General features: G+C 29.7%; 51 protein-coding genes, 2 tRNA genes and 3 pseudogenes. 24 read left to right on the top strand and 32 right to left on the bottom strand.

What is annotated here, in order from left to right:
• The 3 genes and pseudogenes from FMM56_RS08745 to FMM56_RS06140 all read left to right on the top strand — a co-directional run.
• Positions 1–251, top strand: a pseudogene (locus FMM56_RS08745) (hypothetical protein); the annotation flags it as partial.
• 13 nt (positions 252–264) lie between these two features.
• Positions 265–441 (top strand): hypothetical protein, encoded by a 177-nt coding sequence (locus tag FMM56_RS08740; protein ID WP_190317951.1) that lies wholly within the window; start codon positions 265–267, stop codon positions 439–441.
• A gap of 40 nt (positions 442–481) precedes the next feature.
• Complete coding sequence (locus FMM56_RS06140; RefSeq protein WP_190319028.1) at positions 482–649, top strand: hypothetical protein; 168 nt, start codon at positions 482–484, stop codon at positions 647–649.
• A 61-nt stretch (positions 650–710) separates the two neighbouring features.
• Here the strand turns inward: FMM56_RS06140 and ppa are convergent, their stop codons facing one another.
• The 4 genes from ppa to aspS all read right to left on the bottom strand — a co-directional run bounded on the left by ppa (position 711) and on the right by aspS (position 4053).
• The gene (ppa, locus tag FMM56_RS06135; protein ID WP_150141703.1) at positions 711–1232 is read right to left on the bottom strand and encodes an inorganic diphosphatase; all 522 of its coding nucleotides are present in this window, start codon (positions 1230–1232) and stop codon (positions 711–713) included.
• The gene (locus tag FMM56_RS06130; protein ID WP_411675369.1) at positions 1229–1537 is read right to left on the bottom strand and encodes a DUF4410 domain-containing protein; all 309 of its coding nucleotides are present in this window, start codon (positions 1535–1537) and stop codon (positions 1229–1231) included. Before FMM56_RS06130 ends, ppa begins: the two co-directional genes overlap by 4 nt.
• Before the next feature lie 198 nt (positions 1538–1735).
• Complete coding sequence (locus FMM56_RS06125) at positions 1736–2311, bottom strand: adenylate kinase (RefSeq protein ID WP_150141705.1); 576 nt, start codon at positions 2309–2311, stop codon at positions 1736–1738.
• The gene (gene aspS / locus FMM56_RS06120; protein WP_150141706.1) at positions 2308–4053 is read right to left on the bottom strand and encodes an aspartate--tRNA ligase; all 1746 of its coding nucleotides are present in this window, start codon (positions 4051–4053) and stop codon (positions 2308–2310) included. Before aspS ends, FMM56_RS06125 begins: the two co-directional genes overlap by 4 nt.
• A gap of 93 nt (positions 4054–4146) precedes the next feature.
• On the opposite strand from aspS, the gene FMM56_RS06115 reads away from it, so the two are divergent.
• The 3 genes from FMM56_RS06115 to FMM56_RS06105 all read left to right on the top strand — a co-directional run bounded on the left by FMM56_RS06115 (position 4147) and on the right by FMM56_RS06105 (position 7216).
• On the top strand, positions 4147–5001 hold the full coding sequence (locus FMM56_RS06115) for an NAD(+) kinase (RefSeq protein WP_150141707.1): 855 nt from the start codon (positions 4147–4149) through the stop codon (positions 4999–5001).
• On the top strand, positions 5001–6524 hold the full coding sequence (locus tag FMM56_RS06110; protein WP_150151733.1) for an AAA family ATPase: 1524 nt from the start codon (positions 5001–5003) through the stop codon (positions 6522–6524). The genes FMM56_RS06115 and FMM56_RS06110 overlap by 1 nt, the downstream gene beginning before the upstream one ends.
• A 191-nt stretch (positions 6525–6715) precedes the next feature.
• The gene (locus FMM56_RS06105; RefSeq protein ID WP_150141709.1) at positions 6716–7216 is read left to right on the top strand and encodes a replication initiation protein; all 501 of its coding nucleotides are present in this window, start codon (positions 6716–6718) and stop codon (positions 7214–7216) included.
• On the opposite strand, the gene kdsB is transcribed toward FMM56_RS06105, so the two are convergent.
• The 4 genes from kdsB to FMM56_RS06085 are packed head-to-tail and all read right to left on the bottom strand — an operon-like array spanning position 7203 to position 10975.
• A complete protein-coding gene (gene kdsB / locus FMM56_RS06100; protein ID WP_150141710.1) occupies positions 7203–7922 on the bottom strand; it encodes a 3-deoxy-manno-octulosonate cytidylyltransferase in 720 nt (239 codons plus the stop codon). The genes FMM56_RS06105 and kdsB overlap by 14 nt on opposite strands.
• Positions 7919–9331, bottom strand: a complete 1413-nt coding sequence (gene thrC, locus FMM56_RS06095) for a threonine synthase (RefSeq protein ID WP_150151730.1) — start codon at positions 9329–9331, stop codon at positions 7919–7921. Before thrC ends, kdsB begins: the two co-directional genes overlap by 4 nt.
• Positions 9318–10232, bottom strand: a complete 915-nt coding sequence (locus FMM56_RS06090; RefSeq protein WP_150141712.1) for a tetraacyldisaccharide 4'-kinase — start codon at positions 10230–10232, stop codon at positions 9318–9320. Before FMM56_RS06090 ends, thrC begins: the two co-directional genes overlap by 14 nt.
• A gap of 2 nt (positions 10233–10234) precedes the next feature.
• Complete coding sequence (locus FMM56_RS06085; RefSeq protein ID WP_150141713.1) at positions 10235–10975, bottom strand: NAD+ synthase; 741 nt, start codon at positions 10973–10975, stop codon at positions 10235–10237.
• Positions 10976–11033: 58 nt separating this feature from the next.
• Between FMM56_RS06085 and FMM56_RS06080 the strand changes: the two genes are divergently transcribed.
• On the top strand, positions 11034–11630 hold the full coding sequence (locus tag FMM56_RS06080) for an MBL fold metallo-hydrolase (protein WP_150208072.1): 597 nt from the start codon (positions 11034–11036) through the stop codon (positions 11628–11630).
• Between the two features lie 8 nt (positions 11631–11638).
• Positions 11639–11938 carry a hypothetical protein gene (locus tag FMM56_RS06075; protein ID WP_150141715.1) on the top strand — a complete coding sequence of 100 codons (300 nt, stop codon included), beginning with the start codon at positions 11639–11641 and terminating at the stop codon, positions 11936–11938.
• Between the two features lie 116 nt (positions 11939–12054).
• Here FMM56_RS06075 and FMM56_RS09225 read toward each other — a convergent pair whose 3' ends face one another.
• The 14 genes and pseudogenes from FMM56_RS09225 to FMM56_RS06010 form a co-directional block, all read right to left on the bottom strand.
• Positions 12055–12189, bottom strand: a complete 135-nt coding sequence (locus FMM56_RS09225) for a hypothetical protein (RefSeq protein WP_263312615.1) — start codon at positions 12187–12189, stop codon at positions 12055–12057.
• 35 nt (positions 12190–12224) lie between these two features.
• Positions 12225–12701 carry an FtsK/SpoIIIE domain-containing protein gene (locus FMM56_RS06070; protein WP_190319026.1) on the bottom strand — a complete coding sequence of 159 codons (477 nt, stop codon included), beginning with the start codon at positions 12699–12701 and terminating at the stop codon, positions 12225–12227.
• A gap of 177 nt (positions 12702–12878) precedes the next feature.
• Entirely contained in the window at positions 12879–13157 is a 279-nt protein-coding gene (locus tag FMM56_RS06065; protein WP_150208068.1) for a hypothetical protein, read from the bottom strand.
• 56 nt (positions 13158–13213) lie between these two features.
• Positions 13214–13477, bottom strand: coding sequence for a rhodanese-like domain-containing protein (locus tag FMM56_RS06060; protein WP_223811478.1), 264 nt, complete (start codon positions 13475–13477; stop codon positions 13214–13216).
• A 20-nt stretch (positions 13478–13497) separates the two neighbouring features.
• Positions 13498–14247: a flagellar type III secretion system pore protein FliP gene (fliP, locus tag FMM56_RS06055; RefSeq protein ID WP_150141718.1), complete on the bottom strand. Its 750-nt coding sequence runs from the start codon at positions 14245–14247 to the stop codon at positions 13498–13500.
• 59 nt (positions 14248–14306) lie between these two features.
• Positions 14307–15077: a TSUP family transporter gene (locus FMM56_RS06050; protein WP_150180482.1), complete on the bottom strand. Its 771-nt coding sequence runs from the start codon at positions 15075–15077 to the stop codon at positions 14307–14309.
• A gap of 165 nt (positions 15078–15242) precedes the next feature.
• Positions 15243–15482 (bottom strand): annotated as a pseudogene (locus tag FMM56_RS09300) (ribbon-helix-helix protein, CopG family); the annotation flags it as partial.
• Between the two features lie 23 nt (positions 15483–15505).
• On the bottom strand, positions 15506–16099 hold the full coding sequence (locus tag FMM56_RS06040) for a bacteriohemerythrin (RefSeq protein WP_150208063.1): 594 nt from the start codon (positions 16097–16099) through the stop codon (positions 15506–15508).
• A 236-nt stretch (positions 16100–16335) separates the two neighbouring features.
• A complete protein-coding gene (locus tag FMM56_RS06035; protein ID WP_150141722.1) occupies positions 16336–17139 on the bottom strand; it encodes an ABC transporter substrate-binding protein in 804 nt (267 codons plus the stop codon).
• The gene (locus FMM56_RS06030; protein ID WP_150141723.1) at positions 17136–17912 is read right to left on the bottom strand and encodes an ABC transporter ATP-binding protein; all 777 of its coding nucleotides are present in this window, start codon (positions 17910–17912) and stop codon (positions 17136–17138) included. Before FMM56_RS06030 ends, FMM56_RS06035 begins: the two co-directional genes overlap by 4 nt.
• The gene (locus FMM56_RS06025) at positions 17912–18889 is read right to left on the bottom strand and encodes a FecCD family ABC transporter permease (RefSeq protein WP_150141724.1); all 978 of its coding nucleotides are present in this window, start codon (positions 18887–18889) and stop codon (positions 17912–17914) included. The genes FMM56_RS06030 and FMM56_RS06025 overlap by 1 nt, the downstream gene beginning before the upstream one ends.
• The gene (locus tag FMM56_RS06020; protein ID WP_150208061.1) at positions 18879–21011 is read right to left on the bottom strand and encodes a TonB-dependent receptor; all 2133 of its coding nucleotides are present in this window, start codon (positions 21009–21011) and stop codon (positions 18879–18881) included. The genes FMM56_RS06025 and FMM56_RS06020 overlap by 11 nt, the downstream gene beginning before the upstream one ends.
• 226 nt (positions 21012–21237) lie before the next feature.
• Complete coding sequence (gene uvrC, locus FMM56_RS06015; protein ID WP_150208059.1) at positions 21238–23037, bottom strand: excinuclease ABC subunit UvrC; 1800 nt, start codon at positions 23035–23037, stop codon at positions 21238–21240.
• A complete protein-coding gene (locus FMM56_RS06010; protein ID WP_150206471.1) occupies positions 23030–23500 on the bottom strand; it encodes a hypothetical protein in 471 nt (156 codons plus the stop codon). Before FMM56_RS06010 ends, uvrC begins: the two co-directional genes overlap by 8 nt.
• On the opposite strand from FMM56_RS06010, the gene FMM56_RS09415 reads away from it, so the two are divergent.
• The 4 genes from FMM56_RS09415 to FMM56_RS05990 all read left to right on the top strand — a co-directional run bounded on the left by FMM56_RS09415 (position 23444) and on the right by FMM56_RS05990 (position 26539).
• Positions 23444–23635, top strand: coding sequence for a lipoprotein (locus FMM56_RS09415; RefSeq protein WP_223810283.1), 192 nt, complete (start codon positions 23444–23446; stop codon positions 23633–23635). The genes FMM56_RS06010 and FMM56_RS09415 overlap by 57 nt on opposite strands.
• Positions 23636–23708: 73 nt before the next feature.
• The gene (guaA, locus tag FMM56_RS06000; RefSeq protein WP_150208057.1) at positions 23709–25244 is read left to right on the top strand and encodes a glutamine-hydrolyzing GMP synthase; all 1536 of its coding nucleotides are present in this window, start codon (positions 23709–23711) and stop codon (positions 25242–25244) included.
• A gap of 57 nt (positions 25245–25301) precedes the next feature.
• The gene (locus tag FMM56_RS05995; protein ID WP_150141729.1) at positions 25302–26018 is read left to right on the top strand and encodes a thioredoxin fold domain-containing protein; all 717 of its coding nucleotides are present in this window, start codon (positions 25302–25304) and stop codon (positions 26016–26018) included.
• A gap of 2 nt (positions 26019–26020) precedes the next feature.
• Entirely contained in the window at positions 26021–26539 is a 519-nt protein-coding gene (locus tag FMM56_RS05990; protein WP_150141730.1) for a hypothetical protein, read from the top strand.
• A gap of 32 nt (positions 26540–26571) precedes the next feature.
• Here FMM56_RS05990 and FMM56_RS09220 read toward each other — a convergent pair whose 3' ends face one another.
• From FMM56_RS09220 to flgL, 4 genes and pseudogenes are all read right to left on the bottom strand, one after another.
• Positions 26572–26844 carry a zeta toxin family protein gene (locus FMM56_RS09220; protein WP_150141731.1) on the bottom strand — a complete coding sequence of 91 codons (273 nt, stop codon included), beginning with the start codon at positions 26842–26844 and terminating at the stop codon, positions 26572–26574.
• 19 nt (positions 26845–26863) lie between these two features.
• Positions 26864–27281 (bottom strand): annotated as a pseudogene (locus FMM56_RS09215) (zeta toxin family protein).
• A 276-nt stretch (positions 27282–27557) separates the two neighbouring features.
• Positions 27558–30416, bottom strand: coding sequence for a DNA translocase FtsK (locus FMM56_RS05970; RefSeq protein ID WP_150208051.1), 2859 nt, complete (start codon positions 30414–30416; stop codon positions 27558–27560).
• 110 nt (positions 30417–30526) lie between these two features.
• On the bottom strand, positions 30527–32773 hold the full coding sequence (flgL, locus tag FMM56_RS05965) for a flagellar hook-associated protein FlgL (RefSeq protein ID WP_150208049.1): 2247 nt from the start codon (positions 32771–32773) through the stop codon (positions 30527–30529).
• Between the two features lie 137 nt (positions 32774–32910).
• On the opposite strand from flgL, the gene FMM56_RS05960 reads away from it, so the two are divergent.
• Positions 32911–32997, top strand: a tRNA-Leu gene (locus FMM56_RS05960).
• A 22-nt stretch (positions 32998–33019) separates the two neighbouring features.
• Here the strand turns inward: FMM56_RS05960 and FMM56_RS05955 are convergent.
• Positions 33020–33826 (bottom strand): phosphatidylserine decarboxylase, encoded by an 807-nt coding sequence (locus FMM56_RS05955; RefSeq protein ID WP_150208047.1) that lies wholly within the window; start codon positions 33824–33826, stop codon positions 33020–33022.
• On the bottom strand, positions 33823–34947 hold the full coding sequence (locus FMM56_RS05950) for a metallophosphoesterase (RefSeq protein WP_150151712.1): 1125 nt from the start codon (positions 34945–34947) through the stop codon (positions 33823–33825). Before FMM56_RS05950 ends, FMM56_RS05955 begins: the two co-directional genes overlap by 4 nt.
• Before the next feature lie 81 nt (positions 34948–35028).
• On the opposite strand from FMM56_RS05950, the gene gltX reads away from it, so the two are divergent.
• The 3 genes from gltX to FMM56_RS05935 all read left to right on the top strand — a co-directional run bounded on the left by gltX (position 35029) and on the right by FMM56_RS05935 (position 38328).
• The gene (gltX, locus tag FMM56_RS05945; RefSeq protein WP_150151709.1) at positions 35029–36324 is read left to right on the top strand and encodes a glutamate--tRNA ligase; all 1296 of its coding nucleotides are present in this window, start codon (positions 35029–35031) and stop codon (positions 36322–36324) included.
• 1 nt (position 36325) lies between these two features.
• Complete coding sequence (locus tag FMM56_RS05940) at positions 36326–36613, top strand: YggT family protein (RefSeq protein WP_150141739.1); 288 nt, start codon at positions 36326–36328, stop codon at positions 36611–36613.
• 83 nt (positions 36614–36696) lie between these two features.
• Positions 36697–38328: a lytic transglycosylase domain-containing protein gene (locus tag FMM56_RS05935; protein ID WP_150151706.1), complete on the top strand. Its 1632-nt coding sequence runs from the start codon at positions 36697–36699 to the stop codon at positions 38326–38328.
• On the opposite strand, the gene FMM56_RS05930 is transcribed toward FMM56_RS05935, so the two are convergent.
• Entirely contained in the window at positions 38225–38749 is a 525-nt protein-coding gene (locus FMM56_RS05930; protein ID WP_223810285.1) for a hypothetical protein, read from the bottom strand. The genes FMM56_RS05935 and FMM56_RS05930 overlap by 104 nt on opposite strands.
• Before the next feature lie 71 nt (positions 38750–38820).
• Here FMM56_RS05930 and mobB point away from each other — a divergent pair, with 71 nt between their 5' ends.
• From mobB to FMM56_RS05905, 5 genes are read left to right on the top strand one after another with little or no spacing between them, the layout of a single operon-like run.
• Positions 38821–39318: a molybdopterin-guanine dinucleotide biosynthesis protein B gene (mobB, locus tag FMM56_RS05925; RefSeq protein ID WP_150208045.1), complete on the top strand. Its 498-nt coding sequence runs from the start codon at positions 38821–38823 to the stop codon at positions 39316–39318.
• Entirely contained in the window at positions 39311–40156 is an 846-nt protein-coding gene (locus FMM56_RS05920) for a class 1 fructose-bisphosphatase (protein WP_150141742.1), read from the top strand. Before mobB ends, FMM56_RS05920 begins: the two co-directional genes overlap by 8 nt.
• Positions 40146–40331, top strand: coding sequence for a hypothetical protein (locus FMM56_RS05915; RefSeq protein ID WP_150141743.1), 186 nt, complete (start codon positions 40146–40148; stop codon positions 40329–40331). The genes FMM56_RS05920 and FMM56_RS05915 overlap by 11 nt, the downstream gene beginning before the upstream one ends.
• An 11-nt stretch (positions 40332–40342) precedes the next feature.
• Positions 40343–42223 carry a methionine--tRNA ligase gene (metG, locus tag FMM56_RS05910; protein WP_150180492.1) on the top strand — a complete coding sequence of 627 codons (1881 nt, stop codon included), beginning with the start codon at positions 40343–40345 and terminating at the stop codon, positions 42221–42223.
• On the top strand, positions 42224–43168 hold the full coding sequence (locus FMM56_RS05905; protein ID WP_150208043.1) for a hypothetical protein: 945 nt from the start codon (positions 42224–42226) through the stop codon (positions 43166–43168).
• A gap of 8 nt (positions 43169–43176) precedes the next feature.
• Here the strand turns inward: FMM56_RS05905 and FMM56_RS05900 are convergent, their stop codons facing one another.
• Positions 43177–44103, bottom strand: coding sequence for an SLAC1 anion channel family protein (locus FMM56_RS05900; RefSeq protein ID WP_150208041.1), 927 nt, complete (start codon positions 44101–44103; stop codon positions 43177–43179).
• Positions 44104–44235: 132 nt separating this feature from the next.
• Between FMM56_RS05900 and FMM56_RS05895 the strand changes: the two genes are divergently transcribed.
• The gene (locus FMM56_RS05895; protein WP_190319024.1) at positions 44236–44919 is read left to right on the top strand and encodes a Fic family protein; all 684 of its coding nucleotides are present in this window, start codon (positions 44236–44238) and stop codon (positions 44917–44919) included.
• A 113-nt stretch (positions 44920–45032) separates the two neighbouring features.
• Here FMM56_RS05895 and FMM56_RS05890 read toward each other — a convergent pair whose 3' ends face one another.
• Together FMM56_RS05890 and FMM56_RS05885 are read right to left on the bottom strand one after the other, a co-directional pair.
• Positions 45033–45791 carry a MetQ/NlpA family ABC transporter substrate-binding protein gene (locus tag FMM56_RS05890; protein ID WP_150208037.1) on the bottom strand — a complete coding sequence of 253 codons (759 nt, stop codon included), beginning with the start codon at positions 45789–45791 and terminating at the stop codon, positions 45033–45035.
• Between the two features lie 9 nt (positions 45792–45800).
• Positions 45801–46802: an isopenicillin N synthase family dioxygenase gene (locus tag FMM56_RS05885; protein ID WP_150208035.1), complete on the bottom strand. Its 1002-nt coding sequence runs from the start codon at positions 46800–46802 to the stop codon at positions 45801–45803.
• A gap of 296 nt (positions 46803–47098) precedes the next feature.
• Here FMM56_RS05885 and FMM56_RS05880 point away from each other — a divergent pair, with 296 nt between their 5' ends.
• Together FMM56_RS05880 and FMM56_RS05875 are read left to right on the top strand one after the other, a co-directional pair.
• On the top strand, positions 47099–48082 hold the full coding sequence (locus FMM56_RS05880) for a DUF4885 family protein (protein ID WP_150208033.1): 984 nt from the start codon (positions 47099–47101) through the stop codon (positions 48080–48082).
• A 147-nt stretch (positions 48083–48229) separates the two neighbouring features.
• Positions 48230–48305: transfer RNA gene (locus FMM56_RS05875), tRNA-Lys, on the top strand.
• Positions 48306–48346: the final 41 nt, after the last annotated feature.

Genomic DNA, 48346 nt, shown 5'->3' with positions numbered 1-48346 from the left:
TAGATATAGCAAAAACCATAGCTAATGCTTATAAAATTCTTTCACAAGTAGTAGGTTATAATATATTAAATTCAAAAGATAGTTTTAGCATTTATTATATTGCAAATTTTCCACAAGGATATGAGTTTAATCGCCAAAGTATGCAAGTAGGAAAAATTTATAATACAAGCACTGATTATCTTAATGAAGAATTGCATTTTAATTTTAAAAATAATACAAATACTTTAATCAATAACTTATTTTTTTGTTAGCAATGGTGATAAAATGAAAGGAAAAACTGCAATAGATATACTTAACAATAACAATGGTGGAAAGGAAAATGTAAATATTGGAGTATTTTTTAATCCTAATGGTCAAAAATATACAAATAGTGATGGAACTATAAGCAAGGGTGGGATTTTGGTTACCATTGTAAATGCAAATATTTACACAAGAGAGTGAAACTACTTCTTGGGGTACATTTCAAGACTTTGATAAAAGCATGAGTTTATCGAAATTAAATGCTATGCGTTCAATAAAATCTAATGAGATTGTTTATCTTTTTGGCGACCCTGATACACAAGAAAGAATAAAAGAAGATATGAAAAACTATAAAGACCCCTTTAATTTATTGTTTGAAGAATTAAATAAACTAATAAAAAACAATTAGAAAAATTAAAAGAAACCAAGCAAAAAAATATATATAAAAATTTAAAACTAGTCAAATTTGACTAGTTTTTGTAGTTTTTAATAGCCTTTTGCAAAATTTCAACAGCTACTTCTTTGTCTTTAAAATCTTGTACCTTAACCCATTTGTTAGGTTCTAAAATTTTATAGGTTTCAAAGAAATTTTTAATCCTATCAAGAGTAGCCTTTGGTAAATCAGAAAGGGCGTTTATCTCTTTAAATCTAGCATCGATTTTATCACCTGGTACTGCTAAAAGCTTTTCATCCATACCACTTTCATCCTCCATTATCAAAACGCCTATTAGTTTACAAGGTATAACAGCCCCTGCTTGTACAGGGTATTCATTTAAAACTAAAATATCCACAGGATCGCCATCATCTGCTAGGGTATTTGCTATAAAACCATAGTTTGCAGGGTAAAAAACTGCACTTGGTACTACCCTATCTACAACTATAGCCCCACTTTCTTTATCTAGTTCGTATTTAACGTTTGAACCATAAGGAATTTCGATTATAGCATTGATTTTATTTGGGATATCGCCAATGCTAATCTTACTCAAATTCATCTTTTTTTCTCCTTTGTAATATATTCGTTTTTTATTTTCTCAACTACACCTTCTGCAATGTCAGTAAAAAGCCCACTAGCATCGCCACCAAAGGCACCAGCTTTTAAAGACGCATTTATGTCAAAACTGCCCCTACTTTCATCTTGTTGATTAAATAATTCTATACTTGCACTAACACTAGCCTCGCCAGCTCCAAAACCTACCGTATATCTAAGAAAACGATTGCCCTCATCATAATGTAAAATTTTACATTGGACAACTAAATCATCTCCATAAATTTTTTCTTCTTGCAACGTCTTATTGATTGCTTCTTGAAGATTTTGTTCTTCTTCGCTGGTTCCACAAGTAGCGCTAGCATACTCAAATTCCTTATAACTTTCTTCATAATTTACATTGTAAATCGTATAAGGCGTACAACCACTAACTAAAAATCCACCCCCCCCCCATTAGCATACAAGCTAAAATAAAACTTTTTTTCATTAACACTCCTTTTTTAAAAGTTTTTAAATTTTTTGAATTTTTTCAATTAAAATTTTCATATCATTAACAATAGGCTCAATAGCCCTTTCCCCATCTATAATAAAATGAAGTTTTTTCTTTTGGTAAAATTCCAAAATTTCATTTAAAGGCTGTGTATAAACTCTCATTCTATTATAAAAGACCTCTTCATTATCATCAGCCCCTCTATTTCTGCCTAAAACCCTATCCTTAGCTACTTCTTCACTTACACGTACTTCTATAACACCCTTTAATTCAATCTCGTTTTGTTCGCCTAAGACCTTATCAAATTCAAGCATTTGTTCCACGCTTCTTGGATAGCCATCTATAATAACTACCTTTGTAGGTGCGTTTTTAAGGGCTGTGACAATAGTATTTACAACCACTTCTAAGGGTACTAAATCGCCCTTTGAAATGAAACTATCTATTTTTTGACCCAACTCGCTACCATTAGCAACTTCAGCCCTTAATAAATCGCCCGTTGAATAGTGTGTAACATTTGCATCATTTTTTGCGATTAAACTAGCATCGGTAGTTTTTCCACTACCTGGTGCACCTATGATTAAGAATAATTCTTTCATTTGTTCTCCCTTATTTTAATTCCTAATTCCCTTAATGCTTCATTATTAGCAACGCTTGGTGCCCCTGTCATTAAACATTGTGCCTTTTGAGTTTTTGGAAAGGCAATTACCTCTCGAATGCTACTAGCATTAGAAATAAGCATTATCAATCTATCAAGCCCTATAGCAATGCCCCCGTGTGGAGGTGCCCCAAAGCTTAAAGCATCAAGTAAAAAGCCGAATTTATTTTTTTGTTCATTTTCATCTATATTTAAAAGTTTAAAAACCCTTTGTTGAATTTCATTTTTATGAATTCTTATACTTCCTCCACCAAGTTCAACACCATTTAAAACAATATCATAGGCAATTGATTCTATATCTTCTATATTAGCATCTAAATTTTTTGGCATGGTAAAAGGGTGATGCATGGCTGAAAAGCTACCATCATCATTTTCTTCAAACATAGGAAAATCCACAATCCAAATGAAATTTAATTCTTTTTCGTTTATTAATTTTAATTCTTGTGCTAGAAAATTTCTAAATCTACCCATATAATCAAGCACAACTTTTTTAGCACCAGCCCCAAAAAATACGACATCGCCAATCTCTAACTCACATCTTTTAACAAGTTCGTTTAAATCATTTTCACTAAAAAATTTACACAAAGGCCCCTTTAAGCCATCTTCTTTAACCTGTATAAAGGCTAAGCCTTGTGCTCCAAATTTACGCACAAATTCTTCAAATTTTTGCATTTGTCTTTTTGAAAATATAGTATCGCCCTTTGGAACCCTTAAAGCTTTGATTCTATTTTTCTTACTATCACTAGCAATTTTAGAAAAAATTTCATTATTAGAACGGGCAAATATATCGCACACATCAATAAATTTTAAATCAAATCTTAAATCAGGCTTATCGCTACCATAATTTTCCATAGCATCCTTATAAAGCATTTGTTTAAAAGGGGTTTGAATTTCCTTTCCACAAGCAATAAAAATATCCTTTAAAAAAGTTTCTGCTACCTTTATAATGTCTTTTTGTTCGCAAAAACTCATTTCAACATCAATTTGAGTAAATTCAGGCTGCCTATCAGCCCTTAAATCCTCGTCTCTGAAACATTTTGCGATTTGAAAATACTTATCAAACCCTGCACACATTAAAAGCTGTTTGAAAAGCTGCGGACTTTGTGGTAGGGCAAAAAATTCGCCTTGGTGAACTCTAGAAGGCACTAAATAATCCCTTGCACCTTCTGGCGTAGCCTTAGTTAAAATAGGCGTTTCAATCTCTAAAAAGCCCATATTTGCTAAGGAATTTCTAGCTGCTATGCAAACTTTAGAGCGTAGAAAAAAATTGTCGTATAATTTTGGATTTCTAAGGTCTAAAAAACGATATTTTAAACGAAGTTCTTCATTTACATTTTCATCGCCTATTGCAAAGGGTGGTAAAGCACTTTCATTTTCAATAATTAACTCATCAACCACAACTTCAATCTCGCCTGTTTTAAGCTTAGAATTTACTAAGCCCTCACCCCTTGGTCTAATTTTACCACTTACAATAAGAACAAATTCACTTCTAACTAGCGAGGCTGCTTCGTGTGCCTTAATGCTATCCTTTGGGTCACAAACTAATTGTATAAGCCCACTTCTATCACGCAAATCGATAAAAATCACGCCTCCATGGTCTCTATAACTATTTACCCACCCACAAAGTTTAACCTCCTTGCCAACATCGTTAATATCTAATTGTGTATTATAATGTGTACGCAATGTTTTTCCTTAATTGTGTAAAATTTTTAAAATAATTTTGAGATTATAGTATTTTTATTCTTTTGCTTTGCTAAGTTTTGATATAATTTTTAAATGCAAAATGAATTAGATTACAAAAATATACAAAAAATCGGTCTTGTAAGTAGAATAGGTACGAATTTAGATAAAGAAATTTTGTATTTAAATGAAATTTTAAAGGAAAAAAAAGTACAACTCCTGCTTTTAAAAAATTCTTCTTCTTTGAATTTACCTAGCTTTGAGATAGATGAATTATTTAAACAAAGTGATTTTGTTATATCTCTTGGAGGTGATGGTACCTTAATATCCTTATCAAAAAAGGCCTTTGAATTTAATAAGGCGATTTTAGGTATAAATGCTGGAAAATTAGGCTTTTTAACGGATTTTAAAGTAGAAAAGGCAAGGGAATTTTTTGATGAGTTTTTTATGGGTAAATTTAGGATAGAAAAGCCATTTATGCTTGATATTAGCCTAGAAAATGAAAAAGAAAAAATTCTAAAATATGCCTTTAATGATGTCTTCTTTTTTAGAGAACAAAATGTATCTATGGCACATTTTGAACTTTATAGAAATAATAAAATTTTTAATGAATACAATGGTGATGGGTTAATTGTGGCAACACCAGCAGGTTCAACTGCATATAATCTTAGTGCAAATGGTCCTATTGTTTATACCCTAGCACAAGTTTTTATACTAACTCCTATTTGTTCTCATTCTTTAACGCAAAGACCTATTGTTTTGCCAAAGGGTTTTGATTTAGAGGTTAGGGCTAAAAATTGTTTAATTAACATTGATGGGCATGAAAATTTTAAGGCTGATGATTTTAGTAAAATAAAAGTAGGATTAAGCGAAAAAAGTGTTTCTTTAATACATCCAAAAAGTAGAGATTATTTTCAAATTTTAAAAGAAAAATTACACTGGGGACATTAATGATAACGCATATTTTTATGAGAGAAAATTTAAGCTTTAAAAAGGTAGATTTAAAATTTGATAATGGACTTGTGGTATTTAGTGGGCTAAGTGGGGCTGGTAAATCTATACTTTTTAAGGGAATTTTATCTGCCTTTGGGCTTTGTGAAAATGATGCTAAATTTGTAGAACTTCAATTAAATGATGAGTTAAATTTGCAAGATTATGGGATATATGGCGAGGGTGAAAATACCTTTAAAATGCTTAAGGAAAAAAGCACAAAATATTTTATAAACAATCAAAACATAGCAAAAAAAAGCCTAGTAAGCCTTAGTAAGAATTTTGTAAAATATCTAAGTTCTAAGGAAAATAACGAATTTTCAAAGGAAAAATTTCTTTTTTTGCTTGATTGTTTGCAAATGCAAAAAGAGCCTATTTTTAAGGACTTTAAAGAGGAATTTATAAGTGATTTTAAAGAACTTAGTAAGATTAAAGATGAGCTTAAAAAAATAGAAAATGAAGAAAGGCAAATTTTAGAATTAAAAGAACTAGCCCAATCTCAAATAGAAAGAATTTCAAGTATAAATCCAAAAATAGGAGAATATGAAGAACTTCTAAGCCTTAAAAAAAGGCTTTCAAAAAAGGATAAGATAGAAGAAGCTTGGGCAAGGGCTGGGCATATTTTTGATTATGAAAGGGCTGTAATTGACGCATTAAATTTATGCGAGATTGATAATACCTTTTTTAGTGATTGTTTAAATGAATTAAGAATAATTGCCCAAAATCAAAATTTTGAAGAATTTGAGATGATAAATATAGAATCTATACTTGATAGAATCGAAGATTTATCTTACCTTATAAGACGTTATGAAAGCATTGAAAACGCCCTTTTAGTTTTAGATGAAAAGAAAAAAGAATTACTTCATTATGAAAATTTAAGCTTTGAAAAGGATGAATTGCAAAAAAAGCTTGAAAAATTAAAAGATATTGTAAATAAAAAAGCAAAAATTCTAAGCGACAAAAGAAAGGCAAATTTGCCTATTTTACAAGGCTTATTAAATGATTATCTTAAAAATCTTTATATGAAAAATGTAGAATTATGCCTTTTTGATGAAGAACTTAGCAGTCTTGGCAAGGATAATATAAGCTTAAATATCGATAAAACCATGCTTAAAAATTTAAGTTCTGGCGAGTTAAATAGGCTTAGACTTGCCTTTATAGCTACTGAATGTAAGATTACAAGCTATGGAAGTGGGATTATATTTTTAGATGAAATTGATGCAAATTTAAGTGGAAAAGAGGCAATGAGCGTAGCAAATGTATTAAATGAACTAGCTAAGTTTTATCAAATTTTTGCTATTTCTCACTTACCTCAACTTTCTTCAAGGGCACAAAATCACTTTTTAGTAGAAAAGATTAATAATGAAAGCTTTGTTAGAAAATTAAACAAGGATGAAAGGGCGAACGAACTTGCTAGAATGGTAAGTGGTGAGTTAGTAAGCGAAGAGGCCCTAAGCTTTGCAAAAACTTTATTAAATGAGTAAGGTGTAAGATGAAATTTAACAACGACATAACTAAGTTAAGATTAGGACCTCTAAATTTAAACGAATAAAAATTATTATTTTTGATTTTTAATAAGATAAAAAAAGCAGTAGCGTAACTATCACAGAGGTTGAATTATTAAAGATTATTGATCAAAATTTATCTAAATTGAATGATTTACTAGCAAGTATAAATGTTAAATTTTCAAAGGATAGTTTTAAAAAAAATCATAAAAACACAAAAGGGCTATACCTTAAAAACCTTCAATCTTTTTGATAGTTTTGTAATATCTAATAAACTTAAAAACATAGAAATTAAAGCAAATGAAAATTTGTCAATTTTAATTAAGGATTTAAAGACAATCTTTACAAGTAAGCAGTTAAGGGAATTTTTAAGCCTTAAAGATACATACGCTAAAATACTTTATATGATTTTAAAAAATTGTAAAGATAGTGGGGTTTGCAATAGCTTTAAGATAAAATGGCAAGATTTTAAAGAAATTTTTGCCGTGCCACAAAATTACACTAAAAAAGAACTTAGCAAATTTGTTTTAAAACTAGCCATTGACGAGCTTTCAAGCCCTAGACATATATTTAATCAAAACATAATTTTTAGAAATTTAAGCTTTGAAAAGGTCATTATTGTAAGAAAAATTGTAGGCATTAAATTCTTATGGACGCCTACTCATAATTAAATTCTTTTAATGCCCTTTCATAATCTTGCTTAGTATCAATGCCTATGCTTGTAGTTGAAATTTCAAGCATTTTTATCTTTTTACCATTTTCAATAGCCCTTAATTGTTCTAATTTTTCAGCCTTTTCAAGCAAAGACATAGGAAAAGCACAAAATTCTTTCAAAGCCTTAACACTATATGCATAAATTCCTAAATGCCCCTTAAAACTTTCGCTATAATTATCTCTTTCAAAGGGAATTTTTGCCCTTGAAAAATAAAGTCCAAAGCCAAATTTATCGCATACTACCTTTACTAAATTGCTATCTTGTGCAGCATCTTTATCGATTTTTTTAAAGCAACTTGCCATAAAGGCATCCTTATTTAAGCAAGAATGGGCAAATTCCTTAAATTTTCTTAAATTTTCTTCTTCTATAAAGGGTTCATCAGCTTGTACATTTATGATAATTTCATTTTCATTTAAGCCTAATTTTTGACAAACCTCATTAATTCTATCTGTACCACTTTCATGGTCCTTTCTTGTCAAAACTGCCTTAAAACCATAATCCTTAGCTATATTTAAAATCTTTTCATCATCCACGCCTATACAAACATCATCAACCCTTAAGGCTTTTTTTGCAGTGGCTATAAACATAGGGTATTGCCCTATTTTACATAAAATTTTTTCATTAAAGCGAGTTGATTTCAATCTAGCAGGTATAATAATCATTGCTTAATCCACCTTTTTATCTCATTTTCTAAATTTTCAATCTCATAAACTTCGTATTTTTTATTTTCCAATTCAAAAAGTTTTAAAATTTCATCCTTAACCTTGACATTAAATTTCTTTGCAAGTTCCATTAAGTCAGCTCTCTCATCCACGCTTTCTCTATCAAATAAAGCCTTTATCATACTTGGGGTAAATTTAGTCCATTCAGCAGTAGAAGTAATGATACTTGCCTCATTTTTATCCAAAAGCTTAAAACAAGTAGCAGTATGAGGGTCAATTAAAGAAAAATTTGAATTTATCACTTCCATACATTCTAAATCAGTGCTAAAATCAGCCTTAAATTCATTTTGCAAATTTTTTAATTCATCATTAGTTAAGCTAAAATGCCTTTCATTTTTTAAGCTAAGCATTAATTCATTAGTTCGTTTATCACCAAATTTATCAAACAAAAGTCTTTCTATATTTGAAGAAATTAATATATCCATAGCCGGTGAAATGGTCTTTTTCAAGCTTTTTCCCCTTAAATCATAAACGCCCTTATTGAAAAGCTCACTTAGGATATTATTCGCATTTGAAGCAATTTTTATAAGAGAAATTGGTGCACCCATTTTTTTAGCATAATACGCCCCAAGGGCGTTTCCAAAATTTCCACTAGGTATTATAATTTCAACATTTTCGCCAGTTTTTTCATTAACCTTTAAAGCAGCATAATAATGATAAATTATTTGAAATAATATACGACCAAAATTTATAGAATTTGCCGCACAAAGTTCATAACCTAAATCAGTTAAATAAGACTTAAAATCATCCTTTGCAAGAAAATTTTTTAAAATTCTTTGTGCGTCATCAAAATCACCATTGATAGCATAAACCTTTAAATTTACCTTATCCAAAGCCCTCATTTGCAATGCTTGAACCTTGCTTGTAGCATCATTTGGATACATACAAACTACCTTAATATTTTTTGAATTTTCAAAGCTTTTCAAAGTAGCAGGTCCTGTATCTCCACTTGTAGCACAGATTATTAATATCTTTTTATCCTTACTAAATTCATTTAAAAGAATGCCAAAGGGCACCAAGGCCATATCCTTAAAGGCACGAGTTGGCCCATGATAAAGCTCATTTATAAAGCATTTTTCATCAATTTGACTTAAATTTATAGGACAAGTACTATCATCAAAACACTCATAAGCCTTTAAAGCCTTTTTAAATAACTCATCATGCCCAAAATCAAAGCTTTGTATTAACTTAAAGGCAAAGTCAGCATAACTTAAATTTGCATAATCTTCACCCTTAAATTTTGGCAAACTTAAAGGCGTGTATAAGCCTCCGCTTTTAGCATTTGGGTTAATTAAAGCTTCCTTAAAACTTACTTGATTTTGCGAATTTCTACTTTCAACTAGCAACATTAAAACTCCTTATATAATTTTGTAATTTTTCCTTAAAATTCTCGCTTAAAATAATGCTTAATTCTATTATTTGACACTTAAATCCAAAATCCTTAACCTTAACAAAGTCCTTAAAGGTAAGCATTAGGGTATCGCAATTGTGCTTTTTAAGTAATATTTCTAACTCATCTTTTTTAAAGCTATAATGGTCATCAAAAAAATAACAAGCCCTAGCCTTACTGAAATGTTCGTTCAAACGAAAGGGCTTAGCAATGGCGGTTACTAAAATGGCCTTTGTGTTTTCCTTTGTGCTTGAATAACGATAAAAATCCTGACCTTCTTTTGCGATAAAATCAGCCCTCTTAGCAAAACTTAAAGGAAGTCTATAAGCCCCACTTGGCAATACAAAGTTAAAATAAGGCTTTACTTCGCTTTCTAACAAAATATCAAATTTTTTAATATGAAATTTAGAAAAGGCATCATCAAGCAAGATTAAATTTGCCCCCATTTCAATGGCCTTTTGTATGCCTTTAATTCTATCTTCACTTACTATTACACCTAAAATACTTTCTTCAAAGGCATACTCCATGGCCTCGTCGCCACTTTTTTCAACATTACAAAGTATTTTTTCAAATTTAACCACAACCAAACCCTTACTTTTTCTTTTATAACCTCTTAAAATTACAAAAATTTTTCTTTCCTTAAATTCCCTTGCAATTGCTTTACAAAGTGGCGTTTTGCCATTACCTCCAAAGCTTAAATTCCCAACGCTAATAATGGGTACAAAAAAACTTATTTTTTTTCTAAATTTAGTATTTAAAATAGCAATAATAGCATAAATCGCACTTAAAGGAAGACACAAAAAGGCTATAAATTTTTGAAAAAAATTTGGGTTAAAAAAATAGCTATCAAGCCAGGTCATAATTAAATCTTTGCAATAAGTGGAGTTTTAAGCTTAAAAGCATTTGCTTTTATCCTTGAATTTAGCATATTTAAAAGCCTTTTATCTATATTTTTTAAGCCCTTTTTATTCTTGCTAAGTAAGATTTTTAAGCCCTTATCAATGCTAGCATAAGAAAAGCCTAAATCATCTTCATCACTTTGTCCATCCCATAAATCAGCACTTGGGGCTTTTTCTATAAATTCATTTGGCAACTTTAAAAATCTAGCAAAATCATAAATTTCACTCTTAAAAAGTTTTCCTATAGGATTAAAAGCACAAGCTAAATCCCCATAAATCGTGCCATACCCTAGCATTAACTCGCTTTTATTTGAGGTACCTATAACTAAATAATTTTTCAAAGCAGAATAATCATAAAGCAAGGACATTCTAATCCTAGCAGCATAATTTCCTATGCGAATTTTATTTAAATCTTGACTTTCTTTGATAAAAGAATCTAAAATTCCTTGAATTTCAATGATTTTATAATCTACCTTTAAGCTTTCACAAAGATTAATCGCATCTTTTAAATTTGCTTGATTTGAACTTTTTGTTGGCATAATCAAGGCTAGTATATTTTCATTTAACGCCCTTTTGCAAAGTGTTAAAACAAGGGCTGAGTCAATTCCTCCACTAAGTCCTAAAATAACGCCCTTAGCACCAGCTTTTTTTACCCTTTTTTGTATGAAAAAAACTAGTTTTTTGTTTATTTTTTTATAGTCCATATCCAAGCCTTAATAAAAAAATTATATAATTATAATGATTTTTCTTTAAGGAAAGGCAATGCAAATTTTAAAAATGCCTTGTGGGGCTTATGCTACAAATTGTTATATTATAAAAAATGAAAACGGCGATATAGTAATTGATGCTGGGGTAAATGCCTTTGATTTTATAAGTAAAAATTCTTCAGATGTCAAGGCTATTTTAAACACTCACGGGCATTTTGACCATGTTTGGGACAATAATATAGTTAAAAAACATTTTAAAGCAGATATTTTTATACATAAAGATGATGAATTTATGCTAAATGACCCCTTTAATCAAGGCTTTGAAAAGAGTAAGGCTGATTTTTTAATAAGTGATGAAAATGAATTTATGATAAATAATTTAAAATTTAAATTTCACCATTTTCCAGGGCATACGCCAGGTTGTTGTATGATAGAACTTGTCGGAGAAAATTTAATGTTTAGCGGGGATTTTTTATTTTTAAAAAGCATAGGTAGGTGGGATTTTCCTTACTCAGATGCTACTTTAATGAAACAAAGCTTAAAAAGAGTGATGACTTATAAGGGTGATTTTCGCCTTTTACCAGGACATGGCGATGAGACAAGTTTAAGGGCGGAACAAAGGCACTTGAATGCTTGGCTTAGTTATTTTTAGGCTTAAAAATGAGTATTAATGAAATAATCTTATATTTTTTAATCTTTATAATCTGCTTTTCCTTACTTGGCTTTTTTTTCTCAAGAAAGCCAAAGGAAAAACCTACTTTTTATAATAGAATTTGTCCTTGTAGAAAAATGGCAGATGATGGCAGTTTAAGCAAAATTTGCATATATATAGGGGCGGCTACTTTTTTGTATAGTACAACTTATATAAGCTTAGCTAAATTCATAAACCCCTATATAAATTTAATCTTTTTACTATCTTTTATTTGCGTTTTTATAGGCTGGAAATTAAAGCTTAGCTAGATATTGCCTTATTTCTTCATTATATAAATAAACGCCTAAAACATTTTCAAATCTTGTACTATTTCCAGTAAATAGCTTAACTAGCATATCTCCCTTAGTTGATAATTTTTCAGCACCTAAAACCCAGCCATTCTTACTTCATCCCTATCAGTTACCTTTAAACCAATTCTACCTTGTATATTGCTTAATAAGTCTGAGTCAAATAATTTTTTGCTTAATTTTTGATTACAAAAAATAAAATGAATCGACACGCTCCTACAAAGCTTAACCAAATTTATTATCCTTTCTAATAGGACCTTATTACTAGTGAATAACTAGCCTCGTCTATAAATATTACAATAGGTTCAAAGCCTTTATTTTCCTTTTTATCATCACTCCTTAAAACGCGAAGTGCTTCAACTTCATCCACATGTTTAAGCATATCATTTGCCTCGTGGTAAATTTTTATATTTTGTTTAAATATATCAAAATCCCCATCATTCTTACAATCATAAACATAAAGTTTAGCCATGCTTGTTTTAAGTAAATATAAAACCATGGTCTTTAAAAGAACAGATTTTCCACTTCCACTTGTACCAATTACAAAGAGGTGAGTACCATTTATATCCAAATATATAGACTTTTTATCTGTATTAAAGCCTGTAAAAAGTGCTAAATCATAATTATTTGGATGATTATTTATGGCCAGTTCAAAGTCACTTTGCCCTAATTTTGTCCAATCTTCTTCTTTTTTGGAAATTTGTATTTGATAAGAACATTGCAAACTTAAATTATTTAAGGCAAAATAAAGTGCATTACTAATCCCTATAGCCTTAGCTAATTCTTCAAATCTATTTTAAAAATCCTTTAATTAGTAGAATCTAAAACCTTAAAGTCCTAGTAGGGCTTGGATAACCCTTGCCTATTAGATTAAACCAAAATTCATCTTGTAACTTAGGACTTACTTATATAACCTTAAAGGGAATTTTATGCTTTTTTGCGTGTGAATTATAGCTTTTATTATTTTTAATAAAAAATCATTTATATTTGGGGCTTCAACTAGGGTATTTGAAACTATTGCATAGCTTTGCCTTTGTTCATTTTTAGGCAAATTTGCAAGCATTTCATAAAACAATTGCAAAGCACGGCTTGAATCATTACCACCACTTATAACAAAGGTCTTTTGCTTATATTTTGTGTATTTAGTATATATCTTGTATGGTTTGTTGTATATTTTCATTTAGGTTATTGTTTAACTCAACTATAGGTAAATTAGAAGATAAACAATCATAAATACTAGCATAATAAAAATTTAAATGTTCTAATCCTCTCCCCCATTTGCATTAAAGAATCAGCCATGTTTTTAGCTTTTTTCGCACTAGAACAAAGCAATACTAAGTCTTTTTTATTTTTAATCTTACTTATAAAATCAAAAATTTTTTCCTTGCTTTGAAAATGATAAGAATCTTTTAAGTGTGAATTATTGTAACTTTGAATTCCTCTTATATCTATAAAATAAAATTTATCATAATTTTGCTTAATTTCTGAAAGATTAGTCACGCTTACCAAAAGAAACTCCCTTAAACTACCACAGAAAAGCTTTCAACAAGCCTTTGTACTAATAAATGCCAACCATCAACCAAAACAAAGATTAAAAGCTTAAATGGTAAAGAAATCATACTAGGTGGTAACATCATCATACCCATAGCCATCAAAACAGAGGCCACTACCATATCAATAACCAAAAAAGGCAAATATATCAAAAAGCTTATTTCAAAGGCAGTTTTTAATTCTGAAACCATAAAGGCTGGAACTAGCACAGTTAAGGGTACATCATCAACACTTTGAGGATTTGGTAAATCACGAATTCTATAAAAAAGAGCTATATCTTTATCCCTTGTATTTCTTAGCATAAAATTTTTAAAGGGCTTAGAACCAAGTTCAAAGGCTTGTTCGTAGCCTATTTCTTCGGCTAAATAAGGCTTAACCCCATCATTATAAGCCTTGGTTGCAACAGGTTCCATTATAAAAAAGGTTAAAATAAGTGCTAGTGAGGTTAAAACCGTACCTGGAGGCATACTTTGCGTTCCCATTGCCTGTCTTAAAAATGAAAAAACCACAAGCAAACGCAAGAAAGAAGTCATCATAAAAACGATACTAGGGGCAAGGGCAAGTATAGTTAAAACTATGATTATATTAAGCGTTGTTACTAGTTGATTTGGCGTATCGGGTGCACTTAGGCTTAAATTAACAGTAGGAATAGTAACTTCCGGTGCAGCACATAAGACACTGATACTTGCAAAAAATACAAATAAAAAACGCAAAATCATAACCTTGAAATTTTTTAAAAAGCTATTTTAATATTTATCTACTGAAATTTAACTTTATTTTATTTAAAAAAATAATCATAACCCACCTTTAAAAGAGTGGCAAAAACTACTATTAAAAAAAGTGTTCTAATAAAATTTCCATTTGTTTTTAAAACTAGCTTTGAACCCAAAAATGCCCCTATAATCTGCCCCAATCCCATTAAAATTCCAACTATCCAAAGGACCTTATAAGCATATAAAAAAAAGGCAAGTGAAACTACATTGCTAGTAAAATTTAAGCTTTTTGTATTAATGCTTGCATTTTTCATATCAAGCCCTAGAAAAATAACACAGGCAAATATCCAAAACGACCCTGTCCCAGGTCCTAAAAAGCCATCATAAAAGCCTAAAAGCAAACCTGCTATTAAGTGAAAAATTTTTATATTTTTTACCTTCATTTCGCCCTTATGTTTTCCTAAATTTGGCTTTAAGGCAGTGTATAAAAAGGTAAGTGCTAAAAAAACTAGGATTATTAATTTTAAGTATTTATCATTTATGAGTAAAACACAAAAGACCCCTAAAAATGCCCCAAGTGCTGTAAAAAAAACAGCCCAACCTAAAAAGGCTAAATTCATAGACTTATAATAAGTAAGAGTTGCAGTAAATGAACCAAAAACGCTTTGAAGTTTATTTGTAGCTAGAGATAGATGTGCAGGAATTCCACAAGCTATTAAAGCAGGCAAGGTTATAAGCCCTCCACCTCCTACTATTGAGTCTATAAAACCCGCAAAAAGTGCTATAAAAAATAAAATAAAATAATAAATAAGTGCTAAATTTTCAAAATCTTCCAAACAAAATAACCTATAAGATTACAAGACATTTTATTTTTTCTTGTAATCCTTTACTATTTTATTGATTTTCTTACTAGCCTTATTATAATCTCCATCTTTTAACTCTTCAAGAGCCTTTACAGCAAAATCAAAATCATCAGAAGAGATATCTTCTTGACTAGCTTCTTCGTGTATATCCTTTACTAATTTATCAATCTTCTTGCTAGCCTTATTATAATCTCCATCTTTTAACTCTTCAAGGGCATTTATAGCAGTAGAAAAATCTTGCATATCATCTAAAAAGGCGGTTACCGCCTCTCTAATAATAACAGATTTTGGTTTTCCAAGCTTTTTACTTACTTTATCAAGTTTATTTTTAAGTTCTTCTGGCAACCTTAAAGAATACATCTTTGTTTCTTTTCTCATCACTACTTCCTTTATTTTAGTATTTAAGCTTGTTTTTTATAAAATCTAATTGATGCCCCACAAGTTTTACAAGTAAAAACTTTACCCTGTATATCTATCTTTTTATGAATTCCGTATGGTACGTCGTGAATCTTACCAGCACAATCGCAAGTATATAGATAAAACTCAGCCACAGTATCTTCCTCGCTTGTTTCAAAGCTTACCTCGCCACCATCATCAGTAGCTAAGGCCTCGCGTCTCCATTTTGCAACCTTCATATCTTCGTATAAAATATGCTCTAAAAGCCATTTTTTAGCTATAACATAAAGCTTTTCTTTTAAATCATTTGTTGATTTTATATCTTTTATAAGATTTATCATCATTTGTATAATTTCTTTATGAATTTTGCGATGTTCTTCAAGACCAGGAAAATCTATAAGTTGCATATATTTTTCCTCATCGCTAAAATGGTCCTTCATGTAATTAAAAAATTCAGCCAAAAGCTCCTTAACCTCAACCTTACTTACAGCTCTATCTGAAATACTTTCAACCTTAGCAGCTAACTCAAAAAGCTTTTTGTGTTGTTCATCCACCTTAGCATTATGAACGCTAAAGCTATTGTCCCATCTTGGTAACATTGTATGTTCCTTAATACAAGATTTAAAATAACCATTATAGCATAAAATCAAAATTTTAAAGAAAGATTTTTAAAATAAAAGCCTTTTATTAACTAAAAATTTATACTTTGTTAGAAAATTTAAGCCAAAAAATTAACGGCTTAAATTTAAAGTAGAAAGAAGTCATAAAAGGCATTATTAAAGATTTTAATTTTTAAAAAATTAATTAAATTTTAATAATGCAAATTTGTAACACCTTATAAATTTTCAAGTCTATTTTTAAATTCCTTAATCCTATCTATTATCTTAGGGCTTAAACGAAGTAAAATTCTAGTATCTTCATTATAAAAAATTTGTTTATTTTTTACTGCATTTACATTTTTTAATAAGGAATTTTTTTCTATTAACTCATTTATATTATCACTTGCAATGCCTAAAATAAGCATATCAGGATTGGTTTTTAAGATAAGTTCGTTTGAAATAATAGGTCTTTTTATATCACTTTTTGGGGTTAAATTTTTTATCCCTAAAAGCCTTAAAATATCAGCCATTAAAGAATTATCAGAAAAGGCCATTAAAGGATTGCTTGAAAAAAGATAGATTGCACTTTTATTTATAGGATTTTTAGAAAGTTCTTCTAAATTATTTTTAAAATTTTGCATTAAAATTTGCCCTTCTTTTTCCTTACCTACTATACTCGCTAAGGTTTTAATATTATCGTTAATATCATCTAAATTATCAGCCTTTAAATACAAACTTTTAATGCCATAGTTTTTAAGACTTTCTTCTAAATTTAAAGAATACGAACTTAAAATCACTAAACTTGGTTTTAAACTTACAATTTTTTCTATTGAAGGGTGTGAAAAAGAACCCACGCTTTGAATTTCTTTTGTCTTATCTTCTGGATAAATTTTTGAGTGCTGTAAATGTGCCATACCTACAATTTTATCGCCACTTTCTAGCATAAAAAGGGTTTCAATACTTGCCGGATCAAGCACAATTAATCTTTGATTTGCAAAAATAGTGCTTAAAAATATACACAATAATAAAATTTTTTTCATTTTTTCTCCTTTGTTAAAATTATATATGGTTTGTCGTTGTGATAGCTTATATCACAATTTAAATCATAAATTTCTTTTAAAATTTCTTTTTTAAAAAGTTCTTTTACCTCTCCACTATAAGCAATCTTGCCATCTTTTAAAAAAATGATTTTATTGCAAAATAAAGAGGCTAAATTTAAATCATGCAAGATAGCTATAACGCTTATATTATTGGTATTAATCATATCTTCACATAAGTTTAAAAGCTCTATAGCATAATTTAAATCAAGGGCTGAAGTTGGTTCGTCTAAAAACAAAATTTTAGGCTTTTTAAGAAGTGCACGGCCTAGCATTACCCTTTGAAATTCACCACCACTTAAAGATAATACATTTCTATCTAAAAAGCTTTCAAGCTTTAAAATTTTAGCCATTTGCTTGGCTTCATCTATGTCTTGCTTAGAATAATCTAAAAAACTATGTTTTAAGCTTACAAATTTACCCATTAATAAAACATCAATCACCTTTAAAGCTGTGTGAAGTTGAGAATGTTGTGGCATAAAGCCTGAAATTTTAGCAAATTCTTTTAATTCATAATCCTTTAATTTTTTACCTAAAACGACAATCTCACCTTTTTTATAATCAAGATTTTTTAACATATTTTTTAAAAGTGTGCTTTTACCTGAGCCATTTGGTCCTAAAATTCCTAAAAAATCACCCCTTTCAAGCCTTAAATTTATATCTTTTAAAAATTCCTTATTATGATAAGAAAAACTTAAATTTTTAATCTCAAGCATTATAAAAATCTCCTAGCACTTAGGGCTAAATATAAAAAAATCGGTGCTCCAAATAAAGAGGTTAAAATTCCAATAGGAAGTTGAATAGGTGCTAAAATGGTTCTTGCAATGCTATCACAAATCAATAAAAAAAGCCCTCCTAAAAGCGTACAAAATGGAATTACTAAAGCGTTATTATAATTTTTTAACATTAATCTAACTGCGTGAGGTATAATTAAGCCTACAAAGGCTATAAGCCCACTAAATGCTACTGCAAAAGAAACGGCTAAGGATGATATTATTAATAAATTTATTTTAAGTTTTCTAGCATTTACGCCTAGATTACAGGCTTCTTCATCCCCACATAAAATAATATTTAACTCATTTTTAAAGGCATAAAAATACAATAAACAAAGAATTAGTGGCCCTATCAAAAAGCTTACCCTTAACCAACTTGCACTGCCTAAATTTCCCATTAACCAAGCTACAATTTTAAACGAATCTTCTCCTATATAATAGGTAAAAAAAGAAGTAAACGCCCCTAAAAATGAAGAGGTCGCTATGCCTATGATTAATAAGGTAGCTAAACTTGCCCGACTTGAAATTTTAAATACAAATAAAGAAAATAAGGCTGCACAAACAAAGCCTAAAATCCCATAATAAAAATCTCCTAAATTTAACAAATAAGCCAAAACTGCCCCAAGGGTAGCAGCTGCTGCAATGCCTATTATATAGGGGTCAGCTATGGGATTTGAAAAAACACTTTGTGTAATTGCCCCACTACTTGCTAATAACATGCCTATTAAAATAGCCATTATAATGCGAGGGAGTCTTCCTTGCAAAATGATAGTTCTTAATAACTCATCATCGCCAAATAAGTATTTAAATAAATTAACCGGGCTTAAATTCTCATCACCCAAACAAAGGGCAATAAGAATACAAATAATATAGGCTATAAATATAGCAAATAGTACAAAATAATAAGGTTTAAAAATCATATTTTAACTCTAAATAATAGTTTCTTCCCTGTCCTGGTGTGTAATTGTCACTTACTGCATTTTGATATGTGTAATATTCTTCATCAAATAAATTTCTAATACCTGCCATTACTAATAAATTTTTATAGCGATATTGTGCCCCAATGTCTGTTATAAATCTTTCTTTTATCCAGTTACTATAAGTTATTTTGCCGGTATCAGCATCAGTGTTTCCTCCATCCTTTGCCCTTGAAAGATAGCTTAAATCAATAAAGGCGTTAACAAATTTATTAAAGCTATATTCAGCACTCGCACTCGCCTTAATAGTAGAAACATAAGGAATTCTTAATCCATCATTAATGCCCTTTGAAATTTCAGCATCAATATAGCTTAATCCTTCTTTAAAATACAAGCTATCATTTAATAAGCTTTGAGACATGTGAAGTTCGACCCCATATCTTCTTGTTTCATCTATATTATAATATTTCCAATAAGCCCCGCCTGTATTGTGTGGGTCTCCTATATATGAAATTTCATCCTTACTTTGCGTATAAAAAAGAGTTACATTCCAAGCATGAAAATCCCACCAAAAGTCCTTAACGCCTATCTCAAAGGTATTAAATGTTTCACTATCTAAATCACTACTACAATAAGCAGCCCCTCCACACAAATCAGTACTAGCCCCTGTTGAAGTACCCCTTGTGATAAATTGGGCCGGTGTTGGTGAAACATAACCTCTTTCATATTTTAAATAAATTGAACCTGTATCTGAGTACTTAAAGCTAGGGGTTATTTCGATAGCAAAATTACTTGTGTCTTTATCTTCCATAGAATAAGGGGTAGTAGTATCTACACTAGGTATAATAGGTATAACATAAGTCATTTGATTCCTATAAGACCTATCTGTTTTATAAGTAGCATATTCATATCTAGCCCCACCTGATAGGCTAAATATATCATTAAATTCATGCAAATCAAGCAAAAAGATAGAATGGGTTAATTTATCCATATCCATATTAGTAGTCATATTATGTTCAAATATAGCAATAGCATAATTTTGCCTTGAAAATCTTTTTGCATTATGGCTTAAAAATTCATATCCAAATACTAAATAAGAATTATCTAAATAATCATATTTTGTTTTTAAATTTACACCTGTTAGCATATCTTCAAAGCTACTTCCATCCTGATTAAGTCCATCTAGTGTTCCTGCATATGGGCTATTGTTTTTAAGATATTTTATGGTTTGATTTTGCCAAAACGCCCCTAGATCAAATTGCCACTCATCGCTTAAAATATAGTTAAAGTCTAAGCTAAGTTCAGGTCTATTCGTTTTAGCGATTACATTATCACTTCCAGCCTGAGTTGGATCAGCTTCAATTTGAGCCTTTGTCAAATAACCCGTGCTTGTGTTTTTGCTTTCAAAATAATTATAAGCAATTATCAAGGATGCTACCTCGCTAAAATCTACATAAGATTTAGTATTGACATAAAAGCCCTTTTCATTATATCCATCTTGATAGCCATCCTTGTTAAAACCATTTATATCAAAAGAAAAGCTAAAATTATCATTAAATTTCTTAGCCCCATTTGCATTTAAAAAACCACCTGCTCCACTATCTTCAAAGATATTGCCTCTAACTCCAAGTCCAAAACTATCTTCTTTTTTCTTTTTAGTTATCACATTGATAACCCCACCTCTTGTGCCATTTCCATATAAAACACTACCTCCTCCAGGTATGATTTCAATACGTTCAACATCATCTATATTAATGGAATTTAAAGGCGTAACCCCGTGAGAATTATCAAGTACATTTACACTTCTTCCATCAACCATAAGTTTAACTGCCACATTTGCCTTATCACCTTGTCCACGCATATCAATGCTAGTTCCCAAGCCATTATCAACAAAGCTAACTAAGGCTATTCTTTCTAGGGCTTGTTCTAGTGAAGTATATGAGCGTCTATGTAGTTCATCGCCTTCAATAACCATAACATTTCTTATAGTACTATCTGCTTCTTCTTCAAAACCAGAAGCACTTACTACGACTTTGTCTGACTTTAAATCTTTTACCTCATTTGCAAAAGAATTCATTAGTATTAAGGATACTATGAAAGAAAGTTTTAAAATTTTATTTTGCATTTTACATTCCTTGTATTTTGGGGCTAAATTTAGCCCCATTTAATTTAAATTTTAAGGATTAATTATTGATAATTTTTATCAATAATTATAAGCAGTGAAAGTATAATTTATTTATCTTAAATTTTGTTTAAAATTCTATACTATAGGAATTTAAATTTATTTTAGTAATTATGTTTAGTGTTAAAATATGAGAATAGATATTAAATTTTAAAAGATAAGTTTTATCCTAAAATTTAGAATTTAAGCTACTTATTTTCTGAGCTGTTTTTTTATTTGTAAGCTTACAAAGTTCATCAAAATCTGCCTTATAAATATTTTCAAAACTTCCATAATAGGCTAATAATTTTTGCAAACTACCCTGAGTTATGCCTAAATTTAAAAGCTTAGAACTTGTTAAATCTTGCTTTTTCTTTGTTTTTTGGTGGAAAGATATAGCAAAGCGATGGGCCTCGTCTCGTAATTTTTGTAAAAATTGTAATCTTCTATCATCATCATTTAAGCTAAATTCGCCCTTAATAGAATAAATCTTATCCCTTGCTCTACCCTTTGTCCTATGGGCCTTTGAATCTATTTTTTCCTTTGCAATGGCTAAGATATCAATATTTACGCCTTTATCTTTTATTAAATTTAAAGCTAAATTTAATAAAGCTTTCCCTCCATCTAGTACCCATAAATCAGGTGGGCTAAGCTTGTCAAAATCCTTAATCCTACGCGTTAAAACCTCACGCATTTGTTCATAATCATTTTTATAATTTAAATGAAATTTTCTATAATGACTTTTATTAAAAACCCCATTTTCAAAGCACACCATAGCCCCAACACATGCTACTCCTTGCATATGAGAATTATCAAAAATTTCAATACAGTTTGGTTCATTTTCAAGCCCAAAATATTCTTGCAAACTCTTTTCTATATTTTCTTTCTTTTTATAGATATTAATATTTTGCAAAGAATTTTCAAAGGCCAACTCACAAATTCGCTTTTTTTCACCTTGTTTTGCAGTTTTAATATGAATTTTTTTATTAAATCTCTTACTTAAAATATCAGCTAAAATTTCACTATCTTCAAAGTCTTCATAGGTATAAATTTTATTTGCAATAAAGGGAATATTTGCATTAAAATTTTCTAAGATAAGCTGTTTATAAATTTCATTTTTATCATAAGCCATTTTTAAAGGAGTTATTTTGCTATTTGAACTAATGATTTTACCATTTTGAATAACAAAACGAATAGTAGATAGCAACTCATTTTTAACGCTCATTGCAAAGACCTCAAAGTCTTCAAAATTTGCTAAATCAAGTTCTATTTTTACCTCTAAATCCTTAATCGTTTTTATCTGGTCCCTTAGTCTAGCAGCTTCTTCATAATTTTCATTACTAGCTAAAAATAGCATTTTTTCTTCTAATTTTTTAACTAAAATGCTAGGATTAAGCAAGGCTTTCATAGCATCTTCTAAAAGTTTTTTATACTCATCTTTTGTTGTTAAATGTATGCAATACCCCTTGCAGCGATTGATTTGATAAAATATACAAGGGCTTTTGCAGTTATTTTTTTGCTTTAAAGGAAAATACAAATAAAGAGCGTTTAAAAGTTCTTTTGCCCCCTTAAAAAATGGACCAAAATATCTAATCTTACTTTTTTTAATAAGCATTCTAGTTATATTAAAGCGAGGAAAATCCTCATTTAAATCAATGTAAATATAAGGGTAAGTTTTATCATCTCTTAACAAAATATTATATTTTGGGCGAAGTTGTTTTATAAATGAATTTTCTAAAATCAAGGCATCGGCTTCTGAGTGAGTGCTTATAAACTCAATACTACTTGCTTCTTCAATCATTTTTTGAATGCGTAAGGAATTTTTTTCATTTGGCTTAAAAATAGGCACAAAAGAAAAATAAGAACGAACCCTTTTTTTTAAATCCTTTGCCTTGCCAACATACAAAAGTCTGCCACTGCTTGAAAAATATTGATACACACCAGGCGTACTTGGTAAGGAATTTAAGCTTTTTAATAAATTTTCATTCATTGATATTTTTCTTAATGATTTGTCTTAATTCTTCCATTTTTTGATAAAAGATAGGGTTTTTAAAATTGTTTTCAAATTTAGCTAAAGAAAGTTCTATGTAAGGGGCTTTTGGTAGAGGTTTATAAGCTATTTTAGTTTTATCATTAAATTTTATTGAAAGAATTTTAATATCCTTTATATATTTAAATGGACTATCTTTATACATATTAGCATATTTTTTTATACGAAATTTAATCTCATTTTTGGTACTATCGTGGTTAAATTCTTGTCTAGCGACATTTGATTTTGTCAAAATGTGCAAGATATTATTTTTAATGAAGATTCTTGAAATAAGCATTTGGTGTTCTTTGCTAAAATAAATTTTAAGAAAATCTTGACAAAAAAATAAATTTCTTAGGAATGGATTATGAGGCAAATTTACAAAAGAACCTATAACGTTACTTATACTTTGAATCTTTTTCATTTGATAATAATAGCACTTTTTTGCTTAATTTTACTAAGTGCTTGTGGATATAAAGGCGATCCTATTTATAATGATTATGAACAAAATGGCACTATTAAAGAAAGCAAAAGTTTTCAGCATCTCCAAAGGTGGTAAAAAATTTATGCAATTCTTAAATAATTTTAGCTACAATAAAGCTTTAAATTTCACTTTAATTTAAGGTTAGCTAATGAAAAAAGCAGATATTTTAGTCTTAGATTTTGGCTCACAATATACTCAATTAATAGCAAGAAGATTACGAGAACAAGGCGTTTATACTGAAATTTTACCCTTTAATGCAAGTTTAGAAGATATAAAATTAAAAGAACCTAAAGGCTTGATTTTAAGTGGGGGGCCGGCTAGTGTTTATGCAAATGATGCCTTTTTTTGCGAAAAGGGAATTTTTGATTTAAATTTGCCTATACTTGGAATTTGTTATGGAATGCAACTTATGGCACATCATTTTAAAGCCCTAGTAGCCCCAGCAACTCATAAAGAATATGGCAAAGCAAATATACAAGTAAAGCAAGATAGCGATTTATTTAAAAACTTACCTAAACAGCAAGTAGTTTGGATGAGTCATTCTGATAAGGTTGAAAATTTACCTAGCAATTTTAAGGTTTTAGCTACTAGTGAAAATAGCCCTTATTGCGTGTTTGCTGATGAGAAACGTAAAATTTTTGGTTTGCAATTTCACCCTGAGGTGCAACATAGCGAATTTGGAAAAAGTATATTAAAGAATTTTGCAAAATATGCTTGTAAATGTGAAAGCATTTGGAATATGGGTAGCTTTGCAAAAACTCAAGCTCAAAAAATTCGCGAAGAAGTTGGGAGCAATAAGGTCTTGTGTGCAGTAAGTGGGGGCGTTGATAGTAGCGTAGTAGCAGCACTTTTAGCAAATGCTTTAAAAGAACAAGTCATAGTTGTTTTTGTAGATAATGGACTTTTAAGGCAAAATGAAAGACAAAACGTGGAATTTATGTTTAAAAATACGCTTGGCATTAATCTTATAAGCATTGATGCTAGTGAAATTTTCTTAACTCGCTTAAAGGGCGTAATTGACCCTGAAAAAAAGAGAAAGATTATAGGCAATACCTTTATAGAAGTCTTTGAAGAAGAGGCAAAAAAACATAAAGATGTAAAGTACCTTGCACAAGGTACCCTTTACACAGATATAATCGAAAGTTCAGTAATCGGGGCAAGTAAGACTATAAAATCTCACCATAATGTAGGGGGTTTGCCTGAAAAAATGAATTTAAAATTAATCGAGCCTTTAAAAGAAATTTTTAAAGATGAAGTTAGGGTCTTAGGGCTTGAACTTGGACTTTCAAAAGAAGTTATTTATAGGCACCCCTTTCCTGGTCCAGGCCTTGCTATACGCATAATGGGCGAGGTAAATAAGCCTAGTTTAGAACTTTTAAGAAAGGCAGATGCTATTTTGCTTGAAGAGTTAAGAAGTAGTGGTTGGTATGATAAGGCTTGGCAAGCATTTTGTGTTTTGCTTAATGTTAAAAGCGTTGGCGTTATGGGGGATAATCGCACCTATGATAATACCATTTGCATAAGGGTAGTTGATGCAAGTGATGGAATGACAGCAAATTTTACGCATTTGCCTTTTAATCTTTTAGAAAATACTTCAAACCGCATAATTAACGAAGTAAATGGCATTAATAGAGTAGTTTATGATATTACCTCAAAACCACCGGGTACTATTGAATGGGAATAACTGTGCTAAAATACAAATTTTTAGATATAATTTTACTAAACTTTAAAAGGAAGTAATATGAAAAAGTTAGCTTTATTTTTAGGACTTAGTTCTTTTTTATTTGCAGCAAGTAATGAAGAGATTATAAATTTTTACTCACAAATAATACAAGCCCAAGCCCCGAACGCTAAGGTAAGCATAAGCAAAAGGGAAAAACTTGCTAGTAGCAATATAGAAAGCATTATCTTAGAAATTGACTTAGGCAATGGTGAAAAACAAAATGATATTGCATTTACAATAGGGGATTTTATCAGTGCTGATATGATTAATATAAAAAGTGGAACTTCTTATAGAAGGGATTTTGAATTAAAAAATTTCCAAGAGGCTAAGGATAAATTTACAGCAAATGCAAAAGATGTTGTAAAAAAAGAAAGTATGGTTGTGAAATTAGGCGATAATACTAAGCCAAAAATTTACATTTTTACAGACCCAGAATGCCCATTTTGTAGAGAACAATTAAAAGATATAGAAAATGAATTAGCAAATCATCAAATAAATTTAATATTAACTCCGGTGCACGGCAAAAGTTCTTTTGAAAAATCAGCCCTGATATACAAAGAAAGTGCTAAAGCAAAAACAGATAAAGATAAGATTGCCATTCTTAGAAAATACTATGATGAAAATATAAAAACCTACCCAAAGGTAAGTGACGCAGAGGTTAAAAAAATTTTAGAACTTTTTGAAAAATATAGGGCTTTAGGGCTTCATGCTACTCCAACTACCATTGAGGAGTAACAATGCGTTTTTGTCTGATATTTTTAGTTCTTTTTTTTACAGCTTGTTCTAGTTCTAAATTTGTACAAAGCAATGCTGAGCTTAATAATGAAGGAATTTTCATTAAGGCTAGGGTCAATGAAAGCTTTAAGATTACCCTACAAAATCCAAGCTCAATTGAAACAAATTTTAAAGAAAGCTTAAAAGAAGAATTATTAAGTTTAGGCTTAAAAGAAGATATTAATAACCCTGATTATGAATTATTAATAAATTTGGTAAATTTTAAAAAGCATATTTATGCCCTTAAGGTTTCAAGGTCGGGTACTTTTTTTTATGATTTTACACCTATGGAACCAAGGGGTGAATGGATGGTAGAAAATTATTATAGTATGCAAATGAATATAAAAATTAAAGGCAAACAAGATAGTGGACAAACAAGCATACTTGCTAAAACAGCCTTTATAAGCGATAAAACAAGGTGTCAATTGTCCTTAGAAAATAGCATTGCAAAGCAGATAAAAAGTTTTTTCTTTATGCAATGATTTTATCTTGACCAGCCCCTTGATTGATTTTTTTATCTTAACTTTTTTTGTTCTTCTTTTGAAATAACCTTTTTAACTATATTTGGTTCGTAATTTTGCTTAGAATTTGAATTATAAACTTCTTTATTTGTAAATCTTTTATTTTCATCAAGTTCTCTTAAATAAATTTGCAAGCTATCTGCTAAGCCTGTATCAATCACTATTTTAATATTTTGTGCTAAATTTTGAAAAACATTGTCGTGAAATTCTTTATTAACATTTCTTTTGATAATCTTTGCCCTATCTAAGCAAGATTGCCAACTTATTTTTTATCGCAAGTTTGGATTAAAATATGCCTTTTATATCCATGTTTTTCAGTTCGTTTAATATTTTTATAGGCACATTAGGGTCCCTAAAGGTACTTTCTATTAAAACATTAAAATATTCTTTTAAAGTCTTGTCAGTGATAGTATCTTTAAGCTTAGCCGAAAAATCTTTAAGCATATCATGGGCTTGGTCTGGATACTTTTTCATGATAGTTATATCTTGGGTGAAAAGTTTTACAAACATCAGCATCTATCGACATAATATTTTTATTACTTTCCATTAACCTATCAACCAATGTAGATTTACCAGCCCCAGGTTCTCCACCTATGATATAAGCTTGTGGTTCATCTGATTTTGTTATATTATTATTTATTACTAGCTCTTTCCAAGCCTTTTGTAATTGTTTTTCAAATTCCTTTTCTGTAAATTCTTTCAATTATTTTCTATCCTTTGTGTTTCTTGTCTTTGAAATATTTAATATTCAACATCTTCTATTTGTTTATATGGTCGTTCAATTTCATCAAGTATATTTTTATACTTATCAAAATCTAAATCCCAATAATCAATTTTTCTTATTTCATCAATTAATTTATGAATTTTTTTATATCTACACTATCGTAATATACACTTGCCACTCTCGCAATCCTAGCTATTGCCATTTGCATTAACTCAATCAAACACGCTTTTTCAGTAAAAGTAGCCATTTTTATCCTTATAAAATTTCTCTTTGTCCTTTAGCGTCTGGCTCGCTTAAAACTCCATTTTGACTAAGTTGTTCTATGATATTTGCAGCCCTATTGTAGCCTATTTTAAGCCGTCTTTGTAGGTATGAAATACTAGTTTTTTGGTCCTCAATTATAACCCTCTTAGCATCTTCGTAAAGTTCATCCAATTCATCGTTAAAATTTCCACTCAAATTTACCCCACCAACGCTTTGTTCATCGCGTAAAAAGCTTTCATCATATTCTACAACTTGCTGTGCCTTTAAGAATTCTACTATTTTTTCTATCTCGCTTTCACTAGCAAAAGGGGCATGTAATCTTACTAAATTACTAGTTCCAGGCGGCGTAAACAAGCAATCCCCTCTACCTAGCAAACTTTCAGCACCCATAGTATCTAAAATCACCTTAGAATCAATCTTTTGCCCTACCTTATAAGCTAAACGACTTGGTAAATTCGCCTTTATAAGCCCGGTTACTACATCCACGCTTGGTCTTTGTGTAGCTACTATTAAATGAATTCCGCTAGCCCTAGCCATTTGAGCTAATCTTGCTATGTAAAATTCCACGTCTTTTCCCGCGTTCATCATTAAATCAGCTAATTCATCGATTATTACCACTATAAAAGGCAATTTCTCGCCATCAATTTCTTTCATTTTTTCATTATAATTTTCAATATTTTTTGTCTTTGCCTCTGCCATTAAACGATATCTTCTTTCCATTTCTGCTACCATGTTAGATAAGGCATTTACAGCCTTTTTTGGCTCAGTTATAACGGGGGTAAGCAAGTGAGGAATTTCATTGTAAATACTAAATTCAAGCATCTTAGGGTCTATCATCATTAATCTTAAACTCTTTGGCGAATTCCTATACAAAAGACTTAAAAGCATAGCATTTATACCCACGCTTTTTCCACTGCCCGTCGTCCCTGCTATTAAAAGATGAGGAAGCTTTTTTAAATCAGTAACAAAAGCATTTCCTACAATATCCTTTCCAAGTGCCATAGTTAATGAACTTTTAGCATTTTTATAAATATCACTTTCTAAAATTTCTCTTAAATAAATAGTTTGAATTTCTTCATTTGGAACTTCAATTCCTACTACATCTTTTCCAGGGATTGGAGCTTGTATGCGAATGGACCTAGCCTTTAGGGCCATTGCTAAATCATCTTGTAAATTTAAAATTCTACTTACCTTTACATCAGCACTTGGGCGAAATTCAAAGGTAGTTACAACAGGACCTGTATAAGTACTTATAACATCGCCTCCTATTTTAAAGCGTCGAAGTTTTTCTAATAAATCATAAATTTTTTTATCTATCTCACTCTCATTTATAAAATGGTGAGTTTGAACAGGTTTGCTTAAAAAATCAAGAGAAGGAAGTATGAAATTTTTAGGCTTTTCAATCTCTCCTTGTTCGATTTCTTTAAGTAATTGTTTGTTTAATTCTACTTCTCTTCCTAAAATACTAGCGTGGTGAAGTTCTTTTTCATTTAAGTTATTTTCTAAATTTAAATTTACTTTATTTTCTTGAGAATTTAAATTTTTCAAATTTGGCCGAGAAACTGAATTTTGTGAATTTGACTCAATCTCATCAAGCTTAATAATAGGCGTATTTGAAGTATAAACTCCATCCACTACTTCTTCTACCATAGGCATAAAATCAAGCTTACTTTCATTTAACTCATCAACACTTTTTAACTTTACATTCTCTTCTTTAAAGTCCAAAATTTCAGGCTTATTTTCTTCTATGATACTTTCTTGTTTTGGGGTGTTATTTGAATTTATATTTGAATTTAAATTTATATTTTGATTTGTGGTATTTGAATTTTTATCTACTATGCTATATTTTAAACTTTGTATAATGTCCTTACTTGCTTGTAAATTCCTTATATCATCTTGTTTAAGGCTTTCAAATTGCTTTTCTTTTATGGGTGTATTTTCATTTGCGTTTACACTAATATTTTTTCTTTTATAACTTGGGGCTTCAAGGTCTTCCTTTGAAATGCTTATATTTTCAAAATCCTTAGCCTGTTTAGGTTTTAAAAATCTTTCTGGTATCATTTCTGTTTCTTCTCCTGCAATATAACTAAATTCCTCGTCAATGCTTATACTAGCACGGCTTGCTTTTTTTATAAAATCATCAACTAGGATTGAGTTTTGATGAATTACGCTTTGTGGCGTGTCTGTAACTTCGACTATAATCTCTTCTTCATCCAAATTTTCATTTTCTACCTTAATATCGTTTTGTTTTTCGTTTAAAATTTCCTCATTTTCTTCTTCTTCAATATCTAAATTATCACCTATGTTAGCTAAAAGTTCGTATTTTTCACTATTGCTAATATTGTCTTCGTTTTTAATATTTTGTTTAACATTTATAATTGGGGCTTTTGGTTCGCTATGTTCTATATCGTCATTATCAGCCTCGCCACCAAAAATACGCATTAAAAAATTTTTAATACTTTTTTCAAATTTTTCAAAAATACTAAAATTTAACTCGATATTTAAAGTATATTTAAGAAATTTTGGAAATAGCAAGATTAAGGAAAAAAGCATAAATAAAAGTGCTAAAATTCCACTTCCTATGTGGCCCAAGAAAAAATTAAAGCTATTATATAAAAATTCTAAGATATAACCACTTTCTTTATAAAAAACAGCAAAAATTAAAAAAAAGCCAAGTATCCCAAAGACAAGGCCAAATAATTCTCTTTTTTTAAATTGTTGTAAATCATAGGCCTTTTTATAAAAAAAATAATTTAAAACTAATAAAATAAAGGGATAATAATAAGCACTTTTTCCAAATAAAAATACATTTGCCTCGTTTATAAATAACCCAAAACTTGGCACAAACATACATAAGCAAAGATAAAAAATAAGAAAGCTAGAGCTTATGAAAATGGCTTCTTTTTTGATGATTAAACCCTTGATTTAAATTTAAAAAAAGCCATTATAGCATAAGTTTTTTACATATAATTTAATAAACTAAGCTGCAATAAAGTAGTAGTTGCTTTCATAGAGGCTTGATATGCAGTTTGTGTTTGAATTAAATTTATAATAGTTTCAGCATAATCAGCATCATTTACTTCTGATTTCATAGTTTGAACATTTACCTTCAACACAGCTACCCTATTATTTACGCCTTCAATGGTAGTATAATAAGTACCTGAAACTGTGTTTTTCTTGCTAACATGGTCTATTAAATGGTCAATCCTTTCAAGTGCTCCTTGTAAACCTGTATTTCTTGGGTCAGAACTTTCAGAATCAGCTCTCATATTACCACTTCTAACTGCATCAACCATAGCATATAAATCCTTGATAATATCAACGCTTGGCTCATCAATAGTAATTGCATTGTTCGCACTAAATACGAAATTTGAACCATCAATTGTTGAGGCTGTATTTGTGTAAGGAGGTTGTGGAAATGAAGTTGTAGATGAAGAATCATAAAGTGCAATTTCCATTCTTGTATTTGTAGAAAGTTTATCAGTTACGCTTATGCGGCCTTGATAGTCCATATTTACTTCAATAGTAGCCTTTGAGTCGGTAAGTAATTGTTGATAGGTTTCCCAATCAGCTGCGTCAATTTGATTATTATTTGCAACTATACTTGCAGTTGGTACATTATCAGATGCAAAAAGGGCTATAATATCATTTAATTGCTTGTAGGTAATATCATTTGAAGCAGTTACCACTCCACTAGTACCATCGCTTGAAACATTCATAATAGGAACGCTTATAATATTGTTATTTGCATCCACATAAGAAAAACTAGAATTTTCTAAGTCGATAGTAACTTCGTAATTTATCCCACCTCTTGAAGTCATATTTAAAGTTAACGTAGTCCCAGCTAAACTATCATTTGCCATAACCTCGCTTAATTTTGTTGAATCAGTGGCATACTCGCTACTATCTCTAATTATTTGAGAAACAGTGCCATAAACAGTGTTACCATCCTTTTCAAAATACACATTATCATAATCAGCCCCATCAGTAGCATTGCCATCAGCATCTGTCATATTACTATGTATAAAATTTGTTTGATTTAAAGAAACTTCAAAATCTTGCCCATTAACTTGTATAACAACGGTTTGCTCACCTAAGATTGTATAATCTCCCCCACTTGCAACTAGTGCAGCGTCCATAGCCCTATTTGTAACATCGTCCATAGAAATACCCTCGACCTGGGCTGCTTCAATTAAATTAGTCAAGGTAGTTCTATCAGCAACTTGTGGAGTGTAGGCCACAGCGTGAAATTCAAGAAGGTTATTACCTGATTTATAATCTGTGATTTGAATTTGACCACTATTGTTTATGCTAACTTCTACGACCTTACTTGTAGTAGTGTTTCCATAAAGGGTTCCTATGTAATCAAGCACATCTTGTATGCTATCTTCTGAGTCAATTAAAACAGCTGATTTAAAGCTGGTACCATTTGGCCTAACTCCTTGTACATAAAGGGTCGAGGCTGGATAATCAAGCCTTGTGCTATCATACTCAAAATCTGCATCCACGTCCAAGCTATCATCTTGTACGTATTGTTGACCTATTAATTGATACCAGCTTGATTCTTCGTCCAAATAAACTTCATCTTCTGGATTATTAATTATATCATAGCGATTATCCACAAAGCTAACATTTGTAGTAATTTGCTTACTATAATCACTATCTGATGAATACATTAAATCCCAACCTGTTATATTATAAGTAGTTTGAGTACCAGCCCCTGTAACTACATTTAGGGTATTGTCATCGCCGTTATAATTTCCTTGTAAATCAAAGGGTTGTACGTTTACTTGAGAACCAGAAAAAAGATATTGTCCATTAACGCTAGTGTTTGCAAGTTGCACGAAACTTTCTATAATGAGTTCTAACTCACTAGCTATTGCTTCGCGTGAGGTTTGAGAGTTAGTATCGCTTGCTGCTTGGGTTAGTTTTACCTTGAAATTTTCAAGGAGTTGTACCATATCTTCAAGGGTAGTCATGGTATTTGCAAGCATTTCCATTGATGAAGAAGTAGCCTCTTGAACTTGTGTAATAGTAGCAATCTCATATTCTAAACGCGTACTATCTATGTAAATACTAGCATCTTCATATGAATTTTGTATCTTAGTACCAGAACTAAGTTGATCGCTAATCTTGGTTAAATTTGATTGTGCTCCCATTAAGGTACTAACCGAATTAGTAAAATTTAGCTTGTCTGTAACTCTCATAATCCATCCTTTTAAACATAATCCTTGCTTATTATCAAGCAAAAATCGTTCCTAAAATTTAAGCCCATATCGACAAATTCTAAATTTTCTTTAATTAAAACTTTTTTAAAGTAAAAAAGATATAATTCAAGCTTTAAGCCCAAGTGGTGAAACTGGTAGACGCGCTAGACTCAAAATCTAGTAAGGGCAACCTTGTGTCGGTTCGAGTCCGACCTTGGGCACCATTTAAAATTTATGAATTTAAATTTACAAAAAAGAAGCGATTTTTTGACCTACTTTTATATTATCATTTTCTTTTACATTAAATTTTAAATAATCTTTTTGGACTATTAAAACTATGGTAGAACCTAACTCAAAATAGCCTAATTCATCGCCTTTTTTAATATATAAATTTTCGTAATTATACGAAAAATCATGGCTATTTTTTGCGTTTGTCTGTATATTTTCATCAAAATTAAAACGCATTTTTCCTACATTTTGAGCCCCTACAAAAACAAGCCAAAAGATAAAATTATTGCATTTGCATTTTAAGCTTACTCTTTCGTTTTTTGTGTAAAGATTGCTAATTTTTTTAAGATATTTTTCATTAACGCTAAATAATGACCCTCTTGTATAAACAGCTTGTAAAATTTGCATATCAAAGGGGACGTGATAGCGATGATAATTACTTGGAGAAAGATATATATTTACATAATCAAGCCCTTTTTCTAACTCATTTTTTTCAAAATTATCCCTTAAAAGTTCTTCAATGCTATAAGTATGACCCTTTATAGAAAAGGCAAAGGCTTCATCATTTGCTAAAAAACTAGACCCACTTTGATAAATTTTACCATCACTTGGGGCTACAAAATCATCTTGAAATTCTATATCCTTTGTAAATTTACGCGTAAAAAGGGCGTTTAAACTTTCATACTCATATGCACTTTTAAAGTCACTTAAATTTATATTAAAATAACTCACATAACTTTCATTAATAACCTTTTGTAAGGGTTTATAAAATTTAAACTTAGCAACTACTCCAAATAGCCTTGAAGTAAAATTTGAAAAACTCATTTTTCTCCTTTTAAATTTAAAATCACTATTTCACTTTGAGTAAGCATTCTTAAACTTGGTCCCCAAAAACCAGCCCCTGTGCTAATAAAAATTTGAGTTTGTTTTCCTAATTCGTGCAAGCCTGATATAAAACCTTGATTAAGTTCAACTAAAAACATAAATGGAAAAATTTGACCCCCGTGAGTGTGGCCACTTAATATTAAATCAAAATCGCTTAAATCATAAAGCAAGGCAGTTTTTGGCTGATGTGCTAATAAAATGCTAGGCTTTGAAAAATCCATATCAACTTTAACCCTTTGTAAATCAGGCCCTAAAATACCCCTATTTTGCAAACCTGCTAAGTCGCCAAGTCCTGCGATATTTATAAAGCCTAAGTCTATATTTTCATTTATTAAAATATTCATCTTTGTTTTAGTCTTTAAAAGTTCTATTATCTCATAAACTCCTCTGTAATATTCATGATTGCCAAGCGAGTAGTAAACACCAAATTTAGTATTAAATAAATCTAAATCGCTAATATAACTTTCAATCTCTTTAACATTTGTATCAACCAAATCCCCAACAATTACTACCATATCAACATTTTGAGCATTTACCTTTTCTATTAAGGCATTTAAAAATTCCTTATGTAAATTTTTGCCTAAATGTATATCAGTAAGCATTGCTATTTTTAAATCTTGTTTAAGTTTTGGAAGTTTTATTTCAACTTCTTTAATATCAGGTATCTTAATAGCACTATATATACTAAAATATGCTAAATACGAAGAAAGCCCTATTATCAAAAGTTCAAAAATAGACCTTGTAAATGGGCATTTTAATTTTTGTTTGCCTGTAAAATAATATAATAAACGCAAAATATCAAGTATTAAGGTAATAAAAAATAAACAATAAGTCGGGGCATAAAGCATGGATAAAAATGAGTAAATATCATTGCTTAAAAGTTCTACCTTACGTACTGCTAGAAAAAATACCTGACATATAAATAAAAGGCTAAAAATTACTATAAATAAAGGCTTTAAATGAGTAAATAGAAAGAATTTACAAATCAATCTTTTATAAATATAGACATTAGCAACGGCAAAAATCAATAAAACTACAAAGGAAAATATTAAAAAAATCATAGGCACAATTATAACTACAAAAAATAAATATTTATATATTTTTGTTATAATTGATTTTTAAAATTTTTAAAAGGTTATAAAATGTATCGTTTTGCTCCATCTCCAACAGGGGATATGCATATAGGAAATTTAAGAGTGGCACTTTTTAATTATATTTGTTCAAGGCAAGAAAATAAAGACTTTATATTAAGGATTGAAGATACTGATAAGGCTAGAAACATACAGGGAAAAGAAGAAGAGATAAAAGAACTTTTAAAGCTTTTTGGTATAACTTGGCAACATTTTTATATACAAAGTGAAAATTTAAAATTTCATCTTAAAATGGCTTTAAAATTAGTAGCTGAAAAAAAGGCCTTTGCTTGTTTTTGTACTGAAAGTGAGTTAGAAGCAAAAAAAGAGATTGCTAAAAAGGCTAAAAAAGCTTATAGATACGATGATACTTGCGAAAATTTAACGAATAGTGAAGTTTTACAAAATGAAAAGCCCTTTGTAATTAGACTTAAAAAACCTAAGCAAAGCATTAAATTTAAGGACTTAATCAAGGGTGAGTTAAGCTTTGAACCTGAAAATATAGATAGTTTTGTGATAATGAGGGCTGATAAGACCCCTACTTATAACTTTGCTTGTGGGGTTGATGATATGTTAGAAGATGTAAGTTGTATCATTAGAGGCGAAGACCATGTTGGAAATACTCCAAAACAAGAACACATTCGCCATAGCTTAAATTATGATAAAAAAATAAGTTATGCACATTTGCCTATAATCTTAGATGGAAATGGACAAAAAATGAGTAAAAGACATGCTCATTCAAGCGTAAAATGGCTTTTAGAACAAGGAATTTTACCAAGTGCTATTGCAAATTATTTAATCTTACTAGGCAATAAAACTCCTGTTGAAATTTTCACGCTTGAAGAAAGTTTTAATTTTTTTGATATTAAAAATATCTCAAAATCACCTGCAAAATTTGACTTTAAAAAGCTTTTACAAATCAATAGAGAACACATTAAAATACTTGAAAAATCAAAGCTTAACGAGCTTTTAAATTTTAATAAAGACCTAGCTTTATTAGCTAAATTTTACACTCAAGAAGCAAGCACCTTAAATGAAATTAAAGAAAAAATAAGATTAATTTTTAATAAAAAAGATTTTGATGAATTTAAAAATGAATGTGAGTTGATTAAAAAAAGCTTATTAGAAATTAATTTAAGCGATGATTATAACGAATTTATAAATTCTTTAATGCAAAAAACAAACCTTAAAGGCAAGAATTTTTTTATGCCACTAAGGATAATCTTAACAGGGCAAAAACACGGACCTGAATTAAGTAAGCTTTATACGCTTATAAAGCCTTTTATCAAAGAATTAGCAAGGATTTAAAATGGGTGTGAGTTTGATTTTAAGCTTGGTTGAATTGTTACAAATAATTATTAATGTCTATATTTTTATATTTATCGCAGCTGCGTTAATAACTTGGGTAAATCCAGACCCTTACAACCCTATAGTTCAAATTTTATATAAATTAACAGCCCCAGCCTATAAGCTTATAAGCTTTATTCCTACGCGTATAGGTCCTGTTGATATAGCCCCGATTATAATTATCATAGCTTTAGAATTTATTAAAATTTTTATAGGTCAATTAGCAATTTATTATTTACGCACATTTTAGATTTTTTAAAATTTGTAATTAAAATGTTTAGGGTAATTAAATTCTATTTGATATAATAAAACAAAATTATACAAGGAAAAGATATGAAAAAAATTCTTGCTCTATGCCTTTTTATAAGCTTTTTGAGTTCTTTAAATGCCGCCATTTATAGCCTTGAAACCTTAAAAAAACACGATAACTCCTTAGCAAAGGATTATTATATACATAGATTAATTGAAAATAAAAGCTTAAATAAACAAGAGATAAAGGGGCTTAGAAAGCATATTTTTCGCTATGCAGGTAGGATTAAAAAAGATATTGAAAAAATAATAGTTTTAAAGCCTATCATTAATCCAGCCACTGCAGCTTGCTATAATTATACTAAAAATAATATCTTAGACGCAAATACAAGTTGTCAAATAACAAGGCTTGGTTCAATCCCTTTTATTTCAAGTCTTAGTACTCAAACTAGACAAATTTTAGCTAACAAATTTCAAAATTCAAAACAAGAATTAACCCACCTTTTACTCGGTTTTAATACTAAAAATCCTATGGCTTATGTGGTTTCAAAAGGGGACGTAAACGCTTTTTTTAGACTTTATAATTATTCTTCAAAGCTTGATACTGATTTAAATATAAATTTTGTAAATAAACTTCCAAGCCATAAATCTTTTAAAAAAATAGCACAAAATATCATTATAAAAAGAGAGCACCCAAAATTAAGGCATTCTTTATTGGAAATTAATCCACAAAACTCAAGCGAGGATTCTGCCTTTTATTTAGGAGTAAATGCTCTTAGCTATCGAAAAGAAGCACTTGCTTATGAATTTTTTAAAAGGGCTTATGAAAGCTTTAAATTGCAAGAAAATAAAGATAATGCATTATTTTGGATGTATAAGATTAAAAATGATGAAAATTTATTAAAAAAGTTAGCCAATAGTAAGTCTGTTAATATTTATAGTCTTTACGCTAGAGAACTTACCAACTCTTCAATGCCTGAGATTATAACCCCAACGACAAGTGATAAAATAAGTAGTTTTGATATGAGTAATCCCTTTGCTTGGCAAAAATTAGCAAAGCAGATAAAGGATGCAAATTCTACAAAATTATCAACACTTGCCAAGGAATTTAACAGCAAAAATACCCTTTCAATTTATACCTATATCCTAGAAAGGCAATCAGGCTTTAAGCAAAATTATTTTATTATGCCTTATTATGAGTATATAAAAGATTATGATATATCTCGCCAAGCCTTGATTTTAGCCATTGCAAGACAGGAAAGTCGCTTTATACCAACAGCTATTTCTACTTCTTATGCCTTAGGAATGATGCAATTTATGCCCTTTGTTGCAAATCACATAGCGCAAAAGGAATTAAAGCTTGAAAATTTCGACCAAGATGATATGTTTAACCCACAAACTGCGTATTTTTTTGCTAATCACCATTTAGATTATTTAGAACAAAATTTAAAATATCCTTTATTTATGGCCTATGCTTATAATGGAGGAATAGGCTTTACAAATAGAATGCTTGCAAGGGATGATATGTTTAAAAATGGCAAATTTGAACCATTCTTATCAATGGAACTTGTACCTTACCAAGAAAGTAGAATTTATGGAAAAAAGGTACTAGCTAATTATATTGTGTATCGACATCTACTGAACGATAATATAAAGATTTCGAGTATTTTTCAAGATTTAATTCAAAGCAATCATAAGGAAAAGGACAAATCTTAACCACAAAATTTCTCTCATTGCTAATTGATTTTCGCCTTATCTTAAAATAACGCGTAAAGTCATTATTAATGAGATATTTCATTAAAATATCGTCCCTTGCAAGTTCGCTAATTTCACTGCTTTGATTATTAATAATTATACTTAAATCAATGATTTTAAAGCTATCAGGGGTTATGCTTAAAACAAAGATATCATCACTTGAAGGATTATCTAAAATAGGATTTAAATAAGCTAAAATCAAAACTGCACTTTCGTTATTTTCACTTTCATTAACAATTCTTTGTTTTTGAGAAAACATTAAGGTTTGAGTCTTTAAATTTACAAGCTTTGTTTCTCCATTTTTATTAGAACAAGCACAAAATACAAAAATACTAAGTAAAAAAATACAAATTCTCATCATTTTTTCCAAAAAATTTTGCATATTGTAACCTTTTAACTCTATTTTTTGCTTTAAAAAGATATACTTTTAAAAATTTTTTGCAAAGAAGTATTATGAAAAAACTTGTAATGGCATTTAGTGGTCCTTCAAATTCAGGCAAAACGACACTTATTTCAAAGTTAAGTACTGAATTTATCAATCAAGGATTAGAGCTAATTTTAATCAAACACGACCCAAGCGATAAGGCTGTTTTTGATAAAAATGGCAAGGATAGCTTTAAATTTTTTCAAAGTGGGGCTGATGTTATGGTATTAAGTCCAAATCGAACTACTTATTTTTCACACACACCAAGAGATGTTTTAAGTGCCTTAAAAATGGTAGATGATTTTGACTTATGCTTAGTTGAGGGTCTAAAAACCCTTGATTTACCACGCATTAGTGTATTTTGCAAGGATATTGATGAAAGTTATTTTTCCTTTTCACAGGCCATAGCAAGTTATGAAAAAATAGAAAATGACAAGCTTGCCTGGCTTTATATAGATGATATAAAAGGAATTTGTGAATATATTTTAAAAAATGCAAAAAGCTTAAAAGGAGAGGTTAATGGATGAAATTTTTGATTATATAAAAAAAGCAGTTTTAAGCATTTCAAATGAACTTAAATTTCCTGATACTAGCTATAATCAAAGTCAAAATAAGACAGGCGATACCCAGCTTAAATTTGATGTAATAAGCGATGAAATTATTACAAATACTCTTAGCAAATGCCCTAATATAAAGGCATTAATCAGCGAAGAAAAAGATGAAAGTTTAATCTTAAACGAAGAGGCTACTTACATAGTAGCTTACGACCCGTTAGATGGGTCATCTTTAATGGATGTAAATTTTGCCATAGGTTCAATATTTGCAATCTATGAAAAAAAAGCACAAGCTAAGTGCTTAAAGGCAGCAATTTATAGCATTTATGGACCTAGACTTGAACTTGTTATTTGTAAGGATTGTGTAAATTTATATAGATTAAACAAAGAAAACGAATTTATCTTTGTAAAAAAACTTATTATGCAAGAAAAGGGCAAGATAAATGCCACGGGTGGTACTCAAAAAAATTGGGATGAAAAACATGCAAAATTTATAAAAGGGCTTTTTGATGAGGGTTATAGATTAAGATATTCTGGGGCTATGGTAAGTGATATGCACCAAATTTTATGCAAGGGTGGAGGGCTTTTTTCTTATCCTGCCACAAAGAACTCTGTAAATGGTAAATTAAGAGCGTTTTTTGAGGTCTTTCCTTTTGCTTATATCACTGAAAAAGCAGGTGGAAAAACTAGTAATGGGCTAAATGAAAGCTTACTGGACTTAGAATTTGATAATATCCACGCAACCACACCTTGCTTTTTTGGTTCAAAATATGAAATTAACGCACTTTTAAAGGCTTATAATGAAAGATAAGTACGAATTAGACCTTGATGAAAAAAAAGAACATTTAAAACAATGTCAAGAAGAAAAAAATTTTAAATCTTGTTATAACTGCGAAAGTATTTTTAATTGTTTAGTGCGTAAAAATTTCGTTGATGCAGTATATGCTAGTATGTCTAAGGGCAAAACTGGCGGATTTGATTTTTAAAAGGAATGTAAATGAGATATATAACAACTCCTATTTATTATGTTAATGATGTGGCACACTTAGGACATGCCTATACAACTATAATTGCTGATACCATGGCTCGTTTTTATCGCTTGCAAGGGCATGAAACAAGATTTTTAACAGGCACTGATGAACACGGCCAAAAGATAGAACAAGCCGCAAAGGATAGAAATTTCGCTCCCAAAGAGTACGCTGATAAAGTAAGCAATGAATTTAAAAAATTATGGGATAAATTTGAGATAAGTTATGATATTTACGCAAGGACTACGGATAAAAGGCATATAGATTTTGTTAAGACTATGTTTTTGAAAATGTGGGAAAATGACGACATTTATAAGGGAGATTATGAGGGCTTTTATTGTGTTTCTTGTGAGAGTTTTTTTACAAAAACTCAATTAAATGGTGAGTGTTGCCCTGATTGTGGCAAAAAAACAAATATCTTAAAAGAAGAAAGTTATTTTTTTAAACTCTCAAAATATGAAGATAAAATTTTAAAATGGTACGATGAAAAAAATCCAATAATCCCACAAAATAAAACAAATGAATTAAGAAATTTCATACAAAGTGGCTTAAAAGATTTATCCATTACCCGTACTAGCTTTAATTGGGGTATAAAATTGCCAGAACAAATGAATGATGATAAGCATATTATTTATGTATGGCTTGATGCCTTATTTATTTATGTATCCTCGCTAGATTATGGGACAAATGGGCAAAATGCTAAATTTTGGCCGCCACATTTTCACCTTGTAGGCAAAGATATTTTGCGTTTTCATGCTGTTTATTGGCCTGCTTTTTTAATGAGCGTGAAATTGCCTTTGCCAAAATTTATAGCAAGTCATGGTTGGTGGACTAAGGATGGCGAAAAAATGAGTAAATCAAAGGGCAATGTTATAAAACCTAAAGAAGTGGTTGATGCTTATGGGCTTGATGCTTTTAGATACTTTTTACTTAAAGAAGTACCCTTTGGGAATGATGGAGATTTTAGCGAAGAAGTGTTTATAAAAAGGATAAATACAGAACTTAATAACGAATTTGGAAATTTATTAAATCGCTTAATAGGCATGAGTTTAAAATACACAAATGCCCAAATTTTAAGTACAAATGTGCTTGATTATTTTAAAAATGAACTTGAAAACGCAAATAAGCACTTAAAAATGGCTTTAGAATTTATTGAAAATTTGCAATTAAGTCGTTATTTAGAAGAACTTTTTAAAGCTTTAAGCGTAGCAAATTTAAGCATCAGCCAATATGAACCTTGGAATTTGATTAAAAACAATGAAACAAATAAGGCAAATGCCCTAATCGCCCTTTGTGCGAATATCTTAGCTAAAACTAGCATTTTATTAAGCCCTGCTTTGCCAAAAAGCTGCCAAAAGGTAGCTAAGGCCTTAAATTTTAGCATTGATACTGCTAATTTTAATGATATAATCTTACAAAACAAGCTTTTAAATTTTAAAATAAGCCCTTGTGAGCCTTTATTTACTAAGATAGAAAAGCCACTTTTAAAAAATGAAATTATCATTAAAGAAGAAAAAAGTACTCAAAAGATTAAAATCGATGACTTTGCAAAGGTTGAAATAAGAGTGGCATTAGTTAAAAACTGCGAAAATATACCAGGTAGCGAAAAACTTTTAAAATTTGACTTAGAACTTGAAAATGGCGAGGTAAGACAGGTGCTTTCCGGCATTGCAAAATATTATAACCCAGCCACGCTTATAGGTACGCAAGTTTGTGTTTTAAGCAATCTTAAAAAGGCTAAAATTTTTGGCTATGAAAGCGATGGCATGATACTTTCAGCAAAAAGTGGGGATAGATTAATTTTAATAAGTCCAAAAGATATAGTAGAAAATGGGTCTTTGATAGGTTAAATGAATATTAGCAATTTAAATGAGCTTTTAAGAACGCAAATTTTAAACGAAGGGAGCACATTAAGCGTTGATTTTTTTACAAATGAATTAAAAAAGGTTAAATATGGCTGTGCTTTTTTTTCAAATGATATTGACGAGCTTGAAAAGGCCATTGAACAAGGTGCCTTTGTAATCGTTTTTGAAAAGGATATTCAAATAAATCATAAGGATATTTTTTATCTAAAAAGCGAAAATTTAAAGCAATCCCTTACAAATTTACTTCGTTTTATAAGTGAAGAAAAGGAATTTGAATTTTTATATTGTCAAAAAATAGCTTTAAATTACGCAAAAGCCTTTTTTATAAATGTTTTAACAGGCGATATTTTTAAAGATTTTAAACTTTTAACAAATGCTAAAAAAAATAGCCTTTTTTGCTTTGATGATAAAAAATATTTAATCAAATTTAGCGTAAATTTAAAGGAACTAAAAAAGGCAAATTTTGAACTTTTAAATCAATCAAGCATATTTTTTACAAATTTACTTTGCCAAAATCACTATTTTAAGGACCTTGCCTTTCCTTATGTGTATGCTGAAATTTTTTCTTCTTTTGTTGCTTTTTTTAAAAATGAAAGAAAAGAGCTTAAATTTGACGCAAAAAAACTTGATTTTTTTAAAATTTATTTCATAAATGAAAATTTTGAAATAGTAGATTTTGGCAAATCTTCTAGGGCCTTTATAATAGTTTTTGACTTATTTAATTTTGAATTTATGAGTGAAAGATTAAAAGATATTAAAGGCTTTAAAACAGCTTTAAATTCGCTATTTTGCGACTTTGCCTATGCCAAACTTTCTGATTTAAGACTCTTAAAAGATTTTAGATACTGCCTTTTACAACTTGAAAACGAAGAAGAATTTTTAAAAGAATTTTCACAAAAGCAAATACAAGAAAGAAGTTTGTTTGATTAAAAACTTCCTTACTCTTCAAAAACACTTTTATTTATGATATTTTTAATAGTATAAAAACTTACGATTATAACCATAAGAATAAGCATTAAAAGGGTAAAAGTTCCTAAATAATAAAAAAATATCTCCTTATTTAACTCATAAGCCTTAAAAAATGCTAGGGATGCTGTTGCACTTGGAAAGGTAAAAGCCCACCATGATATGAAAAATTTAAGCTTTAAAAAATTTTTATACATAAAAATAATGAGTCCTACAAAAAATATAGCAATGCCTAAAAGCATTGAGGCAAAAAAATCAAGGTTCTTTGTTAGCTTTACATAATCTAAAAAAGCCACGCTTGGTGGGGCTATCATTATAAATAAGGTTGGCATAAATTTAAGAGGTAATTGTTCATGAAATAAAATCCTATAAAAAATAACACTAAATAAAATTAGCCAAAAAAACACAGCCACTCCGAAAAAGCACCATAACCAAAAATAATCTTGCTTTGCTACTAAAACTATGATTAAATTGCCAACAATGGGTATAAAATAGGCGGGGTTTGAATGCTTTATGTCTAAGTTATGATTTATCCAAAAGGATATAACAAAAAAGCTAAGATATGTTTGAATTATCAAAGCTGTATAAAAAAATACATCATAAAACAAAATTATATTATTAAATAAACTTGCTAAAATAAGCATAGAAATAGGTATGGTTGATATAAAATTTATCTTTATAGGATGAGTAAATTCCCCTTTTACCTTTGAAAAATAAAAAATACTTTTTGCAAGATAAAAAAGACTTATGATAATAAAAATGCTAAGATTAAAATAAGCAAAAAAATCTATGAAAGCTTGATTTAAATTTGAAAAAATAAAAAATCTTTCAAGGGCTAAATTTAAACCTCCAAGACCCATAACAACAGAAAAAAACATAAGTGGAAAATTTGCAATCATTCTTATCCTTTTTTAAAATGTTAATCTTAGCATAAAATTACATTTTAAATAATAAACTTAGCTATAATTACAAAAATTTATAAAGTCAAAAACATGACTCTATATAACCCAGATTATTTAAATAATATTAACATGTTCAATAGCAAAAAACTTGATTTTTTAGACTCTTTGCAAAAAAGTAAGAATTTAAATTTATTCTTAAATGATAAAAAATTAAATGAAAAATTTAGCTTTGATTTTATACACTCTTCATCTCAAATTGAAGGAAATTCATATACAAAGGCTGAAACCTTATCGCTTTTAGATATAGGAATAACAGCCGGTGGTAAGAAATTTAGTGATGCAGTTATGATTTTAAACTTACGAGAGATTTATAATGAAATAATAAATAATGATTTTGAAATAAATAAAACAAATTTACACCATATACACTCCATAATCGCCAAAGATTTAGTAAAAGATTTAGGGATAATAAGAAAGTCTAGCATAGGTGGTATAACTGGAAGTAGCTATTTACCCTTAGCAAGTGGAGATAGATTAAATGCCAAGATGAATCATTTATTAAAACAAGCAACACAAATTCAAATTCCATTTAACAAGGCTGTATATTTACATAATAATATTGCCTATTTGCAATATTTTGAAGATGCCAATAAAAGAACGACTAGGACCATGCAATTTATATCTTTAAAAAACGATAAAATCATGCCTCTTATTTTGATTAATGATGATAAAATTTTATACGATGCTTATAGAAGTGCTATGGTTGCTTATTATGAAAGTGGAGATTATACTTTGTATAAGGATTTTTTATGAAAAATTATGAGATATTAAGTGATTTTTTTAAGCTACTTAATGACAATATCAAATATTCTAAGCATATTAAAAGAAGATAAACTTTGATTGAATTTCAATCAAAGTTAAAAAAGCTAAAAAGCAGGGATTAAAGCCCCTTGAAAATTCTCATTCATAAAATTTTTTACCTTTTGACTTTGCAAGGACTTAATTAAAGCCTTTGTTTTTGCGGAATTTTCATTACCTTCTTTTACTACAAGTATATTTGCATAGGGACTAAATTTGCTTTCTAAATAAAGTGCATCCTTAGTAGGAATTAATCCAGCTTGAAGTGCGAAATTTCCATTTATAACAGAAAAATCAACATCGCTTAAGCTTCTTACAAGCTGGGCATCCTTAATCTCTACAAATTTAATATTTAATCTATTTTCTACAATGTCAAGTGTGGTAGCTAACTCGTGGTTTTTAAGCTTTATAAGCCCACTACTTTCTAAAATTTGTAGTGCCCTAGCCTCGTTTGTAGGATTATTTGGAATACTAATAACAGCCTTATGATTTGGCACAAATTCCTTAAATTTAGTAGAATAAACACCCATAGGCTCAATATGTATCTTTGCAACACTTACAAGCTTTGTACCCTTATTTTTATTAAATTCAAGCAAATAAGGTTCGTGTTGAAAAAAATTTGCATCCAAGGAGTTATTATCTGTACTCATATTTGGCTGCACCCCGTCTGTAAACTCATAAATTTCAAGCTTAAAACCCTCTTTTTCAAGGTCTTTTTCAATATGCTTTAAAATTAATGCATGTGGAGTGGGACTTGCACCAACTTTTAAGCTTTCAAGTCCAAAGCTAAAATTTAAAAAAAGTAAAATTAAAAAAATCTTTTTCATAATTATCCTTTAAGCAAAACTAAATTTTTCTATTAAATCGCTGTGATGTACCTTTGCTACCTGTGGGTGTGACCTTATCATTCTTTTAAAATAATTTTGTGCCACATTTCTTAAAAGTGGATTTTTAGGGTCTGTATCAACGCCCTTTGCATCCTTAGCAAATTCATCATTAAGCTTAAAAATAGGTATATCCTTATCAAGTTGCACGCCTAAAAAATAAGCTGTGGAAAATCTTTCTTTTTTGCTTAAATTTACCCGGTGCAAGGTGGCTTTTAAATAGCCATTTGTAGCCATTTCTAAGAATTCTCCTATGTTTATTACAAAACTTCCTTCAAGTATAGGTACATCAACCCATTTTCCATTTATATAGCCTTGAAGTCCACTTTGTTCATCTTGTAAAACATAGGTAATTAACCCTCCATCCTTGTGAGGTCCTACGCCTTGAATTTCATTATCAAAGGCTGGAGGATACCTTAAAAGCTTACAATGTTGATAATTATGCTCCCCATATAAACTATCAAAATTCTCACTTAATTTTAAGGCCTTAACAAAGGCATTTAAAAGCCTTTTTGATGAATTTTGCGTTTGCCTTAGCCATTCTAAAAATACAGGTTTTAACTCAGGTATTTGACTAGGATATAAATTTGTACCTTGCAATCTTTGCCATAAAGGCGAGTTAGTATCCCAATTTATTTCCTTTTCATCAGGTCCTAAATCAATTTGTTCCCTAAAATCCTTAGCCCCTGCAGTATACTCACCACCTTCATTAGAATAACCCCTAAAGCTTGGAGATAGCACCATGTCAATTTCATCTTTTTGACTTTGTGGTAAGCTAAAAAATTGCTTAGATAGGCTTTGAAGTTTTTTACAAAGTGCTAAATCAACGCCATGGTCTATTAAATAAAAAGACCCAATCTCCCTTGCTACCTTTCTAAGTTTTTCAAAGGCTTCTTCATTTTTTTCATCGTCAAAATCACTTAATCTAAGCACTGGTAATGGTAAATTTTCCATAATAATTCCTTTTGTAAAAATTTTAAAACTTTGATAAATTTTGATAAAAATAAGAAAGAAAATAAGATATTTTTAAAGTATATTTAAAAGGACTTAACTTTGCTTTCCTATTCAACTAGTCCTAGAAAGCAAAGCTAGCTAAGACTTAAAACAAACTACACATTAGACACATTTGCATCAGTTTAAGCATTGATTTAAGTCCTTTCTAAAAAATTAAAATAGCAAATTGTACTAAATTTTTCTTAAAATTATTTAAAAGTATTTTTTTTTGCCGATACTAAATTTAAGGAGAAAAAATGCAAGTAAACTCAATGTATTATAATTACTACAACAAAGAAGGTCGCTACACTCCTAATAGCCCACAAACTCCTGCTTGGAAAAAAATTTATGAACAAAGCGAAGATAAGATTAAATCAAGCAATGAAAATCAAGATAGCGATACTTACAAAGGGCTTGTAAAATTAGAAAATTATTATTATGAATTAGGCGTTTTGAATAGGGCTAAATATAGCACTTATGAAGAGTTACAAAACGCCCTATCTCAAAAATATTTAAGCAAAAACTCAATTTATGCTAATTATAGCTACCAAGAACGTAGGGCAATGTATGATAATGAGTTAAATATGTCTGCTTTTGGTATTGCTACAAATTTAAGCGACCCTATTTTAGGTGCTGTAAAAGGTGAAAGTGATGAAGAAAGGCAAAATTTTAATAGGCAAAGCGTAACTAATCAAATTAATAATATTTTAAACAAAAATGGCATTGATATAAATTCTTTAAGCCTTGTTTTTAGTATTGATAAAGATTATAATTTATCTGTTTTTAACCTTGAAGATTCTACACTAGCTCTTAAAATTTCAAGCCTTTTAAATGAAAATAATAATGCAAAGGAATTTTTTACTCATATCTTGCAAAGCCTTAGATTTAATGGAGTAAACATAGATGAAGATATTTTAAATAAATTTCATTTACATAGAGAACTTGTAAATATAACCGGTTTTAGTTTAGATGATTTTCACCAGGAAAACGGTCAAATTTTAAATGAAAATGGCCAAAACATAATAGATATTTTTAATGAGTATTTAGAAACTACCGACAAGGTGCCTAATGAATTTAAAGGAGTTGCTTTTTCATATTTTAAGAGCTTAGTTGATAGTCTTGCAAATAAGGATTTAAACCAAATTGCTGATTTAAATTTAAGTATAGCTTATGAAAATGGCGTTTTAAAAGATTTAGATAATGAAGAAATTTTAAATAAAAATATTTCAATTCTAACTTAAAAATCTAAGCCTTGCAAAGTGCTTAAAAAATCCTTAAATTTATATTTTTTTAAAAACTTGAAAGTGGCTTGAAAAATGTAAAAATCGCTATAACTTGCTTAAAATACTTGACAAATTAATTTATAATTTGGCATAATTTCATTTTTTGTCTCGTTAGCTCAGACGGTAGAGCATCTCCCTTTTAAGGAGGGGGCCGTTGGTTCGAATCCAACACGGGACACCATTGAGGACAACACTCCGATAGCGAAATAGAGAGTTAAATCC

The organism is Campylobacter sp. LR264d (assembly GCF_008633895.1).
Taxonomy (GTDB): domain Bacteria; phylum Campylobacterota; class Campylobacteria; order Campylobacterales; family Campylobacteraceae; genus Campylobacter_D.
Note: the sequence above shows the minus strand (reverse complement) of the source record. Positions and strands in the feature narration are given on the sequence as shown.

What these genes read in the sequence shown, in the direction of transcription:
- FMM56_RS06105 (WP_150141709.1), top strand. Translation starts at nt 6,716, where the DNA reads ATGTTAAATTTTCAAAGGATAGTTTTAAAAAAAATCATAAAAACACAA.
- FMM56_RS05900 (WP_150208041.1), bottom strand. Translation starts at nt 44,103, where the DNA reads ATGATTGCAAATTTTCCACTTATGTTTTTTTCTGTTGTTATGGGTCTT.
- FMM56_RS05935 (WP_150151706.1), top strand. Translation starts at nt 36,697, where the DNA reads ATGAAAAAAATTCTTGCTCTATGCCTTTTTATAAGCTTTTTGAGTTCT.
- FMM56_RS08740 (WP_190317951.1), top strand. Translation starts at nt 265, where the DNA reads ATGAAAGGAAAAACTGCAATAGATATACTTAACAATAACAATGGTGGA.
- FMM56_RS05930 (WP_223810285.1), bottom strand. Translation starts at nt 38,749, where the DNA reads ATGCAAAATTTTTTGGAAAAAATGATGAGAATTTGTATTTTTTTACTT.
- kdsB (WP_150141710.1), bottom strand. Translation starts at nt 7,922, where the DNA reads ATGATTATTATACCTGCTAGATTGAAATCAACTCGCTTTAATGAAAAA.
- mobB (WP_150208045.1), top strand. Translation starts at nt 38,821, where the DNA reads ATGAAAAAACTTGTAATGGCATTTAGTGGTCCTTCAAATTCAGGCAAA.
- flgL (WP_150208049.1), bottom strand. Translation starts at nt 32,773, where the DNA reads ATGAGAGTTACAGACAAGCTAAATTTTACTAATTCGGTTAGTACCTTA.
- FMM56_RS06115 (WP_150141707.1), top strand. Translation starts at nt 4,147, where the DNA reads ATGCAAAATGAATTAGATTACAAAAATATACAAAAAATCGGTCTTGTA.
- guaA (WP_150208057.1), top strand. Translation starts at nt 23,709, where the DNA reads ATGAAAAAAGCAGATATTTTAGTCTTAGATTTTGGCTCACAATATACT.
- FMM56_RS05995 (WP_150141729.1), top strand. Translation starts at nt 25,302, where the DNA reads ATGAAAAAGTTAGCTTTATTTTTAGGACTTAGTTCTTTTTTATTTGCA.
- ppa (WP_150141703.1), bottom strand. Translation starts at nt 1,232, where the DNA reads ATGAATTTGAGTAAGATTAGCATTGGCGATATCCCAAATAAAATCAAT.
- FMM56_RS06035 (WP_150141722.1), bottom strand. Translation starts at nt 17,139, where the DNA reads ATGAAAAAAATTTTATTATTGTGTATATTTTTAAGCACTATTTTTGCA.
- FMM56_RS05940 (WP_150141739.1), top strand. Translation starts at nt 36,326, where the DNA reads ATGGGTGTGAGTTTGATTTTAAGCTTGGTTGAATTGTTACAAATAATT.
- uvrC (WP_150208059.1), bottom strand. Translation starts at nt 23,037, where the DNA reads ATGAATGAAAATTTATTAAAAAGCTTAAATTCCTTACCAAGTACGCCT.
- FMM56_RS06065 (WP_150208068.1), bottom strand. Translation starts at nt 13,157, where the DNA reads ATGAAAATATACAACAAACCATACAAGATATATACTAAATACACAAAA.
- FMM56_RS05955 (WP_150208047.1), bottom strand. Translation starts at nt 33,826, where the DNA reads ATGAGTTTTTCAAATTTTACTTCAAGGCTATTTGGAGTAGTTGCTAAG.
- thrC (WP_150151730.1), bottom strand. Translation starts at nt 9,331, where the DNA reads ATGTTGCTAGTTGAAAGTAGAAATTCGCAAAATCAAGTAAGTTTTAAG.
- FMM56_RS06140 (WP_190319028.1), top strand. Translation starts at nt 482, where the DNA reads ATGAGTTTATCGAAATTAAATGCTATGCGTTCAATAAAATCTAATGAG.
- gltX (WP_150151709.1), top strand. Translation starts at nt 35,029, where the DNA reads ATGTATCGTTTTGCTCCATCTCCAACAGGGGATATGCATATAGGAAAT.
- FMM56_RS05970 (WP_150208051.1), bottom strand. Translation starts at nt 30,416, where the DNA reads ATGTTTGTGCCAAGTTTTGGGTTATTTATAAACGAGGCAAATGTATTT.
- FMM56_RS05920 (WP_150141742.1), top strand. Translation starts at nt 39,311, where the DNA reads ATGGATGAAATTTTTGATTATATAAAAAAAGCAGTTTTAAGCATTTCA.
- metG (WP_150180492.1), top strand. Translation starts at nt 40,343, where the DNA reads ATGAGATATATAACAACTCCTATTTATTATGTTAATGATGTGGCACAC.
- FMM56_RS06030 (WP_150141723.1), bottom strand. Translation starts at nt 17,912, where the DNA reads ATGCTTGAGATTAAAAATTTAAGTTTTTCTTATCATAATAAGGAATTT.
- FMM56_RS05915 (WP_150141743.1), top strand. Translation starts at nt 40,146, where the DNA reads ATGAAAGATAAGTACGAATTAGACCTTGATGAAAAAAAAGAACATTTA.
- FMM56_RS06125 (WP_150141705.1), bottom strand. Translation starts at nt 2,311, where the DNA reads ATGAAAGAATTATTCTTAATCATAGGTGCACCAGGTAGTGGAAAAACT.
- FMM56_RS05905 (WP_150208043.1), top strand. Translation starts at nt 42,224, where the DNA reads ATGAATATTAGCAATTTAAATGAGCTTTTAAGAACGCAAATTTTAAAC.
- fliP (WP_150141718.1), bottom strand. Translation starts at nt 14,247, where the DNA reads ATGATTTTGCGTTTTTTATTTGTATTTTTTGCAAGTATCAGTGTCTTA.
- FMM56_RS06085 (WP_150141713.1), bottom strand. Translation starts at nt 10,975, where the DNA reads ATGGACTATAAAAAAATAAACAAAAAACTAGTTTTTTTCATACAAAAA.
- FMM56_RS06010 (WP_150206471.1), bottom strand. Translation starts at nt 23,500, where the DNA reads ATGAAAAAGATTCAAAGTATAAGTAACGTTATAGGTTCTTTTGTAAAT.
- FMM56_RS06075 (WP_150141715.1), top strand. Translation starts at nt 11,639, where the DNA reads ATGAGTATTAATGAAATAATCTTATATTTTTTAATCTTTATAATCTGC.
- FMM56_RS06090 (WP_150141712.1), bottom strand. Translation starts at nt 10,232, where the DNA reads ATGACCTGGCTTGATAGCTATTTTTTTAACCCAAATTTTTTTCAAAAA.
- FMM56_RS06080 (WP_150208072.1), top strand. Translation starts at nt 11,034, where the DNA reads ATGCAAATTTTAAAAATGCCTTGTGGGGCTTATGCTACAAATTGTTAT.
- FMM56_RS06025 (WP_150141724.1), bottom strand. Translation starts at nt 18,889, where the DNA reads ATGATTTTTAAACCTTATTATTTTGTACTATTTGCTATATTTATAGCC.
- FMM56_RS09415 (WP_223810283.1), top strand. Translation starts at nt 23,444, where the DNA reads ATGAGGCAAATTTACAAAAGAACCTATAACGTTACTTATACTTTGAAT.
- FMM56_RS05950 (WP_150151712.1), bottom strand. Translation starts at nt 34,947, where the DNA reads ATGATTTTTTTAATATTTTCCTTTGTAGTTTTATTGATTTTTGCCGTT.
- FMM56_RS06110 (WP_150151733.1), top strand. Translation starts at nt 5,001, where the DNA reads ATGATAACGCATATTTTTATGAGAGAAAATTTAAGCTTTAAAAAGGTA.
- FMM56_RS06020 (WP_150208061.1), bottom strand. Translation starts at nt 21,011, where the DNA reads ATGCAAAATAAAATTTTAAAACTTTCTTTCATAGTATCCTTAATACTA.
- FMM56_RS05990 (WP_150141730.1), top strand. Translation starts at nt 26,021, where the DNA reads ATGCGTTTTTGTCTGATATTTTTAGTTCTTTTTTTTACAGCTTGTTCT.
- FMM56_RS05885 (WP_150208035.1), bottom strand. Translation starts at nt 46,802, where the DNA reads ATGGAAAATTTACCATTACCAGTGCTTAGATTAAGTGATTTTGACGAT.
- FMM56_RS05895 (WP_190319024.1), top strand. Translation starts at nt 44,236, where the DNA reads ATGTTCAATAGCAAAAAACTTGATTTTTTAGACTCTTTGCAAAAAAGT.
- FMM56_RS05880 (WP_150208033.1), top strand. Translation starts at nt 47,099, where the DNA reads ATGCAAGTAAACTCAATGTATTATAATTACTACAACAAAGAAGGTCGC.
- FMM56_RS05890 (WP_150208037.1), bottom strand. Translation starts at nt 45,791, where the DNA reads ATGAAAAAGATTTTTTTAATTTTACTTTTTTTAAATTTTAGCTTTGGA.
- FMM56_RS06040 (WP_150208063.1), bottom strand. Translation starts at nt 16,099, where the DNA reads ATGTTACCAAGATGGGACAATAGCTTTAGCGTTCATAATGCTAAGGTG.